Here is a 56,745-nt window from a genome sequence, read left to right on the forward strand (position 1 = left end):
TCGCAGGAGTTTTCGAAGGACACCGGCTCCGGCTTGACGGTCATCGCCGGCGTTCCGGTCCAGTGAGCTGCTTTCGCTTCCTACGATGCCGCGCCCGCCGCCCGTCGTCTGCGCTGGCAGCACCCATTCGGGCCCCGTGCCAACGGCAGTCCCGGCATACCCGCTAACTGCAATGCGCCATCCGCGGCCTGCCGCCGCCCTGGACTCGTGACCGTGCGTTGTCTCGTCATCGACGACAGCGATCACTTCGAGCAGGTCGAAGGAAGCAGGCCCTACTGGACGGTGTCGTCGGTGCGGACCCAGCGGGTGAACGCCGCCCACTCGGCCGGAGAGAACACCAGCGCCGGACCCGACCGGTCCTTTTACCCGGCGACGCCGTCGCGAGCGTGGACGACTCCCCCACCCTCGGCGCGTTCGACACCGACCGTTCTCGCACCATCGAGTCGTTTCGCGGGCTCGCCGAACTCCACGTCGAGACGGCCTGTTTCGGGCGCGGTGACCCGCTCACCGACGAGGCGTCGAAGGCAGTGCGCGCGGCGGTGGCCCGGTTCCCGGCCTGAGCGACAGCCAGGAGAGGGGCACCCCCGACCTTTCTCCCGTCCGGCCGATTCGGCGCCGTCGGCTCGGGACACCCCGGAGAGCCACACTCTTCACTTAAGGTGATGAAGCAACTACAGAGAGTAGAGTGCGAAGGAAGGTGCGAACCACGGCACCGTGAAGTTCTCCAGGGGGGAAAATGCTTGCACGGGGGACCCGATCCCTTGCCATCCCGGCGGCGGTGCTGCTGGCCGTGGCCTTGGTGGGTGGCTGCGGCGACAACACGCCGGCCGACCTGAGGCCCGGTGCCATGGTGGCCACGACCTCGGCACCCGCCGCCCCACCGGCCGCCACGACCGCCCCACCGGCGGCGGATACCGACCAGGAGTACCCCTCCGAGGAGTGCCCGGCCGCCGGCAACGCCAAGAAGTTCGCCAAGACCCGCTTCGCGCTGCACGCGGGCCTCGCACTGGGAGCCTTCTACCGCTACATCTACCGACCACTGCGGAGCGGGGGCTTCAAGGCGGGGGCGGAGAAGCGGAAGCGGACCTTCGCGAAGGCGGCCGTGGCCGGTCTCTTCACCGTTCACGAGCTGAAGGTCGCCAAACGCTTCGCCCTGGCCAACCCGACGTTGTGCAAGGGTGTCACGGCGGTCACCGCCAGCTTCGACAGGCTGACCTCCAAGCTGAAGAACGGCACCGCCACCGAGGCCGACCTCGCCGCCACCAAGAACTCCTTCACCGGCCTGCAGCAGAAGGCGACACAGAACGGCTACGGCTTCAAGGAGAAGAACGTCACCGTCCCCGGCGCGAGCTGAGAGCACCACCGCCCCAGAGACCGAAAGACAGCGGAGGGACAGGATCAACCCAAGGAGGCTCGCGGAACACGGCCCCGCATCCGACACGCCGTGATCGGTAGGGTCGCGGCATGGAGAGCCAGAGCCGCGACCATGCCGAGGATGCCCGCGACGCGGTGGCCGAGCATCTGCCCGGCTACCGGGTCGAGACCGTCACACCGCTCGGTGAGGGCCAGGACAACATCGCGTACGAGGTCAACGGCGAGTTGATCGTGCGCTTCAGCAAGGAGCCGGATCCGGCGCGGCGGGCCGCGCTCGTGGAGCGCGAGGCCCGCCTCCTGGCCGCCGTCGCGCGCTTCTCCCCGGTGCCCGTCCCCGAGCCGCGGTTCACGGTCGCGGAGCACGGCTGCCTGGCCTACTTCAAGCTCCCGGGCCGGCCACTGCTCGGCCTGCCCATATCGGAGCGGCTGGCCCACGGCCCGTCGGTCGCCGCCACGCTCGGCGGCCTGCTCGCCGCCGCGCACGCCGTTCCGGTGGATCGGCTGGCCGGCCTGGTGGAGGTGGACGACCCGCCGCCGTCCGAATGGCTGGACGAGGCGGCGGAGAGCTACCCGACGATCTCCGGGGAGATCCCGGCGGCCCACCAGCAGGCGGTGCAGGCGTTCCTGGACACCCCGCCCCCGGACGGGGGATACACCCCGGTCTTCTCGCACAACGATCTGGGAATCGAGCACGTTCTCGTCGACCCGGCCACGGGTGCGGTGACCGGCGTCATCGACTGGAGCGACGCCGCGATCGTCGACCCGGCCTACGACTTCGGCCTGCTGTATCGCGACCTCGGCCCCACCGCCCTGGACGCCGCCCTCGGCGGCTACCGGCCCGGCGACGTCACCGCCCTGCGCGAGCGCGCCGTCTTCTACGGCAGATGCGGTCTCTTCGAGGATCTGGCGTACGGCCTCGAAACCGGCCAGGACGCCTACGTCGGCAAATCCCGCACCGCGATGGAGTGGCTCTTCCACTCGTAGAACGCCCCACCGGGGCTCCGGCGATCAGAACGGCGTATTCGCGGTTTCGCCGGTGAACGGCCACTCAGGACGCCGCCGGCATCCCGGTGCACGGGGAGCGGGCTCGGCGTCCGGGACCGCGAAAGATGTGCCGGTGACCGACGCCTTTGGCGGTCACGGCGAACACTTCAGATCAGATCAGGCCGAGGGAGAGCATCGCGTCGGCGACGCGCTTGAAGCCGTCGATGTTGGCGCCGGCCACGTAGTTGCCCGGCATGCCGTACTCCCTGGCGGTCTCCAGGCAGCGGCCGTGGATGTCCTGCATGATCTCCTGGAGGCGGCGCTCGGAGAACTCGAAGGTCCACGAGTCACGGCTGGCGTTCTGCTGCATCTCCAGCGCGCTGGTGGCCACGCCGCCCGCGTTGGCGGCCTTGCCGGGCCCGAAGGCGACACCCGCCTCCTGGAACACCCGGATGCCCTCCGGCGTGGTGGGCATGTTGGCGCCCTCGCCGACCGCGATGCACCCGCCGCGCACCAGCGACTCGGCGTCCTTGCCGGTGATCTCGTTCTGGGTGGCCGACGGCATCGCCACCTCGCACGGCAGCTCCCAGATGCTCCGCCCCGCCACGAAGGACACGTTGCCGCCGTGACGCTTGGCGTAGGCGTCCATCCGGAGGTGCTCGACCTGCTTGACCTGCTTGAGCAGGTCCAGGTCGATGCCCTTCTCGTCGACGACGTACCCCGAGGAGTCGGAGCAGGCGATCACCGTGCCGCCGAGTTGCTGCACCTTCTCGATCGTGTAGACGGCGACGTTGCCCGAGCCGGACACGATGACGCGCTTACCCTCGAAGGAGGTGCCGCGTGCCTTCAGCATCTCGTCGACGAAGAACGCGCAGCCGTAACCGGTCGCCTCGGTGCGGACCTGGGCGCCGCCGTAGCTGAGCCCCTTGCCGGTGATCACTGCGGACTCGTACCGGTTGGTGATGCGCTTGTACTGGCCGAACAGGTAGCCGACCTCGCGCTGGCCAACGCCGATGTCCCCGGCGGGGACGTCGGTGTACTCACCGATGTGCCGGTAGAGCTCGGTCATGAAGCTCTGGCAGAAGCGCATGATCTCGCGCTGGGAGCGGCCCTTCGGGTCGAAGTCCGAGCCACCCTTGCCCCCGCCGATCGGCAGGCCGGTCAGTCCGTTCTTGAAGATCTGCTCGAAGCCGAGGAACTTGACGATGCCCAGGTACACCGAGGGGTGGAAACGCAGTCCCCCCTTGTAGGGCCCGAGCGCGCTGTTGAATTCGACCCGGAAGCCACGGTTGATGTGGACCTCACCCTGGTCGTCCTCCCACGGCACCCGGAAGATGATCTGCCGCTCCGGCTCGCAGATCCGCTCAATGATCTTGGATTCGGCATACTCGGGATGCTTGCCGAGGACCGGTCCGATGCTCTCCAACACCTCGCGAACGGCCTGGTGGAACTCGATCTCACCCGGGTTGCGGCGCAGGACACTGTCGTAGATCGAGTCCAGTTTTTCGTGCAACATCACTTATCTTTCTGATCGCCAGCCCACACACTGTGGTCTAGACCTTATGAGACGCACTTCTCACACCTTTAACCGGCCCACGGTGAGAACTTCTTACCCCGCGAGAGGGACCCCGGATCAGCCCGGCGATGGACGACCCGGCGGGGACCCGCCGCCTACCTTCCTGGTTAAAAGGCCGCCCCGACCTCGCACGGGAAGAAAAACCATGTTCAAGGATTCAGCCGACTTCCGGCGCATCACATCAGGCCTGCTGCTGATCGTCGCCCCACTGCTCCAGGCCATCGCTGTCATCCTCGACCCCGGCACCTGGGGCGACGAGCGCGAAGCGGTCAGTTTCGCGGAAAATCCCGCCCTCGCCCAGGTCCAGTCGGTGATGTACCACTGGGCCTACCTGCTGATGGCCGTCGCGACCCTCGGCCTGCTGCATGTGATGCGCCGCCGCGCGGTGGTCTTCGGCCACATCGCCGGCTCGCTCACCGTCCTCGGCTACATCAGCGTGTCGGGCCTGCTCATGACCGACCCGGTGGAGTGGTGGCTCGGGCAGCGGAACACCCCTGAGCAGGCGCAGCAGATCCTCAACGAGATGCTGAACCTGCCCGGCGTCGTCTTCGGGTTCCAGATGCCCTGGCTGTTCTTCGCCATCTTCGGCCTGCCCGTCCTGGTGATCGGCGTCTGGCGGGCGGGATTCGCGCACTGGTGGGTGCCGCTCGTCGTCGGCATCGGCTACGGCGGCTCGATGCTGGTCCCGTACGGCCCGGTGACCGTCCCGCTGTGGACCGCCCCCGCGGTCGCGCTGGGCTGGCTCGGCGTCAAGATGATCCGGATGAGCCGCGAGGAGTGGATCTCCTACTACCCGACCGCCGCCCCCGGCCGCACCACTCCCGACTCGTACGCGAACACCACCGCTTGAGCCCGGTCCCGCAGACGGAGCTTCATCAGTACCCGTGCCACATGGGTCTTGACCGTGGCCTCACCGACAAAGAGCTTCCCCGCGATCTCGGAGTTGGTCAGGCCACGGGCCAGGGAGCGCAACACCTCCAGCTCGCGCGGGGTGAGGTCGGCCAGCTGCGGCGGGGGCGCGGGATCATGACGGCCCGCGAAGGAGGCGATGACGCGAGTGGTGACGGCCGGGTCGAGCAGGGCGTCCCCGGCGACGACGACACGAATGGCGTCCACCAGTTGCTCAGGCGGCGAGACCTTGAGCAGGAACCCGCTGGTCCCCGCACGGAGCGCGGCGTAGAGGTTCTCGTCGGTGTCGAAGGTGGTCAACATGACGATCTTCGGCGGTTCCGGCTGCCCCAGGAGCTGCCTGGCGGCGGTGAGGCCGTCCATACGGGGCATCGAGATGTCCATCAGCACGATGTCGGGCTTGGTGCGGCGGACCACGGCGATGGCCTCGACCCCGTCGGGGGCCTCGCCGACCACCTCCATGCCGGGTTCACTCTCCACGACGAGCTTCAGCCCGGCGCGGACCATCGCCTGGTCGTCGACGATCACGATACGGATGCTCACTTCTCCTCCTTCTTGCCAGGCGGCTCGGCGCCTCGTTTATGGTTTCGTCTGTCAACCGGCTCATCCGATCGGCTCACCGGCCGACACCTCCAGCGAGGCCGGCAGGGACGCGTGGACCCGGAAGCCACCTTCTGGACGCGGGCCGGCCTCGAAGGTGCCGCCGAAGAGCTCGGCGCGCTCACGCATGCCGATGAGGCCGTTGCCCGTCGACAGCGCGGAGGACGTCCCGCCGTTCCCACTCCCGTTCGTGACCTCCACCTCCACGGAGTCCCGGTGATAGGAGACCGTGATCCGGATCTCGGACTCTCCGGCGTGCTTGACCGCGTTGGTGAGGGCCTCCTGGGCGATGCGATAGATCGACAGATCCAGCCCGGGTGCCAGCCGCACCACCTCCCCCCGTACGTCGAGGGTGACCCGCAGCCCGGAGTAGACGAGCGAGTCCACGGTGCCGGACAGCAGGTCCAGGCCGGGCTGCGGGATGCTCTCGTCCAGGGGCATACGCAGCGCGCCGAGCATGACGCGCAGCTCCTCGACCGCCTCGCGCCCCATCCGTTCGATGCCCAGCAGTGCCTCGTCGTCCCCGCCTCGCGAGCGGCGGAGCACCCCGGCCTGCATGACCATCATGCTGACGCTGTAGGCGACCACGTCGTGCAGCTCGCGAGCGATGCGGGCTTTCTCCCGCGCGACGGCCTCGGCGGCCTCGCGTTCCCTGTCACGTTCCAGGCGAACGGCCTGCTCAGCCAGGCTGCGTACCCGGGCGACATAGGCGTGCAGGGCGAGGCCGGTGAGGTAGGCGGCGCCGAAGAGGACGGGCAGGAAGACGACCTCCTCCAAGGGGAGCCGGCGGTGGTCGACGGCACCGGAGCCGAACGCCAGGATGCCGGTGATGGCCCAGGCGAGCCCGGGCCTGAAGGGGAGCTCGGCACCGACTGTGTGGAAGACGATCAGCAGGGAGGCGAGCTGCCAGGTCTGACAGTGTTCGTACCCCTGCCGGTGCCAGACATACTGGGCAAGGATCATCAGGATGAACACGGCGACCGGCGACCGGCGCCGGAACCACACGAGCACGCCGGTGACGAGCGCCTGGCCGACCCACCACAGCTCGGGCGTCTCGGTCGCGCCGTACTCGGTGGCGACGGTGAACGCCTCCAGCGTGCCGAGGGCGACGATCACGGCGCCGATCAGCAAGTCGGACTTCGGCACCGCGCGCAGGTACCGAAGGGGGGAGAGGAGAACCGCCATGCGGGGAGACTAAAGCTTGGTGACCGTCTTGCCCATAGGACAAAACACCCGGACAAGTCGATCGCAAGTGGAACACAAGTCAACGGATCAGAACACCGGGAATGAGACGCTCCGCACGAATCGATTGGCGGTCGCGTTGTCGCACCTGCCGGACGCGCAGAAGTAGATGATGAGGGCCGGTTCATCCGGCCGCTCGACGACCCAGCCGGTGAACTCGAGCTGGCCACCGCGCTGCGGGTCGGCGATCGTCCCCTGCAACCGGATGGCCGGCTGCCCGCCCACGCTCACCTGGACGACCTGGGGGAAGACGTTGACCGTGCCGGGAAGCGAGGACTGCATCGTCTCCTGCAGCTGCTTGGCGCCGCTGCGCGGGTCGAGGGTGTCGAGCGTCTGCGCGTAAAGGCCGCCGGCGTCCTGGGGATCGTCCTTGATGATCTCGTTCACGGTCGCCCAGTCGGCGGTGACGGGCGTGGCGAACAGCGCCCGGAACTGCTCCACCCTCGGCGAGGCCACCACGAACACGTCGGCGTGCGGTTGGAGGGTCCAGGTGCCGGGATGCTGGAAGGCGACCGGCACCGCGGCCGAACCTTCGTACGCCACCCAGGTGTCGCCACCGCGCAGGAACGTCGCGAGCATCGCCACCAGCGCGACGATCGCCGTGATCGCCACTGCGGCGCCGATGAGGATGCCCTTCCCGCCGGATCTGGGCCTGCTCGGCTCCTGTCGCCTCGTGGGCACCGTCGTCGGTGCGGTGGGGGAAGCCTGGGTGAGCTGGTACGGCTGGCCGGCACCGCTGATCGCGTCACGCAGCTCGGCGACGAACTGGCCGCAGGTCTCGTAGCGCTGCTCGGGCGACTTGGCCAGGGCCCGCATCATGACGCCGTCGACCTCGAGCGGCAGCTCGGGGCGGAGCGTGGTGAGCGGGGTGGGGGTCTCGGCGAGGTGTGCCCAGAGCAGGGCGATCTCGTTGTCGCGCTGGAAGGGCAACCTCCCGGCCAGCGCCTCGTAGACCACGCAGGCCAGGCCGTACTGGTCGCAGCGGCCGTCGATGTGCTCCTTGTTGATCTGCTCGGGCGACATGTAGCGGGGGGTGCCGATGAACTGGTTGGTCTGGGTCAGCCCGGAGATCGAGGTGCGGTGCTTGGTGATGCCGAAGTCGGTGAGGTAGGCGTGGTCGCCCTCGGTGTGGGCGGCGATCAGGATGTTGGCCGGTTTGACATCGCGGTGAACCAGGTCGTGGGCGTGCGCGGTGTCGAGCGCGGCGGCCACCTGGGCGAAGGTCCGGTTGACCTGGCTGACCGGCATCGGGCCCCGGTCGTAGAAGAGCTTGCGCAGGTCGGGGCCGTTGACGTAGCGCATCGCGATGTAGAGGGTGCCGTCGGCGGCGGTGTCGGCCTCGTAGATCGGGATGATGTTGGGGTGGTCGATGCTCGCGACGGTGCGCGACTCCAGCACGAAACGCTGGCGGAACCGCTCGTCCTCACCGAGGAGCGGGTTGAGGATCTTCAGTGCCACCCGGCGGTTGAGCCTGGGGTCGACCGCGAGGTAGACCACGGCCATGCCGCCCTTGCCGATGATGTCCTCGATCTGGTAGCCGGCCACTTCCCGGCCGATCAGCGCCCTGTCGTTCACTGCCATCACGTCTTGGCCGGCTGGCCGCAGTAGCCGCAGAAGCTGTGCGCGGGGCCCAGCCGCATCCCGCAGCCCGTGCAGTACTTCTGCACTGTCGTCTCGGCGGGTCTGGGGTCCGGAGCGGTGCTGGAACCCGGATCGCGCGCCACCAGCACCGGCTGGCCGGGCGAGGTCGAGGAGATCTTGGGCAGGGCGGGGAAGGAACGGCCGACCACGATCGTGGAGTCGACCTGCTCGTCGAAGGCCGATCTCGCCTGCACGGGCGGCGGGTTCAGGGGGGGAGACAGGGTGGGGGGCAGGGGGTCCGCGAGCAGGCTCGGCTCCGGTTCCGGTTCGGAGCGTCTGCGGCGCCAGAGCAGGATCGCGGCGACCAGCACCACCAGCACCAGCAGGCCGCCTCCGACCAGGAACGGCCACAGCGGCGCGCCGCCGGGCGCGTCGGTGGAGGCGGCCGCCCTCTTGGTGCCCTCGTCCTCTGCGGTGCCGCGCTTGGCCTGGGACGTCTTCAGGTGCGCGGCGGCCACGGTGTGGCCCGGGTAGAGGTCCAGCACCCGCTGGAAGGCGGGGACGGCGTCACCGTAGTAGTGGGTGTGGAAACGGGTCAGCGCCTGCTCGAAGGCGGCGTCGATCGGGCCACGGGCGGGCGCGACGTCCGCCTCGGCCAGGGCCTTGGTGACCTCGCGGATGCCGATCATCCGGGCGTCCTTGCCACCGCCGAGCAGCAGGCCGACGACCTCGCCCTTCTTGTCCTCGATCACCGGGCCGCCGAGCAGCCCCTTGTCGACGAGCGCGCCCAGCTTCTCCGGCTCGTTGACCTTGTTCTCCGGGTCCTTGAACTGCCGGCCGCCCTCACCGGCGCCGCCCGCCCGGAGGTGGGCGATGTCGACGGTCTCCGGCAGGTTCGCGGCGGGCCGCCCGGTGAACCCGGCGACCGCCACCGGTGAGTTGTCCTTGGCGGGCACCTCGGCGGCGAGCGGGGCGGTGGGCAGGCCCGCGCTCCCGTCGGCGCGGCCGACGGGCTTCAGCACCGCCGGGCTGTCGGGCTTGTCACCGGGGCGGACGATCTCGGCCCTGAACCCCTCCGTGTCGGCGGGGGAGATGTTGGGGAAGACCTTGATCTCCGTGGTGACGTCGATGATGCAGGTGGCGGTGGGCTGCTTGGGCGGGTAGCACTCCTGCAGGTGGTGGTTGAGCAGGTCGTCCTTGAGCTTGTGCCGCTCGAAGTCCGCGGGGATCTTGACCTTGTGGTGCTCGGCGAAGATCTTGTTGGCGGCGTAGATCCGGACGTCCAGGTCGTTCTTGACCACCCGGGTGAGGGTGACCATGCCCCCGTCGGGGTTGATCACCGTGCCGGTGCCGCTGCCGATCGGCACCTCGTAGGAACGCTCCACGTGGACCAGCTCGCCGATGTGGTCAAGGAGCGTGATGTCCACGCGTGCCGTGGCCTCGATCCTGACCACCGCGGGGGTCACCAGATCGGTGATCCCGCTGGGGTGCTCGTGAGCAAGAGCGGGCGCCATCCCGGCGACCGCCAACAGGAGGCCTCCGAACACCGCCACCGCCGAACCGAACCGCCGCATCGCCACTCCCTACAGGGGATAGGACAAGGGTCGCAAACCAGAGTGAATAAGTGAACCGCTCAGGCCCGAGGGCTTGACTTTCTTTCCGCCGTTACCTGCACCTGATCACGAGACGGATATCTCCACCCCGTCTTCACCATCACCACTCAGGCACCGACCATGCCTTTCACCATGCCCACCCCCGTTGCGGACAGTTACGCAAAGTCTAATCCTGACCGGGCCCCGGCGCGACAATGTATACCGCGCGAGGACCGGTTCCCTCATCTCGCCCAATGGCCCGCGGTCGCACCGAATCCAATGGGACGGAAGCCCCATAATTCGATATTTCCATCTAATACGCGATAAAGGGGATAAAGCTCTCGTGGCTTCTCATGCGCCCGAGGAGGCTCCTCCCGTACGCGGGCAGACGGCCCGCGAATTCGAAAACGCGAGAAGAGCGGGCGCCGCACGGAAGACGAGGGTCACCGGGCCACGGGCGAGCCGATCACCCGGAGGCGGGCCCCCGGCAGACCCCATGGACAAGCGCTTGCTAGGGAAATAGCCTGCCCTTCGTGGGCGGGCGAGCGGACGTGGGGCCTGCCCCCGCGCCGCGACGGGCCACCCGCCCGGAGCACCGGACGATCAGACGGGGAGAGCCGTTGAGCCACTCGATCGGGGTCGACGTCGGAGGGACGTTCACGGACGTGGTGCTCCGCGGGCCGGATGGTGAGATCAGCGTCGCCAAGTGCCTGAGCACCCACGACGACCCGGCCGACGGCATCGTCACGGGCATCACCGCCGCGCTTGGCCACAGGGACCCCTCCCTGGTGACCAGGGTCGTGCACGCGACCACGCTGGCCACCAACGCCGTGCTCGAACGCAGAGGCGTCCGCGTCGCCTATGTCACGACCAGGGGTTTCCGCTCGGCGATCCCCCTGGGCCGCTACGCGCGGGTCGAGGAGGACCGCTACGACCTCCGCTTCGCCCCTCCCGCGCCGCCGGTCGCCGCCGGTGACTGCTTCGAGGTGCCCGAGCGGGTGAACGACCGGGGCGAGGTGCTCGAACCGCTCGACGAGGCGGCCGTGGCCCGCGTCGGCGAGGAGATCGCGCGGCGGGGTGTCACCGCGGCCGCCGTCTGCCTGCTGCACTCGTACGCGAACCCCTCGCACGAGCGGCGGGTCGCCGAGATCCTCCGGCGCGTCGTGCCGACCGTGGTGATCTCCTCGGAGGTCTGGCCGGAACTGCGCGAGTACGAGCGGGCGACCACCACGATCATGTCCGCGTACGTCGGGCCCGTCATGGCGGGATACCTGCGGCGGCTGACCGCTCGGCTGGCCGGCATCGGAATCACCGCGCCGGTGCACGTCATGGACTCGGGCGGCGGCGTGATGTCCGCCGAGCTGGCAGCCCGGCGGGCCGTGGCCACCATCGAGTCCGGACCCGCGGCCGGGGTGCTGGCCGCCGCCGCGTCCGGCCATCCGGACGTCATCTCCTTCGACATGGGCGGGACCACCGCCAAGACCTGCGTGATCAGGAACGGCGAGCCGGAGATCACCCACGAGTTCCACGTGGGCGGCAAGGGCAGCTTCGGCGGGCGCAGGGCCGGGACCGGGGTGCCGGTCAAGACCCCGGCCATCGACCTGGCGGAGGTGGGGGCCGGAGGAGGCAGCATCGCGTGGGTGGACCCGGCCGGCACCCTGCGGGCAGGCCCGCGCTCGGCCGGTTCGGAACCCGGCCCGGCCTGCTACGGCCTGGGCGGCGACGAGCCGACGGTGACGGACGCCAACCTGGTACTCGGTTACCTCGATGCCGCCTCGTTCGCCGCCGGGACGATGTCGCTCTCCCTCGACCTCGCGGAGAAGGCGGTCGACCGCCGCCTGGCCGGTCCGCTCGGGGTCTCCCGCGCCGAGGCGGCGCACGCCGTCCACGAGATCGCCAACGCCTCGATGGGGTCGGCGGTCCACGTGGTGACGGTACAGCGGGGCATCGATCCCCGAGGGTTCGTCATGGTCGCCTTCGGCGGCGCGGGCCCGATGCACGCGGCCAGGGTCGCCTCCCGCTTCGGCATCTCCACGGTGGTCGTCCCCGCGCACTGCGGGGTCGGCTCCGCAGCCGGCCTGCTGGCCGGCGACCTGTCCACCGACCGTGTCCTGTCCGCCCCGGGTGCCGATCCGGTGCGGGTCTTCGCCATCCTGGCCGAGGCCGCCGCCGCCGACCTGAACGTGACTCTCGGCTCCCCCGGTGTCTCGGTCACCCGCTCGGCCGACGTCCGCTTCACCGGACAGGCCCACGACCTGACCGTGCGGTGGAGCGACTCCCCCGCCGAGCTGGCCGACCGCTTCTTCGCGAGATACCGGCAGGTGTACGGCATCGAACAGCGGGGCCCCACCGAGGTCGTCAGCTACCGCGTCCGCGTCACCCAGACCGCCCGGCACCCCCTTACCGACGCCGTGCCCGCGCCTCCCCCTCCCCGCGCCTCGCCCGGAGCCCGGGAGCCGGGTGGGCCGCGCCCGGCGGCTCACGGTGCTTCCGATGTCTCCGAGGTGCGGCGGGCCGCGTACTTCCCCGAGCTGGGCGGGTACGTACAGGTGCCGGTGCTCACCAGGGCGACCCTGCGCGAGACGGAGGGACCGGCGATCGTCGAGGACGCCGAGGCGACGATCGTGGTGCCACCGGGCTGGACGGCCAGGCTCGCGGACGACATGGCGGTAATCCTCACCGAGGGCGGAACAGCATGACACCGGAACCCTCGACGGCGCACGCGCGGTCCTCGCGAGGAGGCCTCACGAAGGGTCCTCACGAGGGGGCGAGCCGGTTGACGGCGGAGACGCTGACCGCGCAGGTGCTGCGGAACGCGCTGGTGGTGGCGGCCGAGGAGGCGAGCATCGTGGTGGTGCGCTCGGCCTACTCGACGTTCATCGTCGAGGGGTCCGACGCCTCGGCGGCGATCCTCGACGCGAGTGGGCGTCTGGTCGCGCAGTCGATGGCGACCACGCTCATGAACAGCATGGCACTTAAGGTCGCGCTGCCCGAACTACTGAAGGACATCCCGGCCCCCACCATGCGGCCCGGTGACGTGTTCGTGCTCAACGACGCCTACCGGGGCGGGGTGCACACCAACGACCTGCTCGTCTACCGGCCGGTCTTCGTCGCCGGCGAGCCCGCCTACTTCACCGCGACGATGATCCACGTCTCGGACCTCGGCGGCCTGTCCGCGGGCGGCATGGCCCCGCTCGCCACCGACATCTTCCTTGAGGGCCTGCAGCTCCCCCCGGTCCTGCTGGCCACCGCGCGCGGCGTGGAACCGGCGATCGAGGCGATCCTGCGGGCCAACAGCCGCACCCCTGACAAGGTCATGGGCGATGTGCGCGCGCTCGTCGCGGGCACCGCGGTCGCCGCGGCCAGGATCGAGGCGCTGGCCGGCGAGTACGGCCCTGCAGGGCTCGCCCGGGGGATCGACGACTATCTCGACCACACCGAGACGCTGACCCGCGCGGCCCTCCTCGCCCTGCCCGCCGGGCGCTACGAGGCGTCCTACCCGATCGACGACGACGGCATCGACCTCACCACCTCGCACACCGTCAGGGTCGCGGTCACCCTGGCCCCCGGTGCGGGAGCCGTACTCGACTTCGACGGCACCGACCCCCAGGTCCCCGCGGCGATCAACTCCTCCTCGTCGCAGTCGCTGGCCGCCGCCGTGTTCGCGATGCGCTGCTTCCTGGACCCGTCCATCGCGATGAACGACGGCTGCCTGCGGGCGATCGAGGTGCGGCTGCCACCCGGCTCGCTGCTCAACGCCCGCTCGCCCTATCCGTGCGGTGGCCGGTTCGTGCCCATCTACGCGGCGATGGAGGCCGTCTTCCAGGCGCTGTCGGACGCGATGCCCGAACGCGCCATCGCGGCGAGCGGCATCCTGCAGCCCTTCTCCATCGCGGCCGTCGGGGCGCCGTACTGGATCCACCTGTCGTACGACTTCGGCGGGGTCGGTGCCCGGCAGGGCAAGGACGGCCCGGACGCGACCGGCGTGCACTTCGGCATCGGCCGCAACTCGGTACCCCAGGTCGAGCCGGTCGAGACCCGCTGCCCGCTCGTCGTGGAGTCGGTGGAGACCGTCCCCGACTCCGGCGGCCCCGGCAGGCACCGGGGCGGCCTCGGCTCCCGCACGGTGATCCGCTTCCTGGCCGACGCCCACGTCACCACCCGTGGCGACCGGCTGCGCAACGCCCCGCCCGGACGCTCCGGCGGCCTGCCGGGCCGGCTCGGCGGCTTCTACCTGCGGCGCGCGGACGGCTCGCTGGAACGCCTCGACTCCAAGGTGAACAACGTCCGGTTCAGCGCGGGCGAGGCGTTCGTGATCGAGACGACCGGCGGCGGCGGCATCGGCTCCCCCTGCGATCGTCCCGTCGAGGAGGTCCTCGCCGACCTCGACACCGGCCGCGTCACCCCGCACGGCGCCCTCGCCGACTACGGCGTCACCGTCAGGGACGACGGCACGGCCCTGCGCGCGGAGAACTGACATGCGCGGGTCCGGACGGGCGTCCCCGGTTAAGGCGCCGCCCGGCCCCGCGGAGGGCTTGCCTCGCTCAGCCCCGAGGCTGCAGCAGCACGGCGGGATCGAAGGAGACCTCGAAGGGGGCGAAGAGGGGCGCGACCTCTCCCGCCTCGTACTTTTCTGCGGCTTTGTACTCGTCACCGGCGAGTTCGTGGACGTGGACGGACGGACCGTCGGACAGCTCGACCCGCCAGTAGGCGGGAATGCCCGCCGCGGCGTAGGCGGCTCTCTTGAGGTGACGGTCGCGCGCCTGGGTGCTCGGGCTGACCAACTCGACGGCCAGGAGGATGTCATGCGGTGCGAACATCAGCCCCCTCTCGTCGACGGCCTCCGTCGGCACCACAACAAGGTCAGGGATGAAGAAGTCACGGCTACTCACCCGGAGGTTTACCTCCTGCAGCGGCTGGAACTCTGGAGGCGCAGCGTCTTCGAGAATGCGCGCGAGACGCAGACTCGCGTATTGATGCAGGGGGACAGGGGAAGCACTCACCAGCAGGCTCCCGTTGAAGAGCTCGTAGCGGTTCCCGTCGTCGGGAAACTTGAGCAGGTCGTCGACAGTGAACGGCGGCTCTCCTTGGAGAACCGTCCGCCTGGTCGTCGGCTCCTTTGTTGCCATCGCGGTCACCTGCTCAGTATCGGGAGTTTGGCCCTCGCCCACATGCCACTTCCCGCAATTCTCTTACTTTAAGTAGTCAACACATCACGGTTCGCCCACTGCTGGGCACCCTGGCGGACGGCGGTGTGGACGGCACGGGCGATGCGGGCGCCCCAGGTGGAGCGGGGGCCGCCGAAGAGTTCCTCCGGGCCGTGCTCGGGGACCGCCACGCAGACGGCGTCGGAGGCGGTCCCGGTACCGGGGAAACCGACCTCCAGCAGGGCCTGGGTCTTGGCCTCGGTCACCGTCATGACCGTGTTGACCAGGGCGGCGTCGCTCATCGCGACCGGTACGGCGACGACGATGTTGATCGTTCCCGGCAGGTACGCGGGGGCCAGTTCGGGGTCCGGGACACCCTCGGGGGCGGCGGCCCAGGTGGGGACGCGCAGGCCGACGGTCGCCATGACCTCCACTCCCCCGTCGGCGGCCCGGGTGAAGTGGTCGACGGAGGCGGCGGTGAGCATGCCGACACCGGAGCCGGGCGGGGCGAGTTCCAGCAGGTGCTCCACCGGGTCCATCCGCGAGTATCCACCGACCACCTGCGCGTTGAGCGCCCAGGCGGCCGGGCCGATGCCGCCGCCGACCATGGCCGAGGAGATCGCCCGCCACCCGGGGCCGAACTCCCAGAGCAGCGAGGCCAGCCGGGCCCCGTCCTCCTCACGATGGCTCAGCCGCAAAGAGACCTCGCGCGAACCGTCTCGGACGTCCGGCTGGATCTCGGGCCCGCCCAGTAGGGCTCCGGACGAACCTCGCACCCGCTCGGGAAGGCTCGGGGGAATCTCGGACCCGGTCAAGGACGCTCCAGGTGGACCTCAGGCCTGCCACCGGGGCCGGTGGCGACGCGGACGCGGGCCTCGAAGTGCTCGCCGATCAGCTCTCCGGTCAGCACCTCGGCCGGGGCGCCGGAGGCGGCCACCCGGCCGCCCGAGAGCAACATCATCGAGTCAGCGTACTGGCCGGCCAGGCTCAAATCATGCAATGTCGTGACGACGGTTAGTCCGTCGGCCAGCCGGAGCCGGTCCACGAGCTCCAGCACCTGCTGCTGATGTCCCAGGTCGAGGGCGGTGGTGGGCTCGTCGAGCAGGAGCACCGGGGCCTGCTGGGTCAGCGCCCTGGCGAGCACCACGCGCTGGCGCTCGCCTCCGGACAGATGGCCGAGCCGCCGACCCGCGAGGGGTGACAGGTCCAGCCGCTCCAGCACCGACGCGGTCACCTCGCGGTCGCGGCGGCCCTCGCGGCCCAGGTAGGGGATGTACGGGGTACGCCCGAGCAGGGCGTAGTCGAACACCGTCATGTCGACCGGCAGCGCCGGGGACTGCGGGGCATAGGCCAGCAGCCTGGCCCGGTCCCTGGGCCGCAGCCGTCTGATCGGCACGTCGTCGACGAGCACCTCGCCCTCGCAGGGCAGCACCCCGGCCAGGGCGCGCAGCAGCGTGGACTTGCCCGCGCCGTTGGCGCCGATGACGGCCAGCCAGCCGCCGTCCCTGACGTCGAGCCCGACGCCGGACAGCACGGTCCGCCGGTCCAGCACCACCGACAGGTCACTCACCGCGAGGCGGCTCACCGGATCTCCCCTCCGCGCGGCGCACGGGCCACGGCCGCCCGCTCCCCGTGCACACCTGCCGGAACGGTCGTGTGCTCCTCGTACGGACGGGCCCGGACGCTCATGTCTCCACCCGGCGGGTCATGCGCAGTACGGCGACGAAGAACGGCGCGCCGAAGAAGGCGGTCACCACCCCGATGGGCAGCTCGGCGGGGGCGAGCACGGTCCTGGCGATGAGGTCGGCGAGGACCAGGAAGGCGGCCCCGCCGATCAGCGAGATCGGCAGCACGACCCGGTACGAGGAACCGGTCAGGCGGCGGACCACGTGCGGCACGACGATGCCGACGAAGCCGATCAGCCCGCTGACCGCGACGGCCGCCGCGGTGGCCAGGGAGGCGGCGAACAGCACAACGAGGCGGACCCTGGCGGCGTTCAGGCCGAGGGTGACCGCCTCGTCGTCACCGACCGAGAGCACGTCGAGCAGCCTGCCGTGCAGCAGCATGACCGTCACCGAGACGACCGCGTACGGGGCCACCAGCGTGACCTGACTCCAGCCGCCGCCGACGTTGCCGAGGATCCAGGCGTAGATGCGCTGGAGCTCCTCCACCCTGAGCTGCTGCAGGAACGTCTGGATCGCGGTGAGGAAGGAGGTGACCGCCACGCCCGCGAGGACCAGCGTGGCGGTGCCGCCGCCCCGGCCCGCCGCGTTGCCCAGCGCGTAGGCGAGCAGGACACCGCCGACGGCGCCGACGAAGGCCGCGGCGGGGATGCCGATCGCCCCGCCGTCGCCCTTGGTGAAGACGATCGCCGCCGTGGTCGCCAGACCGGCGCCCGCCGCGGCTCCCAGCAGGTAGGGGTCGGCCAGCGGGTTGCGGAAGACTCCCTGGTAGCCGGCTCCCGCGACGGCCAGCAGGCCGCCGACGATCGCGGCGAGCAGGACCCTGGGCAGCCGTATCTCGGCCAGCAGGCTCAGTTCGACCGGGGCCAGCCCGGAGTCGGCCGAGACGAACGGCAGCCAGTCGAGCAGTTGGATCAGCACACTGCGCGGCGCGATGTCCGCGGCGCCGACCAGCAGCCCGGCGAGCATGCTCGCCAGGAGCAGGGCCACGGCCGCGACCGTCACCGCCGGGCTGAGCCGGGCCGCCTGCCCGCCCGCGACACCGGCCTTCCGAGCCGCACCGGCGCCGGGCGGGAACGGCTCCTTCCCGGCGCCCGGGCGGGACGGCTCCGAGGTGCCGGTACCGGAGGGGAACGGCTCCCGCACGGCACCGGCAGGAGACGGTTCCGGCATGTCGGTGCCCAGGCGGAGCAGCCCCGACGTACCGGTGGCGGGAGTGGCCGTGTCAGGAGGAGACGGTTCCGGCCGGGTACGGGACGGTGCTGAGGTGGCGTTGCCCGCCTTCGGGGTGCCGGAGTCGCGGAGCGGCCCGTCCGTGCCGCCGCCGGAGGAGCGGGGGAGATCTGTCAACTAGCTGGCCGCGGCCTTCTGCACGGCCTCGCCGACCTGCTTGGCGAGGTCCACGACGCGCGGCCCCCAGCGGGAGGCGATGTCGTCGTCGAGGAGGATGACCTGGTCGTTCTTGATGGCCGACAGCTTGGACCAGCCCGGGCGCTTGGCGAGGGTGTCCTTCGACTGGCCGCAGCACTTGGTGTCGGCCAGGAAGACGAGGTCGGGGTCGGCCTGCGCGACGAACTCGGCGGAGAGCTTGGGGTAGCCACCCGCCGCGTCGGGGGCCTTGTCGGCGATGTTGGTCAGGCCGAACAGCCCGTAGATCTGGCCGATGAAGGTGGTGGAGGTCGCCGCGTAGGGGGTGACGTCCAGCTCGTGGTAGTAGGTGAGCTTCGCGTCCTTCGGTGCGGCGGCGGCGAGCTCGTCGATCTGCTTCTTCATCTGCGCGGCGAGTTCGGTGGCCCGCTCGCCGTTTCCGGTGGCGGCACCGAGGTCGGTGATCTGGTCGTAGGTCTCGTCGAGTTTGGTGGCGGCGGGCTCCAGCAGCACCGGTACGCCGACCTTGCCCAGCGCGGCCACGATGCCGTCGATGTCATCGGAGAGCACGACCAGGTCCGGCTTCTGGGCGATGATCGCCTCAACGTTCGGCTTGAAACCGGACAGCTCGCTCTTCGGCGCTTCCGCGGGGTGGTTGGACTGGTCGTCCACCGCGACGACCTGTGATCCCGCGCCGATCGCGAACAGGCTCTCGGTGGCGGCGGGCGAGAGCGAGACGATCCGCTCGGGCCTGCTCTCGATGGTGACGGAGCCGTTGCCCGCCTCGACGGTGACCGGGAAGCCCGCCGCCGAGGGAGTCGCGGCGGCACTTGCGGAGGCGGTGGAAGGCGAGGTCGCGGGGGAGGTCTGGCCGCATCCGGCGAGGGTCAGTGCGGCGAGCAGGGCGCCGGCGAGGGCGCTGCGTACGGGCCTCAAGGGAGGTCCTTTCAGTTACCGGAACCGAGGGACCCAGGCAAGGACGGGTCACCCTTTTCCACGAGGGTCGGCGTCGACGACGCGGCGGAGGCGACCTGGCTCGACCCACGAGGGGCCATGACAGTTGCGGGACAGCGCCGGACTCACACCGGACTTCGCTCACACCACGCGTTGGACGAACGCTATCAACTCCCCCGAACAGCCTCTATGCCGAGGTTCCGGACGGACCGCTCTGTGGCTCCCCGGGTAGGCCGCCCCGGAGGGACCGCCCGCCGAACATCCGGACCCGCCCTCCAGGCACATCGCCACCGACGAGCCGTCCCGCCGGCAGGCCGCGGCTCCGGAGGGACCGTCCGCCAAGCCTCCAGGCGCCGTCCCTCTGGCCGGCCGCGCGCGTAGGGAGCCGCTCGTCCGGCGGGCCGTCGTTCAGCAGGGGCGCCTCTCAGCCGAGTTGCTCCTCGGCGGCGGCGATGATCTCCTGCAGGCGCAGGCCGTGCGCGGCGTCCAGGGGGTGGCCGCCACCGCGCCGCACGGTCCGCTCGAACTCCATGAGCATGAGGGAGAAGACGTCGGAGCCCAGCCGGGTGTCGTCCATGGTCTCCCGGCCGAGGCGGCCGTAGATCTCGACATCGGAGGGCGGGCTCTCACCTGGCACGCTCATGCACAGCGACGCCTCGCTGACCGCGCCGGTCTCGTGCTCCAGCAGCAGGCCGACCCAGCCCAGCGGGTTGCCGTGGGCGCGGACCCCGGCGACCCTGCCGAGCGCGGCGTCCAACATGTCGATCATGTGCGGGCCGACGTCGAGGATCGCGCCGCGCTCCAGTCGCCAGGAGGTGGCGAAGGCTCCGCCGAGCATCGCCCCCGAGATGTTGGCCGCCCGGCCGCCGAACGGCTCGATGGCCGAGACTCTGGCCAGGAAGGCCCGGGTGGCGGGCGAGTAACGCCAGGTGAGGACCATCTGCGAGGCCACGCCCGCCTCGGCGACCGCCTCGGCCAGCCGCCGTGCGCCGTCCAGATCGGCGGCGAGCGGTTTCTCCAGCAGCAGTGCCTTGCCCGCCTTGGCGGCGAGCACGCCGAGCTCCGCCTGGACGGCGGGCGGCACCGAGAACGCGACCGCCTCGCAGTTGTCGAAGAGCTCCTCGATCCGCTCGAAGACCGGAGCACCGAACCTGGCCGCGGCCTCGGGGCGACGGGCCCACACCCCCGCCAGACGTGTGTTCGGACCAGCCGCCAGCATCGGCGCGTGCACCATCTCGGCCCACGGTCCGGCACCTACCAGACCCACAGATAACGTCACGGATCCAGTTTCGCACGCTCCCAGGCCCTGATCGCGTGCTCCGGACGGTGCGCCGTCGTCCCGCTGTCGACCACGATCGTCTGGCCGGTCACGCACCGCGCCTCGTCCGAGGCGAGGAACGCGACCAGCGCCGCCACGTCGTCCGGCTCCGCCGCCCAGGGCAGCAGGCGTTCGGCCGCCTTCTCCGCCAGCCGCCGCGGGGACATCGCCGCGCGCGCCGCGTCGGTCATGACGAGGCCGGGGGCGACCGCGTTGCAGCGGATGCCGCGCGAGCCGTACATGGTGGCGACATAGCGGGTGAATCCGGTCAGGGCCGCCTTGGACGCCCCGTAGGCCGCGTGGTCGGCGTCGCCCACCAGCCCGGACACCGACGAGGTCAGCACGATCGCGCCGCCGTCACGCATCGCGGGGACCGCGTGCTTGACCATGAGCATCGCCCCTCGCAGGTTGACGGCCATGGTGCGGTCCCAGACCTCGACGTCCAGGTCGAGCAGGTCCTGGTCGCGGCCGTAGACGTCGCGGTCCAGACAGGCGGCGTTGGAGTGCAGCACGTCCAGCCCGCCGAACGAGCCGATCAGCTGCGCCACGGCCGCCTTCACCTCCTCCTCGTTCGACACGTCGCAGTGCAGCGCGCACGCCGTACCGCCGCGGGCCCTGATTCCCGAGGCCACCGAGCGCGCGCCCGCGGCCCACAGGTCGGCGACCCCGACGCAGGCGCCCTCGGCGGCCAGCCGGCGCGCGGCCGCCGCGCCGATTCCCGAGGCGGCGCCGGTGACCAGCGCCACCCGGCCGTCGAAGCGCGTCACCATTCCACGTTCAGCGCGGTCAGGCCCCGCCCGACCAGCGACGTGCGGTAGGTGACGGGCGGTCCGCCGGATGCCAGGCGGAGCCCCGGCAGGCGGCGGCCCAGCACCTTCAGCGCGGTACGGAGCTGCAGGCGGCCGAGCGCTGCTCCCACGCAGAAATGGATGCCGTAGCCGAGCGTCATGTGCGCGTCGGCGTTGCCGCGGTCGATCCGGAACTCGTCCGGCTCGTCGAAGACGCGCTCGTCGTGGGCCGCGGAGTCGGTGGAGAGCAGGCAGAGCGAGCCCTTCGGGATGGTCACGCCGTGCATCTCCACATCGACGGCGGCGTACCTGAAGGAGCCGAGGCTGGCGCCGTCGATGCGCATGCACTCCTCCACCGCGTTCTGCACCAGCTCGGGCGGCACCGGCCAGATCTCCTCGCGCAGCAGCCTGAACACGCTGTTGCCAAGCTGGTTGGGCACGGTGTCGTTGCCGCCGAGCAGGATCGTGGAGATCAGCTCGACGACCTCGCGGTGCGACAGCTCGGTGCCGATCAGCGAGGTCATCAGCGAGACGAAGTCGTCGCGCGGCTCGGCGGCGCGGGAGGCGACCAGCTTGTCGACGTAGTCGAGGTAGGTCAGGAAGCTCTCGGCCAGCACCAGCTGGCGCTCGGGCGGCTGCGGCGACAGGAAGAGCTGGAACCAGTCCTTCACGTGCTCCTTGACGAAGGCCTCGTCCTCCTCGGGGACGCCGATGAAGCGGGCGGTGAGCTTGACCGAGGGCACGTGCGCGATCTCCGCGACCAGGTCTCCCCCGCCACTCGGGATCACCCGGTCGAGCACCTCCTCGTTCAGGTCGCGGAAGCGCTGTTCCATCGCGGCGACGGCGCGCGGGGTGAAGGCGCGCGAGACCGAACGGCGCAGCCGGGTGTGGGTGGGCGGGTCGACGTTGGCCACGAAGCTGGACAGGAACGAGCCGTGCTCGCCCAGCACCCGCCTGGTCTCGTCGGCGAGGCTGCGGGAGATCGTCAGCGAGCCCTCGGAGGAGAAGCGCCTGGGGTCGCCGTAGGCGGCGCGCACGTCCTCGTGCCGGCTGATGACATAGGCGCCCAGGTGCTCGCTGTAGAACACCGGACGCTCGTCGCGGAGCCTGCGCAGGAAGTCGTAGGGCGCGGCGACGTGCCAGGCCGCGCTGACGTCGAAGTCCTCAGCGGTAATCATGACCTGCCTCTCGGTACGGCTCGCGCCGGGCGAGGATCTGGCGGGGGTTGGCGATGAGCATCAGGTCGATCTGCTCGGAGGTGACGCCTCGCCTGCGGAGCTCGGGCAGTACGTCCCTGGAGATATGGAGCAGGTGGTAGTTGGGGTGTCGTTGCCGTACGACGTCGGCGTCGAAGCGATCGTTGAAGCAGTAGGAGTCGTGGGACAGGACCATCCGGTCCGCGTGGCCGCGCGCGGCGAGTTCGGCGACGATCGCCACCCGGTTCTCGAACGAGCTGATCGTCTCGATACCGAACCTGTCCATGCCCAGGTAGGAGCCGTTCGCGATGAGTTCTTCCAGGTAGGTGACATCTGTTGCGTCTCCGGCGTGCCCGATGACGACCCTGGAGAGGTCCACGCCCAGCCGTGCCAGCAGCTTCTGCTGCTCCAGGCCGCCGCCCGAGGCGCTGTGCGAGTGGGTGGAGATCGGCACCCCGGTCTCCAGGTGCGCCTCGGCGACCGCGCGGAAGACCCGCTCACAGTTGGCGGTCATGCCGAGGTGGTCGGTGGCGCACTTGAGGATGCCGGCCTTCACACCGGTACGGCCGATCCCCTCGGTGATGTCCCTGACGAAGAACTCGGCCAGCCGGTCGGCGCCGCCGAACAGCGAGCCCGGCCCGCGGTTGCCGAAGTAGGGCGGGAGCGCGTCGTAGGTGTAGAGGCCGGTGGCGACCACGATGTTGACCTCGGTCAGCTCGGCCACCCGTTGCACCGCGGGCACGTAGCGGCCCAGGCCGACCACGGTCAGGTCGACCACCGTGTCGATGCCGTGCCGTTTCAGGTCGTTCAGCTTGGCCGCCGCCTCGCGGGCGCGGGTTTCGAGGTCCCAGCCCTCGGGGATGTCCGGCCAGTTCCACAGGATCTCCGGGCTGAGCCCGAAGATGTGCTCGTGCATGAGCGTCGCGCCCGGGTCCCCGATGGGGCCGGTGATCGTCTCGATGCTCGGGGCGGGGTTGTCACTCATGTCCGGTCACCACTCCTCGCTCGTCGCCGGCCCGGTCACGCGTGCGCGACGACGGGGAACCTCGGGTGTTCGAACGGCTGGTTGACCGTCAGTCCCAGACCGTCCGTCTGCCTGTACGGCGTCCCGGTGTAGAGCGCGTCCGCGTCGAAGTAGGTGACCGTGAACGACAGCCTGGCGCTGTCCCTGCGGTTGGCGGCCGCCCCGTGGACGGTCAGCGCGTGGTGCACCGTCGCGTCCCCGGCCGCGAGGTCCAGCGGCGGTGAGATCTCCAGCTCCTTCAGCCACGGGTGCTGGCTGAGCTGGTCGTCACCGTCCCTGGCGAAGGAGCGGCCCAGCAGGCCGTAGCGGTGGGAACCGCACAGGAACCGGAGCGAGCCCATGTCCGCGGGCACGTCCACCAGGGCCAGCCAGACGGTGAGCATGGCCGAGCGGTCCATCGGCATCCACGGGAAGTCCTGGTGGAACTCGGTGGCGCCGTGCCCGCCGTCCGGCTCCTTGATCAGCAGGTTGGTCACCTGGATCCGTACCCCGGCCACCCCGTGCAGCAGCCTGGTGGCGCCGCGGCCGAGAGCCGGGGCGAAGGCCAGGTCCCGGAAGTGCTCGTCGGTCTCGGCGATGTCCCTGGACTGGCCGAACGCCTGGTCGACCTTGGAGATGACCGCCCGCGAGCGTTCGGCGAGGTGTTCCCGGGCACGGTCGCGGAGCAGGGCCACGTAGCCGCCTTCGACCAGGCGTGGCAGCCTTACCCAGCCGTTGTCCGCAAAGAAGGCGACCTCGTCGTCGGTCACCTCGCGGACCAGGTTGTCGTCAGCCATTGGCTCAGTGTCGAACCTCACACCCACTAAAGCAAGCGCTTGGTAATAACAGTCGCCTTTCCGTGCCCGGACGGCGCATCTATGCTTAGCAAGCGCTTGGTAGAACAGAGGGGATGCCGATGGATCGCCCGTTCCGGTTCGCCGCCGTGATCCGCGAGGCCGGCTCGGCCAGGGCCTGGGCCGAGGCGGCACTCCGCCTGGAGGGCTCGGGCTTCGACGTGCTGCTCGTCCCCGACCATCTGGTCGGTCCCCGCTTCGCGCCGGTCGCGGCGATGACCGCGGCGGCGTGCGCCACCAGCCGCCTGCGGGTCGGCACGCTGGTGTTCGCCAACGACTTCCGCCACCCCGCGGTGCTCGCCAAGGAGGCCGCCACCGTCGACCTGCTCTCCGAGGGCCGCCTGGAGCTGGGTCTCGGCACCGGCTGGATGGCCGCCGACTACGCCGGTGCCGGGCTGGCGTTCGAGCCACCGGGGGTCAGGGTGGACCGGCTGGCCGAGGCGATCACCGTGCTCAAGGGCCTGTGGGCGGACGGCCCCTTCACCTTCCACGGCAGGCACTACCGGATCACCGCCCTGGACCAGACCCCCAAGCCCCTGAGCCGCCCCCACCCTCGGCTGCTGCTCGGCGGCGGCGGCCCGCGCATGCTCGGGCTGGCCGCCCGCGAGGCCGACGTGATCAACCTCGGCATGCGGGTACGCGCCGACGGCACCGGCCCCGACGGCACGGACGGCGGTCTGGACGCCTTCCTCGCCAAGATCGACCTGGTACGGCGGGCCGCGGCCGGCCGCTACCACCGGATCGAGCTCGGCACCAGCGTGCAGCAGCTCGGCGTCCGCAAGCGGGACGAGCCGTGGAGCGCCGCCGACTCCTCCCGGCAGGACGAGACTCCGCAGGTGCTGCTCGGCACCCGCCAGGACATCGTCGACAAGCTCCGCCACTGGCGCGACACCCACGACCTGTCCTATTTCGTACTCCACCACGAGCGCGACCTGGACGCCTTCATCCCGGTCGCCGAGGAGCTCGCGGGGCGCTGACCCGCGACGCTTCGGGGTCCCGGGGCCCCGGGGCGTGCGCGACGGACCGCCGGCGGCATGATTGGGCATCATGGACCAGATGATTCTGCTTCGGCACGGCGAGACCGAATGGAGCCGGGACGGCCGGCACACCGGGCGCACCGATCTACGGCTGACCGCCGGAGGCGAGGATCAGGCACGGGCACTGGCCCCGCTGATCTCGGACCGGACGTTCGGCCTCGTCCTGGTCAGTCCGGCCCGGCGCGCGAGGGACACCGCCGAACTCGCCGGCATCAAGGACTACGAGACAGATCCCGACCTGTGGGAATGGGACTACGGCGGCTACGAGGGCATCACCACCCTGGAGATCCGCGAGAGGCGCCCCGGCTGGTACCTGTGGCGCGACGGCGTCGTCCCCGGCGACGCCGAGCACCCCGGCGAGAGCGCGGAGCAGGTCGGCGCCCGCGCCGACCGGGTGATCGCCCGAGCCCTGGCCGCGGACGGCGACGTGGTCCTGGTCGCCCACGGACACTACCTGCGGGTGCTGTGCGCCCGCTGGCTCGGCCTGCCACCGACCGACGGCCGCCTGTTCCGCCTGGACACCGGCACCTACTCCCGGCTCGGCTTCGAGCGCGACGAGCCGGTCGTCCTCACCTGGAACGCGCCCGTCTGACCCCTGGCCCGCGATCGGAGCCCTCCCCCGGATCCCCCTTTCCGCCGCGACAGGCCCTCCTCCTCACCGGAGATCGGCCTGGATCGGGGCAAGGCGGGAGCCGGGGAAGGGCGCCAGCAGGGTCTCCCGCCACGGGCCCGCCAAAAACTCCCTGGCCCGCCTGCTCCAGTCGAGCAGCCGGCCGTCCGGCGCCACCTCGTCGTCCAGGCCGAGCGCCGCGTCCCTGGACCGCTGGAGCGCCAGGTGGTCGTCCAGCGTCATGCCCCAGACGGTGACGACCTCGGTGTCGCAGAACAGGACCTCGTACAGACCGATCGGGCGGTGGCCGTGGTCGGCGAGGACGGGCGCGCGCTCCTCGCGGACAGCGTCGAGGTAGTCCAGCGCGGCCCCGGGTCGCACCTGGGCGCTCTCGAACAGGTAGAACGGGGCCGCGTAGCCCTCGGCGGTGATGTCGGCGAGGGCCGGGCTGCCGTGCACGGCGCCCAGCGGCCGGGAGAAGGCGGAAAAACGCAGGTCGTCGATGTCGGAGAGGAAAAGCCTGCCGTCGACGCCGTCGTAGATGTTCATCATCTGCCGCCAGCCGCCGTCCCAGCCACCGTGGCAGTCCCAGAGCGTGACCGCCTTGAACTGGGGGTGGCCGGTGATGCCGACGGCGTAGAAGGCGCCCACCAGGTCGATGTCCCTGGACCTGATCGACAGTCCCCGGGTCAGTTCCGGGGTGTCGAGGGCCTCGTCTTCCTTCTTGTAGCGGGTGAGCCAGGTGAGGTACTCCAGCGGCCTGCGGGAGTTCATCGGCCGGAAGTCGACCTCTTCGATCAGGTAGATGCCTCGCCGCACGGTAAGCGCCTCCTCAACCCAAGCGAATGCTTGGTTGAACACTAGTTGAGAAGGATCACGCCGTACAGCGCGGAGATCTCGTTCAGGCGGCCGCCGCGGCGGGCTGCGGACCTCGCCCCGTCAGCCATTCGAGGACCCGGCGGTGACCGTGGCAGGCGTCCTCGAAGTGACCCCAGCGCCAGTAACGTGGCTGGTCGCGCACTCCGGTGACCCATGTGCGGTAGGACACCGGAGTGGGCGCACCCTCCCCCGTTGCCGCCGAGGCGACGCCGTAAGTGCGGATCACGACGCGCCCGCCTGGTGCGAACAGCACGTCGTCGGCCACCGGGTACAAGGTCATCTGGTCGAGCACGGCTTGAGCCCCCAATCACTGTGATCTCAAACTCTTCCGTGCCGTTCCACTCCCCCGGTTACACGACCGGCGCGGCCCGGTTAACCCGGCGGCCCTGAAGTAAAAACGGTGTTACACCGTTAAACCGTCGAACTCCCCATCCTTCACCCCGAGCACCAGGGCACGGATCTCATCCCTGGTGTAGATCAGGGCAGGCCCCTCTGGAAAACGCGAGTTCCGGACCGCGATGCTGCCATCCGAAAGTTCGGCAAGCTCGACGCAGTTACCCGTCGAGTTGCTGTGGCGGCTCTTGCGCCAGCTGGCCCCGGCAAGGTCAGTGGCCGGCATGCCGTTGTAGGTCTGCTCCATTTACATCTCTCTGAGAAGGTCGCCGAGGATCTCGGCGGTGCCCCCGGGCGTGGTGCTTTCCACGCACAACTGCTCCATGGCCGTGAGGTATGGATCGATGTCCTCACGTTTGTCCAGGTAGAGGGCACCCCAGAGCTGCTCGACATAGACGACGTCCGACAGGTCGGACTCGGGAAACCGCAAGATGCTGAACGCACCACCCTCGGCAGCGTGCATGCCGAATCGGAAGGGCATCACCTGGAGGGTGATGTTGGGAAGCGTGGCCACTTCCAGCAGGTGCTGGATCTGCTCACGCATCGTCTCCTTACCTCCGATAGGACGCCTCAGGGCCGCCTCGTCGATGACCGCCCACAATCGGGGGCCGTCCTTCTTCGTTAAGCGATCCTGCCGCTGCATGCGCATATGCACACGACGCTCGATCTCCGCCTCCGGCACGTCCGGGTAGCCCAACCGGATCACGGTGCGCGCGTAGGCGGATGTCTGCAGCAGGCCGGGAATGAACTGCACCTCGTAGGTGCGGATCATGTTCGTCGCCTCCTCCAGCCCCACGTAGGTGGTGAACCAGTTCGGCAACAGGTCGCCGTACTTGTGCCACCAGCCGGGGGTGTTCGCCTCGCGGACCATCTCCAGCAGGCCGCGCCGTTCTGCGTCGTCGAGCACGCCGTACAGGGTGAGCAGGTCTTCCACGTCACGCGTCTTGAAACCGACGCGGCCGAGTTCCATACGGCTGATCTTGGACTCTGAGGCACGGATGTGGAATCCCGCTACCTCACGGGCGAGCCCCTTCTCCTCACGCAGCCGGCGCAGACTCGCGCCGAGCATGATGCGCCGGACAGTGGAACCGGTACCGGGCGGATCCATGGACACGTGATGCTCCTCGCTCGCTTTCCTGATCGACAGTCTGTCACTTCGCGGCCGAAGAATCCCTGGCCACGATCAAGATCCCCTTTCGTACGAAATTACCCAATCACCGGTAACGGTAGCGGTTGCACACACCTTATGCACGTGCATTCGCTCTTGCACCTGCACGGGAGTTTGCACCATGATTGCGGCTGTGCAGTCCGCCCAAACCGCGCCCCCCCGAGCGTCAACGTCATGGACGGCGCTCGACTGGTGGCCCCCCGCAGGCTGGTGGCCCGACTCCGCGCGCGATCTTCTCCTCGGATCCCCGGCAGTCATGGCCAGCGCCACCTTCGTGCTCCCACCACACGCCGAGTCCGTCCACTCCGCCCGCAGCTTCGCGACGGGCACCCTCACCGGCTGGAACCTCGGCGAGCTGGGCGAGAACATGGAGCTGGTCGTCTCGGAACTGGCGACCAACGCCCTCAGACACGGCCTCCGGCTCGCCGAGTCGCGCGCCAGGGAGCCGATCCGGCTCTCCCTGATCCGGCGGGGCAATCTGGTCACCTGCACGCTCAACGACCCGGGAGCCGGCTTCCCCGCGCTCCGCGATCCTTCGCCACTCGACATCGGCGGCCTCGGACTGCACATCGTCGAGTCACTGAGCCTTCGCTGGGGCTGGGCACCGCTGGCCCCGTACGGCAAGATTGTCTGGGCCGTCCTGCGGACCGGCCTTCGTGAGGATCCCGCCCCCCTCGACCGCCCGTAGACCCACGAACGCCCGCCGCGTGCCGTTCCCCGCCCCGCTCCTTCACCACCTCCACCGACCTCTTCCGGACGGCGCCGCCTCTTCCCCTCAAGGGCGCCAATCGGTCCCGGGGCCGCCGCTCCTCCCTCCCGGTGGCCCCGGGACCGGTTAGAACCGGATGGAGACCTCATATAACGCGTCGCATTCTGCGCGGTAGATGCCGTCAGAGATGCCCTCTGCATTACCGTGGATGTTTATGGCTCACGGAGAGTCCCCGCGCGAGATTCCTGAGAGAGCTGCGAGATGGACGATCACCTGCTCGGCTGGTTGAAAACCCTCGACGAAGAACGGCTCGCCCGAGTTCTGGCCAACCGGCCGGACGCCATCGCCCCACCGTGGCCGCGCCGCCTGGACACCCTGGCGCAGCGACTGGGCAACGGGTTCGCGGTGATGGAGGTCATGCGCGGCCTGCCGCTGCCCTCCCTGGAGGTGGCGCAGGCCGCACTGACCCTCGGCGAGCAGGCCGGGCCGGAGACGGTGGCCCGGTTCATGGGCGTGCCCGAGGCCGAGGTGGCGCCCTGGCTCGACCTGCTGTTCGACCACGCCCTGGCGTGGCCGGACAGCGAGGGCCGCATCCGGGTGGCCGAGGGGCTCGCCCGGTGGTGGACCGCCCCCTGCGGGCTCGGTGAACCGCTCCCCAACTACCTGAACTCCTGGACGGTCAGCGCCGACGCGCTGCGCGCGCTGGCCAGGACCCTGGGCCTGCCGCACGGCCCGAAGCGGCGTACGGTCGCCAGGGTCACCGAGATCCTCTCCGACCCCCACCGGGTGACCGCGCTGCTGGAGAAGGCTCCCGAGGGTGCGGGGCGGCTGCTTGAGGAGTTCGCCTGGGACGGTCCTGTCCGCGACGTGGACGGCGGCGAGTTCGTGGTGCCGGGGTCTCCCGAGAAGTGGGCCGCCGATCACGGGCTGCTCTTCCGCCCCAGCTGGAATGTGGCCGAGATGCCCCGTGAGGTGGCGCTCGCGCTGCGCGGCCCCGACTACCACCCGCCCTTCACCCCCGTCCCGCCCGACCTCGCCACGCTCCCCGTCGACCCCGAGGCCGTCGACCACCTGATGACCCTGGCCGCGCCACACGTGGTGGAGCGCTGCGCCGCCATGCTGGAGAACACCGCGAAGTTCCCGCTGCCGCTGCTCAAGGCGGGCGGGGTGGGTGTGCGCGAGGTCCGGCGGGTGGCCAAGGACACCGGCTGCGACGAGGACGAGACCCGGCTGCTGCTGGAGGTCTGCGCGGTGGCCCGGCTGCTGGCCTGGGACGACTCCGCCGGCGGGCTGGTGCCCACCGAGAAGTTCGACCGCTGGCGGCTGGACGACGCGGCCGCCAGGCTCAGGGTGCTGCTGTCGGCGTGGTGGCGGATGGAGCGCTCGTCGCTCCGGAAGGTCGACGGCAAGTACGGCACGGTGCTCGGTGACGATCCCGCCGGGGCCATGGTCGCCCGCGCCCGGCGGGCGGTGCTCGGCGTGCTGGCCCGCCTGCCCGCCAGCACCGCGTGCGTCGACCTGGCCGGGCTGGTCGAGTCCGCGTACTGGCACGCCCCGCTGCTGGACCGGTCGCTGCTGGCCGAGTGCGCTCCCGCCGTGCTGGAGGAGGCCCGGATGCTCGGGCTGGTCGCCCTCGACACGATCACCGACCTCGGCCGCGCGATGGCCGGGCTGGACGCCTTCCCCGGCGACGAGATCGACGACTCCGCGCCCCTGGTGGAGAACGACCCCGTGCTGGTCGAATGCTCCACCAGGGCGCTGGCCAGCGTGCGGCGGAGCGCGCTCTTCGGCGCCGACCTCACCGCGGTGGTGACCGGCCCGCCCGCCGGCGAGCTCGCCGAGCTGCTCGACCGGACCGCCGAGCGCGAGTCGCGCGGCGCGGCCTCGGTCTGGCGGTTCACCCCGGCCAGCGTGCGCCGGGCCATGGACACCGGCTACACCGCCGAGGGTCTGCTGACGGACCTCGCTGAGGTGGGCAGGGTGCCGCAGCCCCTCGAGTACCTGATTCACGACGTGGCCAGGCGGCACGGCGAGGTCACGGTGACCACCGTCGCCTGCATCGTGCAGGCCTCCGACCCGGTGCTGCTGGCCGAGATCGCCGGGCACCGGCGGCTGGGCAGGCTGGGCCTGCGACTGCTCGCCCCGACCGTGCTGGCCAGCGCGATGCCCGCCGACAGGACCCTGGCGGCGCTGCGGGAGAACGGCTACGCGCCGGTGCCCATCGAGGACACCGGGGAGATCACCATCCGCAGGGCCCGGGTCGAGGAACCGCGGAACGGGCGGCTGATCCTGCTGCCCGGGGGCAGGGTGGCCGAGTTCGAACAACCCCCGTACCCGCTGGTGGAGCCGCCGCCGGACCCCCGCGAGCACGCCCAGCGCCTGCTCGTCGCCGAGGGCCAGGCCACCCAGTCCGGCGGCAGGACGTGGGCGGTCATCGGCCGCATGGCCTCCCGCCTGCCGACCGCCCAGCAGTCGCTGCTCGGCTTCGTCGTCGATCGGGGCGTGCGGGCGGCGATCACACTGACCGACGGCCTGACCGCCACCATCAGCCACGGCGAGCTGCGCAGCGGCGTGCTTGACGCGTGGTGCGAGGAGGCGGGCGACTATCTGGAGTTTCCGCTGGCCGACATCATCGAGGTCCGCGGCGCCTACGCCTGACCCCGCCGGCCGCCCCGTGGAGCCGAGCGCGTGGAGCCGAGCGCGTGGACCGGCGCCTCCCGGATCCGCGACCGCGGTCCGGCTGATGCGGTGAACATGAAGTGTGGCCGGGTTTCCGGTCGTCGTCTTGCCGAAGCCACCGAACCCGGCGGACGTGCCCGGTCACCGGACTAGAGCTTCTTGGCCTTGACCAGGTCGGCCAGGAGCTTCTCCAGCACGTCGGCGTAGCCCTGGTAGCTGTAGCGCTCCTCGGCGTGCCAGGCGTAGACCTGCCCGGCCTTGACCGCGGGCAGCTTGGCGAAGGTCGGCTTCCCCTTCATCTCGTCGACCCGCATCGACTGGGTGCGGGCGTCCACCAGGATCACGTCCGCCTCGTAGGTGTCGGCGTTCTCCCAGCTCAGCGTCTCCCAGAAGCCCGCCTCGTCGACCTTGCCCGGCACCACGACGTCCAGGCCCAGTTCCTTGAAGTAGCGCACGTCCGCGTGGTCATCGGGATTGACCACCCACATCGTCTCCGGACTGCCCGACATGATCAGGATCCTCAGGTTCCTGGTCTCGGGGGTGACGAGCGCCTTGGCCGCGGCGTCGAACCTCGCCTTGGCCGCGGTCACCTCGGAGGCGTTGAGGTCCGCGCCGAGGGCGGCGGCCACCTCGCCATACTTCCCGATGATCTCGGGCAGCGACCTGCCGACCAGGCGGACGCCGAGGGTGGGCGCTACCTGCTCGATGGTGGAGGTGGACTTCTCCGGCACGTACCAGAGGGTGTCTCCGGTGTACATGCCGCTGACCAGCAGGTCGGGCTGGAGCGAGATGTACTTCTCGATGTTGAACTCGTCCCACACGTTGCCGATGGACTCGACCTTGGTGATGTCGACGTTGCCGACCTGGGGATCCCTGGTCCCGTCCTTGAGCTTGTGCGGACCGAAGACCGCGACCGGGCGGACCCCGAAGTCCCAGAGCGCGGCGGCGGCGCCGACCTGGGCGACGACGCGGGCAGGGCGCTCGGGCCGCTCGATCTTCTTTCCGCGGTCGTCGGTGAAGGCCCACGGACCCGCCGCCGACGAGGAGGCAGCCGGAGAGCCACCGGCCGCGGGTGCCGTCTCGGTGCCGCTCCCGCATGCGGCCAGGGCGAACACGAGGCCGGCAGCCATGAATCCCCGCCGCGGAAGGACAGGTAGGGACATTTCACTCTCCGAAGGATAGGCTTACCTAAATGGCTATTTCATTAGATTAGCCTTACCTTAGCTATACCAACAGGGAGGGGCTCGGTGAGCAGGGCCGGTGTGGCCACGGCCGCGTCCGAGACGGCCGGGGAACCGGACGGCACGCCACCGCCGTCGGCGAAACGGCGTGCGGCCGCGCTGGCGGCCGGACTGCCGGCCGCGCTGGCGATACTGGTGCTGCTGGCGCTGGTCAGTATCGCGGTGGGATCGCGCTCGGTCCCGCTCTCCACGGTGCTGGACGCGCTGCTCGCACCCGACGGGTCCACCGATCACACGGTCATCAGGGACCTGCGCGTGCCGCGGACGCTGATCGGTATCGGCGTGGGCGCGGCACTCGGCCTGGCCGGCGCGCTGATGCAGAGCCTCACCCGCAACCCGCTCGCCGATCCCGGGCTACTGGGCGTCAACCAGGGCGCGGCCCTCGGCGTGACGGTCGCCATCGGGCTGCTGGGCCTGAGCGACCCCACCGCCTACGTCTGGTTCGCGTTCGCCGGTGCGGCCGCCGCCGCGACGCTGGCCTACGCGCTCGGCTCCGCCGGACGCTCGGGTGGCGGCCCGGTACGGCTCACACTCGCCGGTGTCGCGCTGGGCATGGTGTTCAACGCCGCGGCCTCGGCGATCCTGCGGGCCGACACGGTGACCTTCGACCGGATGCGGTTCTGGCTCACCGGGTCGCTGGCCGGGATCAGCGCCGACGTGGCGACCCGGCTCGCTCCGTTCCTCGCGGCCGGCCTGGTGCTCGGGCTGCTGCTGGCCAGGCCGCTCAACGCCATGGCACTGGGCGACGAGGCGGGACGCGCGCTGGGCGTGAACATGGCCCGCACCCGTGGGCTGACCGCGCTCACGGTCACCCTGCTGTGCGGGGCCGCCACCGCCGCCGCCGGGCCGTTGTGGTTCGTGGGCCTGGCCGTGCCGCACGCGGTGCGCGCCTTCACCGGACCCGACCAGCGCTGGGTCCTGCCGTACACCGTCGTGCTCGCCCCCGTGGTGCTGCTCGGCTCCGACATCCTCGGCCGGGTGGTCGCCGCCCCCGCCGAGATGCAGGTGGGCATCATGTGCGCGTTCGTCGGCGCCCCGGTGTTCATCCTGCTCGCTCGCCGCCGGAGACTCGCCGCCCTATGAAGAACACCCTCCCGGCACGAGCCTCAGAGACCCGCCGCACCAACCCATCTATGAAGAAGAACACCCTCCCGGCACGAGCCTCAGAGACCCGCCGCACCAACCCATCTATGAAGAAGAACACCCTCCCGGCACGAGCCTCAGAGACCCGCCGCACCAACCCATCTATGAAGAAGAACACCCTCCCGGCACAGGCCTCAGAGACCCGCCGCACCAACCCATGTATGAACATCCTTCCCTCGGTACGGGCCTCAGAGGCCCGCCGCACGGACCTCTCGTGATCGCTCCACCGCCGGCCACCGCCGGGAAGAGTGCCCGCTCCACCGGGCCCCTGCTGACCGCCCTGCGCCTGCGTTCCTGGTCTCTGCGGCTCTCCCCGCGCGGCCTCGTCACCGGCACCGCCATCGCCGTACTCGGCCTGGTCGTCAGCCTGGTCGCGCTGTCCGTCGGCGAGTTCACGGTCCCCATCCGCGACATCGTGGCCGCTCTGTTCGGTGAGGGGCCGCCGGTCGCCGAGCTCATCGTGAACCGCCTGCGGGCACCGCGGATCGTGACCGGCCTGCTGGTCGGTGCCGCGTTCGGGCTGAGCGGGGCGATCTTTCAGAGCCTCACCCGCAACCCGCTCGGCAGCCCCGACTTCGTCGGCCTCACCTCGGGGGCGGCCACCGGAGGCATCGCCGCCGTGGTGCTGGGCGGCGGCGCCTGGCAGATCGCGGGGGCCTCGCTCGCCGGGTGCGTCGCCAGCGCGCTGATCGTGTACGCCCTGGCCTTCCAGCGCGGGGTGCAGGGCTACCGGCTGATCCTGGTCGGCATCGGGGTCAACGCACTGCTGGTCTCCGCCGACTGGTACATGCTGACCCGCGCCGACATCGGCGACGCGGCCACCGCCGGGGCGTGGATCACCGGCAGCCTCGGCGGACGCGGCTGGGAGCACGCGATCCCGGTCGCGTGCGCGGTGGCCGTGCTCCTGCCCGCCTGCGCCTGGCTGTCACGCCCGCTGCGGATGATGGAGATGGGCGACGACGCGGCCAGGGCCATGGGCATCCGCGTCGAGCCGGTGCGCGCGGCGGCGATCGCCGTCGGCGTGCTGCTGTGCGGTGTCGCCACCGCCGCCACCGGACCCGTGATCTTCGTGGCGATGGCCGCTCCCCAGCTGGCCCGGCGGATCAGCCGTTCCCCCGGCGTCATCCTGGTCACCTCGGCGCTGACCGGCGCCACCCTGCTGGTCTGCGCCGACCTGGCCGCGCAGCGCCTCTTCGCGCCGGTCCAGCTGCCGGTGGGAATCATGACCGCCGCGATCGGCGGCGTATACCTGGTGTTTCTCCTGCGGAGGGAACGACGTTGAGACTGTACGGCACCGGCCTGACCCTCTCCTACGACAAGCGCGTGGTGGCCAGGGACCTGGACGTCACGATCCCCGACGGGTCGTTCACCGTGATCATCGGCCCCAACGCGTGCGGCAAGTCCACGATGCTGCGCGCCCTGGCCCGGATGCTCAAGCCCCGCGCGGGGGCGGTCCACCTGGACGGATCCGTGATCACCTCGCTGCCGTCCAAGGAGGTGGCGCGCAGGCTGGGCCTGCTGCCGCAGAGCTCGATCGTGCCCGACGGCATCACGGTCGCCGACCTGGTGGGCCGGGGCCGCTACCCGCACCAGCGGATGATGCGCCAGTGGTCCCGCGAGGACAAGGCCGCGGTGGCGGCGGCCATGGAGTCGACGGACGTGACCGAGCTGGCCGACCGCTGCGTGGACGAACTCTCCGGCGGCCAGCGCCAGCGCGTCTGGCTGGCCATGGCGCTGGCCCAGGAGACCCCGATCCTGCTGCTCGACGAGCCGACCACCTTCCTGGACATCGCCCACCAGATCGAGGTGCTCGACCTCTGCGCCGACCTGCACGAGCAGGGCAGGACCCTGGTCGCCGTGCTGCACGACCTGAATCAGGCCTGCCGCTACGCCACCCACCTGATCGTGATGCGCGACGGCCGGATCGTCGCCGAGGGCGACCCCTCCACGATCGTCACGGCCGGCCTGGTAAGGGAGGTCTTCGAGCTACGCTGCGAGATCATCGAGGACCCGCAGAGCGGCACCCCGCTGATCGTCCCCGAGACCCGCCGCCGCGCTCCCGCGCCGCTGGGGCGAGGCTAGGTCAGGAGGGTCAGCCCGTGACCCGCCCCGCGGGCTCGTTCTCGGCGGCCGACACCGTGACGATGTCCTGCCCGCGCGTCTCCGGTCCGAAGGCGAGGGCGATGAGGGTGATGGCGGTCAGCACCGCCAAGTAGACCGCGACGGCCCACCAGTGGCCGGTCCAGGCCAGCAGCGCGGTGGCGATCAGCGGCAGGAAGCCGCCGGCGAGCACCGAGCCGAGCTCGCGGGCGAACGCGAAGCCGGACAGCCGGGTCTTGGTGTCGAAGAGCTCGGCGAAGTAGGCCGCCTGCGGGGCCAGCATGGCCGGGTAGAAGACGCCGAGGCCGACCACGAAACCGATGACGATCAGCACCGGCGACAGGGTCTCCAGCAACATGAAGTACGGCACCAGCCACAGCAGCGAGGCGATCGCCCCACCCGCGTAGACGGGCCTGCGGCCGACCCGGTCCGACAGGATCGCCCACAGGGGGACGGCGACGATCTGTACCGCGGAGGCGATGACGACCGCCAGCAGGGTGAACGAACGGTCGATGCCGAGCTGGTTGACGGCGAAGGCGACACCGAAGACGGGGAAGAGGTAGGCGAAGGAGTTCTCGGCGAACCGGGCGCCGACGACCACCAGGAAGCTGCGGGGGTGCTTGCGCAGCACGGCGAGCACCGGCGTCTTGGTGGCCTGTACGGCTCCCCTGGCCTCGGCCCTCTCCGCCTCCTCGAAGGCGGGCGTCTCGTCGATGCGGCGCCTGATGAGGTAGCCGACCAGCAGCAGCAGTGCGCCCAGCAGGAACGGCACGCGCCAGCCCCACGAGCGGAACGCGTCGTCGGGCAGCAGGAGCATGAGCTGGAAGACACCCGTCGACAGCAGGGTGGCGACGGCGAACCCGGTGGGTGCCCAGGCGCCGGCGGCGCCGCGGCGGGTCTGGTCACCGTGTTCCACGGACAGCACGACCGCGCCCGCGTACTCCCCTCCGGCGGCGAACCCCTGCAGCAGGCGCAGCCCGATCAGCAGGACCGGCGCCCAGAAGCCGATCTGGTCGTACGACGGCAGGAGGCCGATCAGCGTGGTCGCCACGCCCATCAGCGTGATCGTGAGGATCAGCATCCTCTTGCGGCCGGCCCGGTCACCCAGGTTGCCCAGCACGATCCCGCCGATCGGCCGCGCCATGAAACCGACCGCGTAGGTGGCGAACGCCGCCAGCGTGCCGACGAGCGGGTCCCCGTTCGGGAAGAACAGCTCATTGAGGATGAGGGCGGCGGCCGTCCCGTAGATCAGGAAGTCGTACCACTCCAGGGTCGTGCCGACGAGCGCGGCGATCCCGGCTCGTCGTGCCTGCTGCTTGTCGTGCGGTATTGCGGTTGTCGCCATGGCGCCAGTTCCTTCGATCACATGAGGGGTGGTTCTACCTGGGCGGTCGCCGGGTCACGGCGCCACCCTGGATGGGGCCGACCAGCTCGGCGTACTGCCCGAGTAGGCCGGATTCCGTCCCGGGTTCGTGGGACAGAACAGGATTTCCCTGGCGTACCGGATCGGTGTCCACGGTGCGGGCGTCAAGGTCGATCGTGACGCGGTCACCGTCCAGAAGCCCGGCGAGAGGTCCCCCGTCGGCGGCCTCCGGCATGACCTGGCCGACGACCAGACCGTAGTTGAGCCCGGAGAGTTCTCCGTCCGTGACGACGGCGACCTGGCCGCTGAGGCCGGCGCCGTTGAGCGCCGCGACGAAGTTGGCCGCGAAGACCGTGCCGGGGCCGCCGCGCACGCCCATGCCGCGCAGCACGATCACCTGTCCGGGCACGATCTCCCCGTTCCCGAGCCCCGCGATCGCCTCGTCCTCGCCGGCGAAGACCTTGGCCGGGCCCTCGAACCTGCGGCTCGTCGCCGCGCTCACCCCCGCGAGCTTCACGATCGCGCCATCCGGGGCCAGCGAGCCGCGGACGATGAGCAGGCCGGGTTCCGGCTTCACCGGGTCGTTCAGCTCCCGCAACACCTTGCCGTCCGCGGCGCGGGCCTCGGCGGCCAGCTCGCCGACCGTGCGGCCCGAGACGGTGAGCGCGCCGGAGTACAGGCGGGGCAGAAGCGTCCGCATGACGGTCTGCACACCGCCGATCTCATCGAGGTCCCACACCTGGTCGGTGCCGTTGGGGCGGATGGCGGCCAGCTGCACGGCGTCCCGCCCCCTGGCCTCGACCGTCGCGACGACGTCGAGACCCAGATCGGCCTCCGCGGCGATCGCGGACAGATGGCGGACGCAGTTGACGGACCCGCCCAGGGCGAGGGCGACCTCGACGGCGTTCTCGATCGCCTCGGCCGTCAGCACCTTCCTGGCGGTGAGCCCCTCGTGGATCATCTCGACCACCCGGCGCCCGGCCTCCTCGGCCCTGGCCAGCATCCGCTCGGAGTTGGCCCGGGTCGGCGCCGAACCCGGCACGGTCATGCCGAGCGCCTCGGCCAGGCAGTGCATGGTGTTGGCGGTGGCCAGCCCCGCGCAGACACCCGGCCCGGTGATCCCCGCGTCCGCCAGGTCACCCAGCTCGTCGACGCCCATGGTGCCCGCGGCGACCGCGCCCACCGACTCGTAGACGGTGTCGATGTCGACCGAGCAACCCGCGTAGGTCCCGCCGCGCTGGTAGCCGCCGATGACGACCACGGAGGGCAGATCGAGCCTGGCGGCGGCCATCAGGTGCGCCGGCGTGGTCTTGTCACAGGAGGACAGGAAGACGATGCCGTCCAGCACGGCGCCCTCGACCGCGGCCTCCACGTCGTTCACCACGAGGTCGCGGGTGGGCATGAGGTAGCGGCCGTTGCGGCCGGCGGTGGTGATGAAGTCGCTCGGCGCGGTGGTGCGGATCTCGAAGGGCAGCCCACCCGCCTCGCGTACCGCGTCGGCGACCCGGGTGGCCACGTCGTCGAGGTGGATGAAGCACACCGAGAGCTTCGACGACGTGTTGACAATCGCGATCTTCGGCTTCAGCTGGTCCTCCAGGCTGATGCCCATGGCGCTCCACTGCGCCCGCCGCACGGCCCAGCGCGAGGTGCCGGGTGTGAAGTTGCTGCGGAGTACGGTGCCGTCCCCCCTGGCGACATCCGCGGCGCTCGCGGCATCGGCCGCACCGTCGACGTTACTGTCGGCGTTACTGTCGGCGTTGTGGCTCACAGCGCGCTCCCGTTCTGTGTCATCGCGGATCTGACCCTGGCCCCGTCAAGACGGCGGTAGGGGGTGCCCTCGTCGAGGGAGAGGACGGTGGCCACCCCTGCGGCGTGGCCGTACTCGAAGCACTGGGCGGTGACCCTGGCCGAGGCGAGCGCCTCGTGCTGGGCGCTCAGGCAGCGGCCCGCGACGATGACGTTCTCCCCCGCCTCGGGCACGAGTGTGAGGTACGGGACCTCGTAATAGTCGTCGATCAGCCAGTGCAGCTTGGGCCGGTCTCCGTCGTGCAGCTCGATCGGCCACGGGCTGCGGACGATGCCCGAGGAGTCCTTGCGCCCCGTCACGACCGCCTCGTTGCTCAGGGTCTCGACGCCGACGACGCTGCGCGTCTGGCGAACGCCCGCCTCCACGCCGGTGTCGACGACGAAACCGCCCGCGCAGCCCGGCATGGTCTCGATGAGGAAGTCGGCGTACGCCCTGACCTGACGGCGGCCCCCGACCTCCGCCTCGGTGAAGTCGGCGGGGTCGATGACGTTGAGCATGCGCCCGTCGGCCCCGGTGAGCCGGGTGGCGTTGACCATCAGCTCGCCGGGGCGGGGGGTGGTGAAGATCCAGATCTTCTGCCGGGGCAGGTCGGCGCCGAGTGCCCTGGCCTCCTTGATCCGCTCGGTCACCCAGGGCGGGCTGATGGTGTCCTCGCCGTAGCCGTCCAGGAACGCCTCGACGTCGACCCCGCCGAGGCGGAAGAACATGGTGGGGTTCTGGATCCGCCCGTCGTCGCCGAACACGTAGCGGCCGCCCGCACGAGCCACGACCGCGGCGTCCCCGGAGGCGTCGACGGTACGGGCCGCGCGCACGACGCCGACCCCGGCGTTCGAGGAGAGCACGGCGCCCCGGTACTCGTCCCCCTCCATCACCACACCGACGACGGAGGTGTGGAAGAGCACCCGCACCCCGGCGGCCGCCAGCAGGTCGTCGGCCGTCTCCCGCCAGACCAGCGGGTCGTGGGCGCTCGTCCACGTCTTGCCGTACCGCTGGGGACGGGTCAGGCCGCCTCGCTTGGACAGCCCCTGCCGGAAGCGCTCGGTGAAACCCCACACCACCTGCTCCGGTGAGGTGCCGGTCTCCGTCGCCAGGTACATGCCGCAGACGGTTCCGGACATGCCGGCCACCGCGGCGCCGCCCGCGAACCCGTACTTCTCGACGAGCAGCACGCTCTTGCCGGCCTCCGCGGCCACCACGGCCGCGGCCACTCCCGCGGCCCCGCCGCCGACCACGAGCACGTCGACGTCGGCCACGACGGGGTAGTCCGCGTCGGGGGACACCACTGCGGGTAGTCGCCAATGGACCACCGATATATCGGTCATGTATTGACCGTACATCACAAGGCGATACTATTGTCCAGTCCGGAAATCCTCTTGAAACATCGCAGACACGGGGTGACGGGTGTCCCTGCCAAACAAATCCGACCGCGCCTACGACGCGATCGAGAACATGATCACTTTTCAGGAGCTCGTGCCGGGGTCGCTCATATCCGAGTCCATGCTCATGGAGCGCACCGGCCTCGGCAGGACGCCCGTCCGTGAGGCGCTCCAGCGGCTGTCCCGCGAGCGCATGGTGGAGATCCACCCCAACCGAGGGGTGCTCGTCCCGCCCACCTCCATCGAGGCCCAGCTGAAACTCCTGGAGCTGAGGCGCACTCTGGAGGCCCTGGCGGTCAAGCTCGCCACCCACCGCGCCGTCCCCGAGCAGAAACGCCAGATGCAGGAGGTCGTCGAGCACTTCAAAGACTGCGAGCCGGACGTGCGCTCCTTCGCGACGATCCTCAAGCGCACCCACGACCTGATCGTCGCCGCCGCTCACAACGAGTACATCTCGGTGGCCATGGCGCCCCTCCAGGGGCTCTCCCGCAGGTTCTGGTTCGCGCACCTGAAGGATTCCGCCGAGGAACTGCGCACGGCGTCACGGCTGCACGGCGACATCCTCCGCGCCATCTGCCACGGCGACGAGACCGAGGCGGTGAACGCCTCGACCAGGCTCAACGACTATCTGGTCGACTTCGCCTACGCCACCCTGCACCCACCGGCCTGAGCAGCTCCCTCCTGGCTCGGGAGAAGGGCCGGGCGCCGCGGACGACGGCACCCGGCCCGTGGAGCGCGGGGGCCGGGTTCGTCAGCCCTCCAGCGCGACCCGGCGGGCCAGGCCCAGCGGGAGACCGCCGGAACCCGCCAGCGTGTCGTGGAAGGTGCGCAGGTCACCGCGGCCCGCGGCCAGGTAGTCGTCGCGGATGCGGTCGATCTCCAGTGCCCCCGTCAGATAGGAGGGCGCCTGGGTGGGCCACGCGCAGTAGCGGTTGACCTCCCCCCTGGCCGTGCCGGGGGTGAGCGAGGACCTCGTGGTCATGAACTCCTCGGCCTGCTCGATCGTCATGTCACCGCAGTGCAGCGAGGTGTCCACGACGATGCGGGCCGCCCGGAAGAGCCGGAAGTCCAGGTGGGCGAGCTCCTGGGCCGGAGTGGTGAAGTAGCCCTGCTCGTGCATGAGCTTCTCGACGTACAGGCCCCAGCCCTCGGCGAAGTACGGGGTGCGGAACAGCCTGCGGGCCCGGCGTGGGTTGCCCGCCATCCAGGACAGGTGCCAGTGGTGACCGGGGTACGCCTCGTGGACGGCGATGGAGGGCATCTGCGCCCTGGCGTTGGTGCGCAGCCGCTGGCGGACCTGCTCCTCGGTGAAGGAGGACGGGGTGAAGGGCACGAAGAAGTGCCCGATCCTGGAGGTCGACAGGGGCGGCGGCGGCAGGTAGGAGGCGACCGCGAGAATGGGCCGCTGAAACTCGGGCGACGGGACGACCAGGCACTCCTCGCCCTCGGCGAAGGTCACCAGGCCGCGCTCGCGGACGAACCTCCTGGCCCGCTCCGTCTCGGCCTCGTACTCGGCCCGCATGTCCTCCAGCGTCGGCGCATGGTCGTCCTGAAGCCCGGTGATGACCGCGTGCCAGTCGCCCGAGCCACCGTCCAGCCGGGCGGCGACCTCGCGCATCCGCGCGTCCAGCTCGTCGTAGGCGGCCTGTCCCCGCCTGAGCAGCTCGTCGGCGCCGTAGCCGAGCATCTCCCGCTCGCGCAGCAGCGTGGAGTAGAGCTCCTCCCCCATCCGCCAAGTGCCCTCCGCCCGGAACCCTTCGAGGAACTCCACCAGCTCGTCGAAGGCCGTCGCCGCGGGCTCGGCCGCCGCGGCCAGCCGGGCCCGCAGCGCCTCGTCGGACACCTGGCCGGGGACCGTCCCGGTGAGGAAGCGGCGAGCGGTCCGCGCCTGGCCCAGCCCCCGCTCGACCAGCAGCGGGGCCGCCAGCGCGGGGTCGAGGTTGGCCCGGCAGGCGGCGAGGACGTCCGGCACCTCGGCCAGCCGCGCGACGGCCGCGTCCACCAGCTCGGCCTCACCGGAGAGCCGCTGCAGGAACGGGCTGAACATCGAGGAGAAGATCGGGCCCACGTAGGCGGCCGGGTCACGCCTCCAGAGCGGCCACGACTCGTACGCGATCCCGCCGCGCAGCGTGGACATGACGAGTTCCCGGTCGATCTCGTCCTCGAAGTCCCCGGCATCCTGGGCCCCCTGGAGTCGTTCCAGCCGGCGGCGCGACTCCCGCTCCCTGGCCAGGATGCCGGCCTCGGTGAAGTCACCGAGGGTCCTGTCGTACCCCGGCGCGCCCGCGAGGGCGGCATAGATGGGATTCTCCGCCAGGTACCAGTCGAGAAATTCGCTTACCAGCTGGGGGGACGTCATACCGCGAGATCCTACTTCGCAGGCGATTTCACCACCGATGTGGTCACCGGCCGACTTTCGCCCCCTCCGAGTCCGCGGACAAGCAGGCGCGGCTCCGCCGTTCCCATAAACTTCATGACGTGGGTGACCCGAAGTTCGAGATCCAGATGCTCCACGACCGCGTCATGGTCAAGGTCGAGCAGGAGTCAGAGGAACGGCGCAGCACGGCTGGCATCGTCATCCCGGCGACGGTGAAGATGGCCAACCGCCTCGTCTGGGGTGAGGTCTGCGGCGCGGGCCAGAACGTCCGGGCGGTCAAGGTCGGCGACAAGGTCCTGTTCAACCCCGAGGACCAGTACGAGGTCGAGGTCCACGGCCAGATCTATCTGGTCATGCGCGAGCGCGACCTGCACGCCATCGCCACCCCGCAGACCGACAACGGCACCGGCCTCTACCTCTGAGCTCCATTGAGCTCCACGGGGGGACGTCACCACCGCCCGGTCTCCGCTGCGCCACCCCGAAGGCCCATGAGACGTCCCTACCGCGCGGATCGCCTCCTGGCGCAGGACGCCCGATCACCGGCCCGCCCTCGGGCCGTGCCGGTCATTTCCGGGTGTATCCGAGGTAGAGCTTGTTGTTCCAATCCTCGGCGGAGAAGGCGGCCAGCACCCGCGTGGTCTTGCCCTTGAGGGTCGACAGGACCACCTGGTAGTGGTTCCCGGAGGGGATGACCGCGATGAAGTGCTTCTCGTCCCACCATCCCCACAGGGCCTTCGGCCGGATGCCGGGCACCTTGGCCGCGAGCCTGCCCGAGGTGCGATCCCAGACACAGACGTGCTCGGTGTAGCTGGACGGGCACCAGGTCATCAGGCCCTTGCCCGAGGGGGTGAAGGCGTCCTCACCACCGGCGGGCCTGCCGGTCTTGGCCAGGGTGCGGCGGATCGTGCCGTCCTGCCCGTAGAAGCGGGCACCGCCCTGGTACTCGGCCACCACCTCGGTGCCGTCGGAGCTCCAGCGGAACCGCGCGGCCTTGTCGACATCGGCCACGGTCACCGTCTTGGCGCTCTTCGCGGACACGTCGACGACCACGAACCCGGAGGTCACCCACGCCGAGCCGCTCTTTCGCTCGGTGGTCAGCACCGCCTTGCCGCCGTCGCGGCTCCAGTGCACGTAGTGCGCGACGAGCGGCTTCCGCACCGTACGGATCCTGGTGCCCTTGGAGGTCGCCAGGTCGAGCAGGACGACCGAGTCGTAGCCGCTCTTGTAGGAGGTGGGCACCGCCAGCGCGCTGCCCCCCTTCGGCGCGACCGTGATCTCCTGGTAGGCGGCCTGCCGGGTGAACCCGTCACCCCTGCGCAGGTAGGTCATCTTTCCGGAGGAGTACGAGGTCACCCTGAGCGGGTCCGTGGCGTCCTCCCGTACGGTGACCCTGGTGCCGGGCAGCACGGTATCGATGGGCGCGGCCGCGGCGTGCGCGGGGAGCGGCACGATCGCCGAGGCCAGAACGACAAGGCAGCCGAGGAACCGGTAAATCCCAGGAGTCACGGACACGCCGGAATCCTAAGCCGGAAAGCTCTCAAGATCCCGATCTAGACCGAATCGGTTAGAACAGGTGTAAGAGAGGCCGGCGGTGGTGAAGGGTCGTCCTCCCCTCGGGCCATGCCGCGTCATGCCCCCTCACCCGACGCGGCCCCGCACCTCAGGCACTCCCTGACCACGGGGAGGCGATGGCGCCGGTGTTCGTAGAACCGGTGACCGAGCGCCGCCGCGACGAGCACCCCGCCGAGCAGCAGGAGCATGAACGGCCCGTACTTCTCATGTCCGATCAGGCCCATGACGAGATGGGCTATACCGGCGGCGACGATGATCGCGCCGACGTTGAGCAGTTCCCTGTTGAGCGTCCACCCCGAGGCGGATCGTTCCCGTTCCGTCTCACTCATGCCCCCAGATTCACTACGGTCAGTTACAGGCCCCGACGGATTCCGTCACCGCGATGTAAAACACGGAGCGGCGATGTAAAACGCGGAGCATCTTCTCGTGGCGGCAAACGTTGTGATCCATCGGGAAACAGGACTTCCCCGCCCGCCCAAAGAGCCGACGGCCGGGAGGCCGGCTCCGTCAGCCGCCGAGCCGGCGGAACCTGTGCGCCGACAACGGCAGGAAGACGGCGATCAGCAGCAGCGGCCAGAGGACCGCCATGAGGGTGGCGTTCTGCACGATCCACGACTCTCCCGCCCAGCCGGGGTTGTCGAAGAGCCTCCTGGTGGCCGTGGCGGTGGCCGAGATCGGGTTCCACTGCGCGATCGCACCGAGCCAGCCGGGCATGGTGGCGGGATCGACGAACACACTGGACAGGAAGCCGACCGGCCAGACCAGGATCTGCACCGACGTCACCACCTCCGGCCCTCCCGATACGAGGCCGATGTAGATCCCCACCCAGAGCAGGGCGAAGCGCAGCAGCAGGAGCAGGCCCACCGCGGCCAGCGCCTCGGGCAGGCCGCCCTCGGCACGCCAGCCGAGCAGCAGCCCGGCCCCGATCATGACGGCCAGCCCGACCACCGAGTTGAGCATGTCGGCGATCCCGCGGCCCATGACGACCGCCGAGGCGCTCATCGGCATCGAGCGGAACCTGTCGGTCACCCCCTTGGCCGCGTCGGTGGTGACCGCCATCATCGTGCTCTCCAGGCCGAAGAGCATGGTCATCGCGAACATGCCGGGGATCAGGAAGTCGAAGTAGCCGCCCCCGCCGGGGACGCCGATGGCGCCGCCGAACAGGCCGCCGAACATCAGCACCATCATGACCGGGAAGAGCCATCCGACGGCGACCGTTCCCGGGCGGCGGGCCCAGTGGCCCAGGTCGCGCAGGGTGATGGTCCAGGAGTCGGCCAGCGCCCAGCCGAACCTGGAGAGCGGGGAGGGGGTGGGCAGGGTCGAGGTCGTCGTACTCACGCGGATGCCTCCGTGTCGGGGGTTGGGATCGTCGTACTCACCGGGGCGCCCCTGTCGGAGACGGTGACCGCCCGCACCAGGGCGCACGGCGGCGATGTCCATGCCGGAGGTGCCCATACGGACCCCCGGCCGGAGAGCCCGGTCGCGGCGTTCACGCGGACGCCCCGGTACGGGCGGCCGTGTTCTCGGCACCGCCCGTCAGGTGCAGGAAGACCTCGTCGAGCGTGGGGCGGCGCAGTGTGACGTCGACCGGCTCGATCCCGGCGTCGCCGAGCGCGGTGGCCATGGTGACGAGCGCCCGGGTGCGCTCGGCGACCGGGATGCTGACCCGGCGCGACTCGGCGTCCACCAGGATCCCGCCGGAGGCGACCCGCGCCGCGAGCGCCTCCGCCCTGGCCACGTCCGCCGGATCGGCGAGGACGAGATCGAGCCAGTCGCCGCCGATGGCCGACTTCAGCTCCTCGGGAGTGCCCTCGGTGACGACCCGGCCCGCCCCGAGCATGGTGATCCGGTCGGCCAGCCGGTCCGCCTCCTCCAGATACTGGGTGGTGAGCAGCACGGTCGTGCCGGAGCCGACCAGGTCGCGGATGGCCGACCACACCTCCTGGCGGGCGGCCGGGTCGAGGCCGGTGGTGGGCTCGTCCACGAAGAGCACCCGGGGTGCGACGATGAGGCTCGCCGCCAGGTCGAGCCGCCTGCGCATGCCGCCGGAGTACTCGCCGACCGGCTTGGCCCCGGCGTCCGCCAGCGAGAAGCGCTCCAGCAGCTCGCCGGCCCGCCTCCGCGCCCCGGCCGCCGACAGGTGGTTCAGCCTGCCGAACATCACCAGGTTCTGCCGCCCGCTGAGGATCTCGTCGACCGCCGCGTACTGGCCGACCAGCCCGATCCGCTCGCGTACCTGCCGCGCCTGCGTGCGGACGTCGAACCCCGCGACGCTCGCCCGGCCCGAGTCCGGGCGCAGCAGCGTGGCCAGGATCCTGATCGCCGTGGTCTTGCCCGCGCCGTTGGGCCCGAGCAGGCCGCAGACCGTGCCGGCCGCCACCTCCAGGTCGAACCCGTTGAGACCCGTCCCCTCGGCGGCACCCGCGTAGTTCTTGCGCACGTCGTGCGCGGCGATCGCGAACTCCGTCGCTCTCACAGCCACCTGCCTCACCCCTGTTTCGCCTGTCTTCCCACCCGGCGCCGTCGCGCCTCCGTGGCGTAGACCGTACCGTACACCGTACGACTCAGCTACGGTGGCCCCAACGACGAAAATCTGGAGACTGTTCTGGTGAGTGCGAAGAAAGCTTCCGACGCCGACCCGGCACGCAGCCTGGCGCTCCTGTGGGGCTCGCACAGCAGGCCAGGGCGCTCCGGGCTGACCGTGCGCTCGATCGTCCTGGCGGCCATCGAGCTGGCCAACGCCGAGGGGCTCGAAGCGGTCTCGATGCGCCAGGTCGCCGAGCGGCTGGGGGTCGGGACCATGTCCCTCTACACCCACGTCCCCGGCAAGGGCGAGCTGACCGACCTCATGGTCGACACCGCGTACGGGGAGCTGTACGCCGACGTGGACGCCCCGTCCCGGCAGACAGGCGGCTGGCGGGGCGCGATGGAGTTCGTCGCCGCCCGCAACTGGGATCTTTACCGGCGCAACCCGTGGCTGCTGCAGGTCATCGACGCCCGCTCCACGCTGGGGCCGAACGCGTCGCTCAAGTACGAGGCCGAGCTACGCCCGCTGGACGGCGTCGGCCTGACGGACGTCGAGATGGACTCCGTGCTGGCCCTGGTCCTCAGCCACGTGCAGAGCACCGCCAGGGCCGCGGCCAACCAGGCACGGGTCCAGCAGGAGAGCGGGATGACCGACGTCGAGTGGTGGCTGTCCAACGCCCCGCTGCTCGACAAGATCATGGACGACACCCGCTTCCCGGTCGCCTCCCGCGTCGGCCAGGCCGCGGGCCAGGCCCATCATGCGATCTCCGACCCCGCACACGCCCTGGCCTTCGGCCTGGACCGCATCCTGGACGGCGTCGCCGACCTGATCGCGAGCCGGAACCCGGCGGACGGGAGACAGGACCGCTGATCGGGAAGCCGGGTCAGCCCGCGGCCGGGGTGAGACCGGCGGCGCGGGCGCGGAGGACGACTTCCGGCTCGAAACGGTCACCGGAGGTGCCGAGCCTGGTCGTCGAGGAGTCCGACGGCCTGGCGGAGGCGGTGGCGGACGGTCCGCGGGCGGATACACCGGATCTCGTGGCGCCGGCGAGTGACCGCGATGCGTTGACCGAGAGGATCGGCAGGCGCATGGTCACGCTGTGACGGACGCGCGGGAGTGAGACGGCCCTGGTGAATCAGGTGGGCTCCTCCGCCGGTACGGCCGCGGCGGTTTCGGGCTCCTGCGCCGGTACGGCTGCGGCGGCTTCGAGCTCCCGGGGCGGGTCGCTGAGCTGTTCGCGCAGGTAGTTCCAGACCACGGCGATCAGGGCGGCGACCGGTACGGCGAGCAGGCTGCCCACGATGCCGGCCAGGCTGCCGCCCAGCGTCACCGCGAGCAGGACCACCGCCGCGTGCAGGCCCAGGCCGTGGCTCTGCACCATCGGCTGGAGCACGTTGCCCTCCAGCTGCTGGACCGCGACGATGATGGCCAGCACGATCAGCGCGTCCGTCGGGCCGTTCGACACCAGCGTGATGAGCACGGCGACGAGGCCGGCGAACAGGGCGCCGACGATGGGGATGAACGCCGTCACGAAGGTCAGGACCGCCAGTGGGAGCACCAGCGGCACGCCCACGATCCACAGGCCGAGGCCGATGAAGACGGCATCGAGCAGGCCGACGAACGCCTGGGAGCGGACGAACGCGCCGAGGGTGTCCCAGCCGCGTTCGGCCACGGCCGGCACGTCCACGGCGAGGCGGCCGGGGAGCTGACGGGTCAGCCACGGCAGGAAGCGCGGGCCGTCCTTGAGGAAGAAGAACATCAGGAAGAGCGCGAGGACGGTGGTGACCAGACCGTTGACGACGGTGCCCACCCCGGTCACGGTGGCGGTGACGATGCCGCCGACGCTGTCCTGGATACGGGCGATCGCGGTGTCGAGCACGCTGGTGACCTGGTCGTTGCCGATGTTCAGCGGCGGCCCGGCGGCCCATTCGCGCACCTGCTTGATGCCGTTGACCACGCCGGTGGCCAGCTCTCCGGACTGTGACACGACGGGCACGACGATCAGGACCACGATGCCCGCGGCGACCAGGAGGAACAGCAGGGTCACGGCCGACGCGGCCAGAGCGGGAGGCCAGCCGTACCGGCGCAGGAGACGGGTTACCGGCCAGGTCAGCGTGGTGAGCAGCAGCGCGACCATGAGCGGCCAGACCACGGACCACATTTGGCCCACGACCCACAGGGTCACCGCGCTCATCAGCAGGACCAGCAGCATCTCCGCGGAGATGCGCGCCGAGGAGCGCAGCGCGGCCCGGGTCTTCGTGGCACTCAGCGTGGCAGGCATGTGATCACCTTATGCATCCTCATGATCGGGCCCGCGTCGACGCGCAGGATTCGGGCTAATTCATGTTGGTTTGGCGCTGTGCTGCCCTGTTGAAGCGGCGCCCTGCTTCATAGTAAAAGGAGTTATATGTCCGTTTCTCACGGAAGTCCGGCAGAGGGGGCATCCACGCCGTCATTCTCCGGGATCTCAGGCCACGGACGCGACCGCGCCGACATCACACCCTCCTCATCCCAGGCACCCTGCGGCTGAGAACGATCATCGTAAGGAGAGACGTCGAATCGGGCGGCGAAGTCCTGAAGGACGGGGCATCCGCCCCGGGTGCCGGGTGAGTGTGAAGCCGGGTCAGCCCGACGCGGGGGTGAGACCGGCGGCGCGGGCGCGGAGGACCACCTCCAGTTCGAAGCGGTCGCCGGAGGTGCCGAGCTGGTCGGCGAAGAGTTCGGTGGCCTGGCGGAGGCGGTAGCGGACGGTCTGCGGGTGGATGTGCAGCCTGGCCGCGACCTCGGTGGCGTTGCCGCTCTGCAACCAGGCCAGCAGGGTCTCGGCCAGCCGGTCGCGCTGGGCGGGGCGCAGGGCGAACAGGGGTTCCAGCCGCGCCCGGCCCATGATCTGGATCAGCGACTCGTCCTGGAAGATCATCAGGGTGGCGAGGTGGTCGGACACCCGGATGATCCGGCGGCCGTCCAGCACCCCGCGCCTGGCCAGGGCCAGCGCGTCCCTGGCGAGCCTGAGCGAGAGACCGGCCTCCCCCACCGCGACCGCGGGGCCGATGGCCACGGTCCAGTCGGCCGCCATGGCGTTCAGCAGGCCGTGCCGCCCCGGGCCTTCGGGGTCGGGCACGACCATGCAGGGGTCGGAGCGGTCGAGGTCGACGAGCACGTCGGGCGGGAGACCCGGCCTGGGCAGATCGCCCTGGGCGCGGGCGGCCAGGGCGACGCAGGCCAGGGTGCGCGGCATGGTCCAGCGCACCGACCTGGCCAGATCGGCCACCGCGCGGGAGTCGGCGGCCGGGTGGGCGACGAGCAGGTCGAGCAGCCTGCGGCGCCGAAGTTCGAGCTCGCCCGCCACCCGGACCTGGGCCTCGGAGTAGCCGTCGGCCGCCGCGGCGGCGATCTCGTCGAGGTAGACCAGGATCGCCTCCCCGATGTCGCACATGCGCTGCCGGGACAGGTCGAGCCGCTCGGACTCCTCGGCCAGCCGTCGCCACGCCACCCTGGCGCAGATCCGCAGCGCGGACTGGAGCGAGTCGAGGGGGCGCCCCTCCGCGGCCTCCCCGCTGCCGACGGCGCGGAAGACCTCCAGCAGCCGGGACCGGCTCGCCCCCCGGTCACCGACCCGGTTCACGAATCCGGCGAGTGCCTCCTCGACGGCGTGCCTGACGATACGGGCGTAGGCGCCGCTCTGCCGGGAGTACTCCGGCACGCTGGCCCGGATCTCGCCGATCATCTCCTCGGCCAGGACGTCCAGATAGGGGCGGAGGGCCTCGGCGAACTCCCGGGGGATGTCCGCCTGCGGCTGTTCGACGACACGGGCAAGGCTCACGGGGGCTCCTCCTGGTCTCGGACGCTACTCCGATGTCAGGAAACCGTCTTCTGACCGGAGCGCACATTTTCCCCGGCGCCCCCACTCACCCCCGTAACAAGAAATCACCCCCCGCGACCCTCCGCCGTGAGGTCGCCCCCGAATCCTCCCAGCACCCGGCCACACCCCCTCGAACCAAACCGACGAGCCGCCCCAAGAACCGCCTTAGGGACGTGTTCCGTGCTCTCTGCCTTGAGGGACCACCCGTGAGGCCGCGCCGGCGACTGGACTGAGGAGAGAGGGGTCGCGAGGAACGAGCGCCCCCTCTCGACGAGGGAAGGAGCCGGATAAGAGCGGCCTCACCGCGACGCGTCAGCGTCGCAGTGAGTACAGAGCCGGATCCCAGCGGCCTCACCGCGACGCGCAGCGTCGCAATCAGTACAGCGTCGCAGTCAATACCGGTTAGAAGTAGCCGGTGCCCGTGATGGCGGCCGTCGTGTCACCCATGTTCTTCACCCGGTAGCGGATGCACTGGGCGGGCTGGGGGGCGCTGGCGGCGACGTACGCGGCGTGGTCGTTGGCGGCGATCGGCACCGACCCGATGTACCGGCCGCGGCAGTTGCCGACCTTGACCTTGACAGGCACGCTGTTGTTGTCCAGCTTGACCAGCACGTTTCCGTTGTACTGGCGCCCGGGGACGAGCTCGGGCGTGAGGAACACCTCCTCGCCTGGCTGCACCCTCGCGGACAGGTTGACATCATCGGCGTGGGCGGGGGTGCCGGTCAGGGCGACGGCTCCGGCGGCCGCCAGGACCAACATCGAGGACAGGGCGCGCATCGAACGTCACTCTCCTTATTCGTCTCTGCCGATCCGTCCCTGCGGATCGGACGTGGAGACACTACGGAGAGTCACATCCAGGGATGATAACGAGGTGACCGAGTCCGGGTAAAACTCCTGGGAGTACGGTTCTGCCTCCCGTACGTACCGCGTCATTGCCACTCAGAGCGGCAGCCCTTGCCGTCACCGAAGAGGGCGCCGCCTCGCGTTGGAGGCGGGCTATCGGGTGAGCAGCTTCTGGGCCTCGACGATCAGGTCGAGGTTGAGGCTGAGCTTGAGGCCGTAGTAGACGATGGCGGTGGCGGTCACCGCGGCGACGAGGACGACCAGGATCTTGACGCTCCAGCCCTGGCGGCCCAGCCAGGCCGTCCAGGCCGACAGGGTCCGCTTGCCGAACTCCAGCAGCCGGTGTGCCCAGTGGAACTCGGTGGCCAGCACCGCCAGCCCCGCGAAGACGACCAGCCAGCCGGGGCCGGGGAAGGGCACCATGATGAGACCGCCGATGACCAGCACCGCGCCGATGGTACCGATGACGATCTTCAGGGTGAGACGTCCGGTGCGAGTGGACCTGATCCCGTCGAGCCAGCCGTGGATACCGGACCGCTCGGCGGCCTCATCCTTCAGCACGTCGGCGTCACCGGTCTCGCTCCGCCTGTCAACGATCTCGTTCGGAGCGTCGGTGGCGCCGGTTTCCGACGGGCGCCCCGTCTCGTCCTGAGGGCTGCACACCCCGTCTGAGACCGCCATACTCTCCCCCGGACAATCGGTTTCCTTCACAATAGGGTCTGCCGAGCGGCCCGGCCGCCGTTGACGCCTTACATCATCCTTAAGGCTGAGGCCATGGGGTTCTCCAGGCGGAGGCCGCGAGACCCCGCCTGCGGCTCGGCCGCGATACCCGGCCCCCCTCGTTCAGCCGGATATACCCGCGAACAACGTATAGGACGACAGGTAGCACTTACGCCGTGAATCGCCCACCGGAGCGGCGGAAGCGGGACGGCCCCGCCCGTGCCCGTTCGGGGCGTGGGCGGGGCCGTACGGACTCCCGGTGCCCCGTGGTTCTTCACGGGGCACCGGAAGCGCCGGTGCGTCCGACAGCCTGGACCCCCCGGCCTCGGCGACGGGTCGCACCGGCAGGTCTCCCTTACCGGTCGCCCCTCCGGGGTGACCAGGCCGTCAGGAAAGCACCGTTCGGGGGCGCGGAAAGCGCCGTCAGGGGGCGGTGCAGGTGACGTTGGAGGGAACGCCGTTGGTACCGGTCCAGGAGGCGCCGAAGCCGAACGACGTGGAGGCTCCGGCGGCCAGGACGCCGTTCCAGCTCGCGTTCTTCACGGTGACGTCGGCGCCGGTCTGGGTGTGCACGCCGCTCCAGAGCTGGGTGATCGTCTGACCGTTCGGGAACGACCACTTGACGGTCCAGCCGGTGGTCGCCGAGGTGCCGGTGTTCTTTACGGTCACCTCGCCCTGGAAGCCGCCGGGCCAGGAGTTGGACACCGTGTAGGTCGCGGTGCAGCCGCCGCCGACCGGCCCGGTGAGGGTCCTGAAGGTCACCGGGTCGGAGGCGGTGGAACTGTTCCCCGCGGCGTCCCGGGCGATCACGTAGAAGGTGTACGAGGTGTCGGAGGTCAGCCCGGTCAGCGCGAACGACGCCGAGACCGACGAACCCACCTTGACATCCGTCGCCCCCGCCTCACGGTAGACGTCATAACCGCTCACCCCGACGGCGTCCGTCGAAGCCGTCCAGGACAGCGTCGCACCCGAGGAGGTGATCGCCGAGGCGACCGGAGTACCCGGCTTGGTCGGCGGAACGGTGTCGACCGGCGGGACGACCCCGCCGTTGTCGGCGTACAGGATGCCGCGGCCGTTGGTGCCGAGGTAGACGCGGCCGTAGACGCGCGGGTCGCCGGTGATCGCCTCGCCCGCGTTGCCGTACTGGTGCTGGTCGTCGTTGATCCTGACCCAGCTCGCGCCGGCGTCGTCGGAGCGGAACACGCCGTTGACGCCGCCGACCGTGGCGACCGCGTACAGCGCCTGGTAGCCGGAGGCGGTGGCGGACTTGCCGAAGCCGATGTTGACGGCGCTCGTGACATTGGAGAGCTTGGTGAACGACGTGCCGCCGTTGGTGGAGTGCCAGATGCCCGAGCTGGTCGTCGACCCCCCGGCCAGCCAGATGTCGCCCTCGCGGCCGGGTACCGCCTTGAACTTGACGTTGCCCTCGGTGGGCAGCCCGGTCGCGGCGGTGGCCGCGAAGGAGGCGCCGCCGTTGGTGCTGGCGTAGAACTTTCCGGCGCTGAAGCCGTAGAACCTGTTGGAGTTCACCCGGTCGGACTCGACCACGGCATTGGTCGGGAGCCCGGTGGAGGCGGTCCACGAGTTGCCGTAGCCGACCGAGTAGTGCACGCCCACGTCCTTGGGCGCCCAGACGAACCTGGACCCGTTGGCCGCGGCCGCGATCGTGCCGCCCTCGTTGATCCCGCTCGGCTCGGTGCCCTGGAACCAGTTGGCGCCGCCGTCGGTGGAGAACGCGGCGTGGCTGTCGTTCGGCCGGTCGGAGTCGGTGAAGTTGCCCGCGCGAACCATGATCGACGGGTTGGTCTCGGCGTAGTCGAGGCTGGTCGTCGAGGTGAAGTTGGGCGAGGTGAACATCATGGGCGGTACGGCGTCGAGGTTGGTGTGGCGGAAGCCGCCGATGTCGCCGAGACCGCTGACCAGCGGAGCTCCCGAGGGCGGGCTGATCAGGTCGAGGACCGCGGTCTCCTCAAGTCCCTTCACCATCGGCTTGATGGTGAACTGGCCGCCGGTGTCCCACTTCTTCAGGTCCTCGGTGCCGTAGAGCGTGGCGCCGGTTCCGTACATCATGCGGTTGCCGTCGAACGGGTCGATCTCCAGCGATTCGGTCATCCAGCCGAGCTTGGGCGTCGTCTCCGGCGGCTGCGGGTTGGCCCCGAAGGTGAGCCACGGCGAGGAGGAGACGTCCATCGTGTAGCGGAAGCTACGGTTCGGGTAGGAGGTGAAGTCCCAGACCCGGGTCCAGGTCGCCCCGGAGTCGGTGGAGCGGAAGAAGATGACGTCCGGCCACCAGGAGATCTGGGTGGCGACCATGATCGTGCCGGGGTTCTGCCGGTCGATGGTGAGGCCGCTGTAGCCGAAGTAGTCGTCGGCCGAACTGGAGGGGACCGGGCTGATCTGGGTCCAGGCACCGGTGGTCGTGTTGAGCTTCCACACGTCACCCTTGGCGCCGTCGTACGGGCCGCCGGTGTCGCTGGTGGCGATGTAGAGCGTGTGGTTGACGTGGTCGAGCACGCCCTTGTGCGCGATGTAGCCGGTGGGCTGGCCGGCCACCCTGGTCCAGGTGGTCCCGCCGTCGGCGGAGCTGTAGACGGTGTTCGCCTTGTCCGCGACGCCGACGTAGATCTTCTGCGTGGTGTTGCCCGCGGTCGCCGAGGACGGGTCGAAGGTCACCCAGACCACGCCGGGACGGTGGCTGAGGTAGCCGTTGGGGTCGGAGGGATCGGCGGCGTAGTTGCCCGCGTTGGGGAAGGAGGCGACCTTGGCCCAGGTCACGCCCTTGTCCGTGCTGCGCCACAGGCCGTTGCCGTCGGGCGCGCCGAGGTAGACGATGCTGTTCCTGTTGGGGTCGACGGCCAGCCGCTCACCCATGCCCCGGCCGGGCATGTTGCCGCCGAGCTTGAACGGCAGCGCCGTGGCCTGCCAGGTCGCCCCCTTGTCGGCGGAGCGCAGGATGGCGCCGTTGTTGGGATCCCAGCTGTTGGTGTACATCCCGGCGGCGACGTAGACCCGGTTGGTCTCCACCGGGTCGGTGGCCAGGCTGACCACGCCGTTGTAGCCCCACTTGTCCCAGCCCACCCAGTCGAGCAGCGGAGTCCAGGTCTTGCTCGCCTGCTCCCAGCGGTAGGCGCCGCCGATGTCGGTGCGGGCGTAGATCAGGTTCTTCTCCTTCTGGTTGAACACGATCCCCGGCACGAACCCGCCACCGTCGATCCTGACGTTCTTCCAGGTGTACGTCTCGGCGGCGGCAGCGGCGGCAGCGGTCCCGGACGCGGACGCCGGAGCGACCCCGCCCGCGACGGCCACACCGACCGACGCGCACGCCACCGCCGCGGCGGTGAGCATGCTGAACAGCCTTCTTCGCATGTACGGCTTCCCTTCGCAATGCAACGGACAAACCGCCATGCACGATCAGGTGACGGGACCCTGACCTTCGACCGCCCATGATGCGCGTGCATGAACGCCCAGAGGTTCACATGCCGGACCCCGCGCCGTCAATAGTTTGAACAGACAACTAACAAACCGGTGCCCGACCGCAGCGTGCCGCGCGGGGAGGGCGCGGCGTACGCGGGCGTCCCGCACGTGGCGCCTTCCGGGACCTACTCCGGATCACAGTCGATGGCGCACTCCCGGCGGGAAGCGATCATCAGCCGCGAACCCGGCCCTCTCGCCGCGGCCACGTCGTCGGGGTTGGCCAGCGCACAGCGGTCCAGCGAGAGGCAGCCGCAGGCTATGCACTCGGTCAGCCCGTGCCGGAGACGTTCGAGCTGCCTGATGCGGTCGTCGAGCTCGTCCTGCCATATCCCCGAGAGCCTCGCCCAGTCCTCCCTGGTGGGGGTCCGCTCGTCGGGGAGCGCGGACAGCGCCTCCTGGATCGTCCGAAGCGGGATCCCGACCCGCTGGGAGACCCGGATGAAGGCGATTCTGCGCAGCGTGTCACGGGAGAAGCGGCGCTGGTTGCCCGCGGTGCGGCGGCTGCGGATCAGGCCCTTGGACTCGTAGAAGTGCAGGGCCGAGACGGCGACCCCGCTGCGCGAGGAGAGCTGGCCGACGGTTATCTCCGGATTGTTGGGCATGCGGCAGTCTACCTTGACCTCAACTTACATTGAGGTTGTCGGGTGGCGCGCCGTTCACGGGAGCTCACCCGGCCCGGAGCCTCGAGGTGTCTCCC

51 protein-coding genes and 1 pseudogene are annotated in these 56,745 nt (G+C 70.4%); 17 read left to right on the top strand and 35 right to left on the bottom strand.

Features of this window, described 5'->3' with window-relative positions; translation table 11 throughout:
* Positions 1 to 272 precede the first annotated feature (272 nt).
* Positions 273 to 356: pseudogene (locus ABZU75_RS18270) on the bottom strand (DUF397 domain-containing protein); the annotation flags it as partial.
* A 30-nt stretch (positions 357 to 386) separates the two neighbouring features.
* On the opposite strand from ABZU75_RS18270, the gene ABZU75_RS18275 reads away from it, so the two are divergent.
* From ABZU75_RS18275 to ABZU75_RS18285, 3 genes are all read left to right on the top strand, one after another.
* Positions 387 to 560 (top strand): hypothetical protein, encoded by a 174-nt coding sequence (locus ABZU75_RS18275; RefSeq protein WP_355555340.1) that lies wholly within the window; start codon positions 387 to 389, stop codon positions 558 to 560.
* Between the two features lie 176 nt (positions 561 to 736).
* Entirely contained in the window at positions 737 to 1,354 is a 618-nt protein-coding gene (locus ABZU75_RS18280; protein ID WP_355555342.1) for a hypothetical protein, read from the top strand.
* A gap of 110 nt (positions 1,355 to 1,464) precedes the next feature.
* Positions 1,465 to 2,358 (top strand): phosphotransferase, encoded by an 894-nt coding sequence (locus tag ABZU75_RS18285; protein ID WP_355555344.1) that lies wholly within the window; start codon positions 1,465 to 1,467, stop codon positions 2,356 to 2,358.
* Positions 2,359 to 2,530: 172 nt separating this feature from the next.
* Here the strand turns inward: ABZU75_RS18285 and gdhA are convergent, their stop codons facing one another.
* Positions 2,531 to 3,874, bottom strand: coding sequence for an NADP-specific glutamate dehydrogenase (gene gdhA / locus ABZU75_RS18290; RefSeq protein ID WP_355555346.1), 1,344 nt, complete (start codon positions 3,872 to 3,874; stop codon positions 2,531 to 2,533).
* A 205-nt stretch (positions 3,875 to 4,079) separates the two neighbouring features.
* Here gdhA and ABZU75_RS18295 point away from each other — a divergent pair, with 205 nt between their 5' ends.
* The gene (locus tag ABZU75_RS18295) at positions 4,080 to 4,784 is read left to right on the top strand and encodes a hypothetical protein (RefSeq protein ID WP_355555348.1); all 705 of its coding nucleotides are present in this window, start codon (positions 4,080 to 4,082) and stop codon (positions 4,782 to 4,784) included.
* Here the strand turns inward: ABZU75_RS18295 and ABZU75_RS18300 are convergent.
* The 4 genes from ABZU75_RS18300 to ABZU75_RS18315 form a co-directional block, all read right to left on the bottom strand.
* A complete protein-coding gene (locus ABZU75_RS18300) occupies positions 4,724 to 5,386 on the bottom strand; it encodes a response regulator transcription factor (RefSeq protein ID WP_355555350.1) in 663 nt (220 codons plus the stop codon). The two genes, ABZU75_RS18295 and ABZU75_RS18300, sit on opposite strands and share 61 nt — an antisense overlap.
* A 60-nt stretch (positions 5,387 to 5,446) precedes the next feature.
* Complete coding sequence (locus tag ABZU75_RS18305; protein ID WP_355555352.1) at positions 5,447 to 6,628, bottom strand: sensor histidine kinase; 1,182 nt, start codon at positions 6,626 to 6,628, stop codon at positions 5,447 to 5,449.
* Positions 6,629 to 6,715: 87 nt separating this feature from the next.
* Positions 6,716 to 8,266: a serine/threonine-protein kinase gene (locus tag ABZU75_RS18310; protein WP_355555354.1), complete on the bottom strand. Its 1,551-nt coding sequence runs from the start codon at positions 8,264 to 8,266 to the stop codon at positions 6,716 to 6,718.
* A complete protein-coding gene (locus ABZU75_RS18315) occupies positions 8,266 to 9,840 on the bottom strand; it encodes a hypothetical protein (protein WP_355555356.1) in 1,575 nt (524 codons plus the stop codon). The genes ABZU75_RS18310 and ABZU75_RS18315 overlap by 1 nt, the downstream gene beginning before the upstream one ends.
* A gap of 638 nt (positions 9,841 to 10,478) precedes the next feature.
* Between ABZU75_RS18315 and ABZU75_RS18320 the strand changes: the two genes are divergently transcribed.
* Positions 10,479 to 12,557 carry a hydantoinase/oxoprolinase family protein gene (locus tag ABZU75_RS18320; RefSeq protein WP_355555358.1) on the top strand — a complete coding sequence of 693 codons (2,079 nt, stop codon included), beginning with the start codon at positions 10,479 to 10,481 and terminating at the stop codon, positions 12,555 to 12,557.
* A 77-nt stretch (positions 12,558 to 12,634) separates the two neighbouring features.
* Positions 12,635 to 14,335 carry a hydantoinase B/oxoprolinase family protein gene (locus ABZU75_RS18325; protein WP_355555360.1) on the top strand — a complete coding sequence of 567 codons (1,701 nt, stop codon included), beginning with the start codon at positions 12,635 to 12,637 and terminating at the stop codon, positions 14,333 to 14,335.
* Positions 14,336 to 14,402: 67 nt separating this feature from the next.
* Here ABZU75_RS18325 and ABZU75_RS18330 read toward each other — a convergent pair whose 3' ends face one another.
* The 10 genes from ABZU75_RS18330 to ABZU75_RS18375 form a co-directional block, all read right to left on the bottom strand.
* On the bottom strand, positions 14,403 to 14,987 hold the full coding sequence (locus tag ABZU75_RS18330) for a Uma2 family endonuclease (protein ID WP_355555433.1): 585 nt from the start codon (positions 14,985 to 14,987) through the stop codon (positions 14,403 to 14,405).
* A gap of 68 nt (positions 14,988 to 15,055) precedes the next feature.
* Positions 15,056 to 15,703 (bottom strand): adenosylcobinamide amidohydrolase, encoded by a 648-nt coding sequence (locus ABZU75_RS18335; protein WP_355555435.1) that lies wholly within the window; start codon positions 15,701 to 15,703, stop codon positions 15,056 to 15,058.
* 113 nt (positions 15,704 to 15,816) lie between these two features.
* Positions 15,817 to 16,590 carry an ABC transporter ATP-binding protein gene (locus ABZU75_RS18340; protein ID WP_355555362.1) on the bottom strand — a complete coding sequence of 258 codons (774 nt, stop codon included), beginning with the start codon at positions 16,588 to 16,590 and terminating at the stop codon, positions 15,817 to 15,819.
* Between the two features lie 100 nt (positions 16,591 to 16,690).
* Positions 16,691 to 17,860: an iron ABC transporter permease gene (locus tag ABZU75_RS18345; protein WP_355555437.1), complete on the bottom strand. Its 1,170-nt coding sequence runs from the start codon at positions 17,858 to 17,860 to the stop codon at positions 16,691 to 16,693.
* Positions 17,861 to 18,037: 177 nt separating this feature from the next.
* Positions 18,038 to 18,991, bottom strand: a complete 954-nt coding sequence (locus ABZU75_RS18350) for an ABC transporter substrate-binding protein (RefSeq protein ID WP_355555364.1) — start codon at positions 18,989 to 18,991, stop codon at positions 18,038 to 18,040.
* 442 nt (positions 18,992 to 19,433) lie between these two features.
* Positions 19,434 to 20,288 (bottom strand): Gfo/Idh/MocA family oxidoreductase, encoded by an 855-nt coding sequence (locus ABZU75_RS18355; protein WP_355555366.1) that lies wholly within the window; start codon positions 20,286 to 20,288, stop codon positions 19,434 to 19,436.
* On the bottom strand, positions 20,285 to 21,097 hold the full coding sequence (locus tag ABZU75_RS18360) for an SDR family oxidoreductase (RefSeq protein WP_355555369.1): 813 nt from the start codon (positions 21,095 to 21,097) through the stop codon (positions 20,285 to 20,287). Before ABZU75_RS18360 ends, ABZU75_RS18355 begins: the two co-directional genes overlap by 4 nt.
* On the bottom strand, positions 21,091 to 22,293 hold the full coding sequence (locus ABZU75_RS18365) for a cytochrome P450 (RefSeq protein ID WP_355555371.1): 1,203 nt from the start codon (positions 22,291 to 22,293) through the stop codon (positions 21,091 to 21,093). The genes ABZU75_RS18360 and ABZU75_RS18365 overlap by 7 nt, the downstream gene beginning before the upstream one ends.
* Entirely contained in the window at positions 22,280 to 23,296 is a 1,017-nt protein-coding gene (locus ABZU75_RS18370; RefSeq protein ID WP_350915008.1) for a phosphotriesterase-related protein, read from the bottom strand. The genes ABZU75_RS18365 and ABZU75_RS18370 overlap by 14 nt, the downstream gene beginning before the upstream one ends.
* 35 nt (positions 23,297 to 23,331) lie before the next feature.
* Entirely contained in the window at positions 23,332 to 24,111 is a 780-nt protein-coding gene (locus ABZU75_RS18375) for a phytanoyl-CoA dioxygenase family protein (protein ID WP_355555374.1), read from the bottom strand.
* A 119-nt stretch (positions 24,112 to 24,230) separates the two neighbouring features.
* Between ABZU75_RS18375 and ABZU75_RS18380 the strand changes: the two genes are divergently transcribed.
* Both ABZU75_RS18380 and ABZU75_RS18385 read left to right on the top strand, forming a co-directional pair.
* Positions 24,231 to 25,145, top strand: a complete 915-nt coding sequence (locus tag ABZU75_RS18380) for a TIGR03621 family F420-dependent LLM class oxidoreductase (protein ID WP_355555376.1) — start codon at positions 24,231 to 24,233, stop codon at positions 25,143 to 25,145.
* 70 nt (positions 25,146 to 25,215) lie between these two features.
* Entirely contained in the window at positions 25,216 to 25,797 is a 582-nt protein-coding gene (locus ABZU75_RS18385; RefSeq protein ID WP_350915013.1) for a histidine phosphatase family protein, read from the top strand.
* Positions 25,798 to 25,860: 63 nt separating this feature from the next.
* Here the strand turns inward: ABZU75_RS18385 and ABZU75_RS18390 are convergent, their stop codons facing one another.
* The 4 genes from ABZU75_RS18390 to ABZU75_RS18405 all read right to left on the bottom strand — a co-directional run bounded on the left by ABZU75_RS18390 (position 25,861) and on the right by ABZU75_RS18405 (position 28,156).
* Positions 25,861 to 26,634, bottom strand: coding sequence for a hypothetical protein (locus ABZU75_RS18390; RefSeq protein WP_355555379.1), 774 nt, complete (start codon positions 26,632 to 26,634; stop codon positions 25,861 to 25,863).
* An 82-nt stretch (positions 26,635 to 26,716) separates the two neighbouring features.
* Positions 26,717 to 26,974, bottom strand: a complete 258-nt coding sequence (locus tag ABZU75_RS18395; RefSeq protein WP_245651823.1) for a hypothetical protein — start codon at positions 26,972 to 26,974, stop codon at positions 26,717 to 26,719.
* Positions 26,975 to 27,097: 123 nt separating this feature from the next.
* Complete coding sequence (locus ABZU75_RS18400) at positions 27,098 to 27,334, bottom strand: DUF397 domain-containing protein (RefSeq protein ID WP_355555381.1); 237 nt, start codon at positions 27,332 to 27,334, stop codon at positions 27,098 to 27,100.
* On the bottom strand, positions 27,335 to 28,156 hold the full coding sequence (locus tag ABZU75_RS18405; protein WP_350915555.1) for a helix-turn-helix transcriptional regulator: 822 nt from the start codon (positions 28,154 to 28,156) through the stop codon (positions 27,335 to 27,337).
* A 355-nt stretch (positions 28,157 to 28,511) separates the two neighbouring features.
* Here ABZU75_RS18405 and ABZU75_RS18410 point away from each other — a divergent pair, with 355 nt between their 5' ends.
* Positions 28,512 to 28,943 (top strand): ATP-binding protein, encoded by a 432-nt coding sequence (locus ABZU75_RS18410; protein ID WP_350915019.1) that lies wholly within the window; start codon positions 28,512 to 28,514, stop codon positions 28,941 to 28,943.
* A gap of 282 nt (positions 28,944 to 29,225) precedes the next feature.
* Complete coding sequence (locus ABZU75_RS18415; protein WP_355555384.1) at positions 29,226 to 31,622, top strand: helicase-associated domain-containing protein; 2,397 nt, start codon at positions 29,226 to 29,228, stop codon at positions 31,620 to 31,622.
* 170 nt (positions 31,623 to 31,792) lie between these two features.
* On the opposite strand, the gene ABZU75_RS18420 is transcribed toward ABZU75_RS18415, so the two are convergent.
* Entirely contained in the window at positions 31,793 to 32,773 is a 981-nt protein-coding gene (locus tag ABZU75_RS18420) for an ABC transporter substrate-binding protein (protein ID WP_355555386.1), read from the bottom strand.
* Positions 32,774 to 32,890: 117 nt separating this feature from the next.
* Here ABZU75_RS18420 and ABZU75_RS18425 point away from each other — a divergent pair, with 117 nt between their 5' ends.
* From ABZU75_RS18425 to ABZU75_RS18435, 3 genes are all read left to right on the top strand, one after another.
* Positions 32,891 to 33,967, top strand: a complete 1,077-nt coding sequence (locus ABZU75_RS18425; protein ID WP_355555388.1) for an iron chelate uptake ABC transporter family permease subunit — start codon at positions 32,891 to 32,893, stop codon at positions 33,965 to 33,967.
* A gap of 274 nt (positions 33,968 to 34,241) precedes the next feature.
* On the top strand, positions 34,242 to 35,309 hold the full coding sequence (locus ABZU75_RS18430) for an iron chelate uptake ABC transporter family permease subunit (RefSeq protein WP_355555391.1): 1,068 nt from the start codon (positions 34,242 to 34,244) through the stop codon (positions 35,307 to 35,309).
* Positions 35,306 to 36,109 carry an ABC transporter ATP-binding protein gene (locus ABZU75_RS18435; protein WP_355555393.1) on the top strand — a complete coding sequence of 268 codons (804 nt, stop codon included), beginning with the start codon at positions 35,306 to 35,308 and terminating at the stop codon, positions 36,107 to 36,109. The genes ABZU75_RS18430 and ABZU75_RS18435 overlap by 4 nt, the downstream gene beginning before the upstream one ends.
* A 10-nt stretch (positions 36,110 to 36,119) precedes the next feature.
* Here the strand turns inward: ABZU75_RS18435 and ABZU75_RS18440 are convergent, their stop codons facing one another.
* From ABZU75_RS18440 to ABZU75_RS18450, 3 genes are read right to left on the bottom strand one after another with little or no spacing between them, the layout of a single operon-like run.
* The gene (locus tag ABZU75_RS18440) at positions 36,120 to 37,472 is read right to left on the bottom strand and encodes an MFS transporter (RefSeq protein WP_355555395.1); all 1,353 of its coding nucleotides are present in this window, start codon (positions 37,470 to 37,472) and stop codon (positions 36,120 to 36,122) included.
* A 34-nt stretch (positions 37,473 to 37,506) separates the two neighbouring features.
* Positions 37,507 to 39,258: a dihydroxy-acid dehydratase gene (gene ilvD, locus ABZU75_RS18445; protein ID WP_355555397.1), complete on the bottom strand. Its 1,752-nt coding sequence runs from the start codon at positions 39,256 to 39,258 to the stop codon at positions 37,507 to 37,509.
* Positions 39,255 to 40,619: an FAD-dependent oxidoreductase gene (locus ABZU75_RS18450; protein ID WP_355555399.1), complete on the bottom strand. Its 1,365-nt coding sequence runs from the start codon at positions 40,617 to 40,619 to the stop codon at positions 39,255 to 39,257. The genes ilvD and ABZU75_RS18450 overlap by 4 nt, the downstream gene beginning before the upstream one ends.
* Before the next feature lie 79 nt (positions 40,620 to 40,698).
* Between ABZU75_RS18450 and ABZU75_RS18455 the strand changes: the two genes are divergently transcribed.
* Positions 40,699 to 41,343, top strand: a complete 645-nt coding sequence (locus ABZU75_RS18455) for a GntR family transcriptional regulator (protein ID WP_355555401.1) — start codon at positions 40,699 to 40,701, stop codon at positions 41,341 to 41,343.
* An 81-nt stretch (positions 41,344 to 41,424) separates the two neighbouring features.
* On the opposite strand, the gene ABZU75_RS18460 is transcribed toward ABZU75_RS18455, so the two are convergent.
* Positions 41,425 to 43,032 (bottom strand): DUF885 domain-containing protein, encoded by a 1,608-nt coding sequence (locus ABZU75_RS18460; RefSeq protein ID WP_355555403.1) that lies wholly within the window; start codon positions 43,030 to 43,032, stop codon positions 41,425 to 41,427.
* Between the two features lie 119 nt (positions 43,033 to 43,151).
* Between ABZU75_RS18460 and ABZU75_RS18465 the strand changes: the two genes are divergently transcribed.
* Entirely contained in the window at positions 43,152 to 43,472 is a 321-nt protein-coding gene (locus ABZU75_RS18465) for a co-chaperone GroES (protein ID WP_343964067.1), read from the top strand.
* 142 nt (positions 43,473 to 43,614) lie between these two features.
* Here ABZU75_RS18465 and ABZU75_RS18470 read toward each other — a convergent pair whose 3' ends face one another.
* From ABZU75_RS18470 to ABZU75_RS18485, 4 genes are all read right to left on the bottom strand, one after another.
* Positions 43,615 to 44,562 (bottom strand): hypothetical protein, encoded by a 948-nt coding sequence (locus ABZU75_RS18470; RefSeq protein WP_355555405.1) that lies wholly within the window; start codon positions 44,560 to 44,562, stop codon positions 43,615 to 43,617.
* A gap of 116 nt (positions 44,563 to 44,678) precedes the next feature.
* On the bottom strand, positions 44,679 to 44,951 hold the full coding sequence (locus tag ABZU75_RS18475; protein ID WP_355555407.1) for a hypothetical protein: 273 nt from the start codon (positions 44,949 to 44,951) through the stop codon (positions 44,679 to 44,681).
* Between the two features lie 178 nt (positions 44,952 to 45,129).
* Positions 45,130 to 45,960 (bottom strand): ABC transporter permease, encoded by an 831-nt coding sequence (locus tag ABZU75_RS18480; RefSeq protein ID WP_355555409.1) that lies wholly within the window; start codon positions 45,958 to 45,960, stop codon positions 45,130 to 45,132.
* 151 nt (positions 45,961 to 46,111) lie between these two features.
* On the bottom strand, positions 46,112 to 47,098 hold the full coding sequence (locus ABZU75_RS18485) for an ATP-binding cassette domain-containing protein (protein WP_355555440.1): 987 nt from the start codon (positions 47,096 to 47,098) through the stop codon (positions 46,112 to 46,114).
* Positions 47,099 to 47,230: 132 nt separating this feature from the next.
* Here ABZU75_RS18485 and ABZU75_RS18490 point away from each other — a divergent pair, with 132 nt between their 5' ends.
* Both ABZU75_RS18490 and ABZU75_RS18495 read left to right on the top strand, forming a co-directional pair.
* The gene (locus ABZU75_RS18490; protein ID WP_355555411.1) at positions 47,231 to 48,019 is read left to right on the top strand and encodes a TetR/AcrR family transcriptional regulator; all 789 of its coding nucleotides are present in this window, start codon (positions 47,231 to 47,233) and stop codon (positions 48,017 to 48,019) included.
* 86 nt (positions 48,020 to 48,105) lie between these two features.
* A complete protein-coding gene (locus ABZU75_RS18495; protein ID WP_355555413.1) occupies positions 48,106 to 48,252 on the top strand; it encodes a hypothetical protein in 147 nt (48 codons plus the stop codon).
* 32 nt (positions 48,253 to 48,284) lie between these two features.
* Here ABZU75_RS18495 and ABZU75_RS18500 read toward each other — a convergent pair whose 3' ends face one another.
* The 6 genes from ABZU75_RS18500 to soxR form a co-directional block, all read right to left on the bottom strand.
* Positions 48,285 to 49,430: an AI-2E family transporter gene (locus ABZU75_RS18500; protein WP_350915048.1), complete on the bottom strand. Its 1,146-nt coding sequence runs from the start codon at positions 49,428 to 49,430 to the stop codon at positions 48,285 to 48,287.
* Between the two features lie 342 nt (positions 49,431 to 49,772).
* Positions 49,773 to 50,972, bottom strand: a complete 1,200-nt coding sequence (locus tag ABZU75_RS18505; RefSeq protein ID WP_355555416.1) for a helix-turn-helix domain-containing protein — start codon at positions 50,970 to 50,972, stop codon at positions 49,773 to 49,775.
* A gap of 441 nt (positions 50,973 to 51,413) precedes the next feature.
* Positions 51,414 to 51,788: a hypothetical protein gene (locus ABZU75_RS18510; protein ID WP_355555418.1), complete on the bottom strand. Its 375-nt coding sequence runs from the start codon at positions 51,786 to 51,788 to the stop codon at positions 51,414 to 51,416.
* Positions 51,789 to 52,007: 219 nt separating this feature from the next.
* Entirely contained in the window at positions 52,008 to 52,535 is a 528-nt protein-coding gene (locus ABZU75_RS18515; RefSeq protein WP_355555420.1) for a TIGR02611 family protein, read from the bottom strand.
* Positions 52,536 to 52,997: 462 nt separating this feature from the next.
* Positions 52,998 to 55,940: a cellulose binding domain-containing protein gene (locus ABZU75_RS18520; RefSeq protein ID WP_355555422.1), complete on the bottom strand. Its 2,943-nt coding sequence runs from the start codon at positions 55,938 to 55,940 to the stop codon at positions 52,998 to 53,000.
* Positions 55,941 to 56,173: 233 nt separating this feature from the next.
* The gene (gene soxR / locus ABZU75_RS18525; protein ID WP_355555424.1) at positions 56,174 to 56,650 is read right to left on the bottom strand and encodes a redox-sensitive transcriptional activator SoxR; all 477 of its coding nucleotides are present in this window, start codon (positions 56,648 to 56,650) and stop codon (positions 56,174 to 56,176) included.
* Positions 56,651 to 56,745 lie beyond the last annotated feature (95 nt).

Origin of the sequence: Streptosporangium sp. NPDC005286 (genome assembly GCF_040607515.1) — a bacterium.
Taxonomy (GTDB): domain Bacteria; phylum Actinomycetota; class Actinomycetes; order Streptosporangiales; family Streptosporangiaceae; genus Streptosporangium.

What these genes read in the sequence shown, in the direction of transcription:
- ABZU75_RS18280 (WP_355555342.1), top strand. Translation starts at nt 737, where the DNA reads ATGCTTGCACGGGGGACCCGATCCCTTGCCATCCCGGCGGCGGTGCTG.
- ABZU75_RS18285 (WP_355555344.1), top strand. Translation starts at nt 1,465, where the DNA reads ATGGAGAGCCAGAGCCGCGACCATGCCGAGGATGCCCGCGACGCGGTG.
- gdhA (WP_355555346.1), bottom strand. Translation starts at nt 3,874, where the DNA reads ATGTTGCACGAAAAACTGGACTCGATCTACGACAGTGTCCTGCGCCGC.
- ABZU75_RS18295 (WP_355555348.1), top strand. Translation starts at nt 4,080, where the DNA reads ATGTTCAAGGATTCAGCCGACTTCCGGCGCATCACATCAGGCCTGCTG.
- ABZU75_RS18305 (WP_355555352.1), bottom strand. Translation starts at nt 6,628, where the DNA reads ATGGCGGTTCTCCTCTCCCCCCTTCGGTACCTGCGCGCGGTGCCGAAG.
- ABZU75_RS18310 (WP_355555354.1), bottom strand. Translation starts at nt 8,266, where the DNA reads ATGGCAGTGAACGACAGGGCGCTGATCGGCCGGGAAGTGGCCGGCTAC.
- ABZU75_RS18315 (WP_355555356.1), bottom strand. Translation starts at nt 9,840, where the DNA reads ATGCGGCGGTTCGGTTCGGCGGTGGCGGTGTTCGGAGGCCTCCTGTTG.
- ABZU75_RS18330 (WP_355555433.1), bottom strand. Translation starts at nt 14,987, where the DNA reads ATGGCAACAAAGGAGCCGACGACCAGGCGGACGGTTCTCCAAGGAGAG.
- ABZU75_RS18345 (WP_355555437.1), bottom strand. Translation starts at nt 17,860, where the DNA reads ATGCCGGAACCGTCTCCTGCCGGTGCCGTGCGGGAGCCGTTCCCCTCC.
- ABZU75_RS18360 (WP_355555369.1), bottom strand. Translation starts at nt 21,097, where the DNA reads ATGGTGACGCGCTTCGACGGCCGGGTGGCGCTGGTCACCGGCGCCGCC.
- ABZU75_RS18365 (WP_355555371.1), bottom strand. Translation starts at nt 22,293, where the DNA reads ATGATTACCGCTGAGGACTTCGACGTCAGCGCGGCCTGGCACGTCGCC.
- ABZU75_RS18370 (WP_350915008.1), bottom strand. Translation starts at nt 23,296, where the DNA reads ATGAGTGACAACCCCGCCCCGAGCATCGAGACGATCACCGGCCCCATC.
- ABZU75_RS18375 (WP_355555374.1), bottom strand. Translation starts at nt 24,111, where the DNA reads ATGGCTGACGACAACCTGGTCCGCGAGGTGACCGACGACGAGGTCGCC.
- ABZU75_RS18380 (WP_355555376.1), top strand. Translation starts at nt 24,231, where the DNA reads ATGGATCGCCCGTTCCGGTTCGCCGCCGTGATCCGCGAGGCCGGCTCG.
- ABZU75_RS18385 (WP_350915013.1), top strand. Translation starts at nt 25,216, where the DNA reads ATGGACCAGATGATTCTGCTTCGGCACGGCGAGACCGAATGGAGCCGG.
- ABZU75_RS18395 (WP_245651823.1), bottom strand. Translation starts at nt 26,974, where the DNA reads ATGACCTTGTACCCGGTGGCCGACGACGTGCTGTTCGCACCAGGCGGG.
- ABZU75_RS18400 (WP_355555381.1), bottom strand. Translation starts at nt 27,334, where the DNA reads ATGGAGCAGACCTACAACGGCATGCCGGCCACTGACCTTGCCGGGGCC.
- ABZU75_RS18405 (WP_350915555.1), bottom strand. Translation starts at nt 28,156, where the DNA reads ATGCTCGGCGCGAGTCTGCGCCGGCTGCGTGAGGAGAAGGGGCTCGCC.
- ABZU75_RS18410 (WP_350915019.1), top strand. Translation starts at nt 28,512, where the DNA reads ATGGCCAGCGCCACCTTCGTGCTCCCACCACACGCCGAGTCCGTCCAC.
- ABZU75_RS18415 (WP_355555384.1), top strand. Translation starts at nt 29,226, where the DNA reads ATGGACGATCACCTGCTCGGCTGGTTGAAAACCCTCGACGAAGAACGG.
- ABZU75_RS18420 (WP_355555386.1), bottom strand. Translation starts at nt 32,773, where the DNA reads ATGGCTGCCGGCCTCGTGTTCGCCCTGGCCGCATGCGGGAGCGGCACC.
- ABZU75_RS18440 (WP_355555395.1), bottom strand. Translation starts at nt 37,472, where the DNA reads ATGGCGACAACCGCAATACCGCACGACAAGCAGCAGGCACGACGAGCC.
- ABZU75_RS18450 (WP_355555399.1), bottom strand. Translation starts at nt 40,619, where the DNA reads ATGACCGATATATCGGTGGTCCATTGGCGACTACCCGCAGTGGTGTCC.
- ABZU75_RS18460 (WP_355555403.1), bottom strand. Translation starts at nt 43,032, where the DNA reads ATGACGTCCCCCCAGCTGGTAAGCGAATTTCTCGACTGGTACCTGGCG.
- ABZU75_RS18475 (WP_355555407.1), bottom strand. Translation starts at nt 44,951, where the DNA reads ATGAGTGAGACGGAACGGGAACGATCCGCCTCGGGGTGGACGCTCAAC.
- ABZU75_RS18500 (WP_350915048.1), bottom strand. Translation starts at nt 49,430, where the DNA reads ATGCCTGCCACGCTGAGTGCCACGAAGACCCGGGCCGCGCTGCGCTCC.
- ABZU75_RS18510 (WP_355555418.1), bottom strand. Translation starts at nt 51,788, where the DNA reads ATGCGCGCCCTGTCCTCGATGTTGGTCCTGGCGGCCGCCGGAGCCGTC.
- ABZU75_RS18515 (WP_355555420.1), bottom strand. Translation starts at nt 52,535, where the DNA reads ATGGCGGTCTCAGACGGGGTGTGCAGCCCTCAGGACGAGACGGGGCGC.
- ABZU75_RS18520 (WP_355555422.1), bottom strand. Translation starts at nt 55,940, where the DNA reads ATGCGAAGAAGGCTGTTCAGCATGCTCACCGCCGCGGCGGTGGCGTGC.
- soxR (WP_355555424.1), bottom strand. Translation starts at nt 56,650, where the DNA reads ATGCCCAACAATCCGGAGATAACCGTCGGCCAGCTCTCCTCGCGCAGC.